This is a genomic window from Streptococcus infantis (assembly GCF_047463635.1).
Classification (GTDB): Bacteria; Bacillota; Bacilli; order Lactobacillales; family Streptococcaceae; genus Streptococcus; species Streptococcus infantis_W.
Genome location: NZ_JASHDL010000014.1, coordinates 1 through 53032, shown reverse-complemented (window position 1 = coordinate 53032; position 53032 = coordinate 1). Strand labels below are relative to the sequence as shown.

Below are 53032 nucleotides of genomic sequence, written 5' to 3'. Positions count from 1 at the left end.
TACTTTATCTAAACCACCGAGACCGCAAAAAAAGCGCTCAAATTGAGCGAGAAAGCAAACAGACGATAGAAATACCTAGCGAGGATTTAAACCCTGAATATGGGCGATATATCCAGCTTGCAGGGGTAGACGTATGGGGAGGAATTGAATGAGTCTAACAATGAATGACAAGCGAGTATTAAGACTAATTAAGGTAGGGGCTGAGAACTCCATAACAGGGGCAGAAATCAGCTTACTCACTAAGCTAGCAGAAAGAACCGTACAGGACATTATCAGTCGCCTGATCACGCGCTACGGTGTTCCTATCATCGGGGTACGTCACGGAGCTTTCAGAGGCTACTTTATCCCAGCTAACAAAGAGGAGTTACTGGACGGAGCAAAGGCATTCTATAACCAGGTACAAGAGGAACAGAAGCGCCTAACCGTCCTTTTAAATGCCGATTTAGAGAGTTACAAGCAACTGCTGAAGGGAGCTGATGAACAATGTTCAGTTTAAGCAAAGAAAGTGAAAACAGTCTAAAACGTGGCATCTTAAAACTGGTAGAAAACTTTCTAAAAGACTATTTAAAGCCTAAACAACGTATAACAGGACTAATGACACCTAAACAACTCAAGGAAGAGTTAGAGATAGATTACAACACCTTAAAACGTTGGGAACGCGCAGGGCTAAAAAGGTTCACTCCTCCTATCGAGGATACACGCAAAGTCTTTTATAGAATCGATGATATTCTAATATTTCTAGGAGCTGAAAGATGACAATTTACGAGGCTAGAGGCTTTCAGGGTAATCTTGTCTATCCATTTGATAAGATTGAGCCATTCCAGTATATTGAACGCTTTAAGCCTTTGGTAGTCCCTGAAGGGGCAAACATTGAAGAATTTAAGCGTACACAAGCGCCTTACTATATCAGTGGGAAAGTGACACCAGAAAAGAATGGCAGTTACAAGCGAAACAACTCCAGTCTAATCTATCGGGATTTGATTTTTCTTGATTATGACGATATACAGGGAACGTCTGAGGACTTCATAGAAGCCGTTTCTAGCGCCTTGTTTGGCTACTCCTACATCTTGTACCCGACTATCAAACATAGCCCAGAAAAGCCCCGTTTTCGCCTTGTGGTGAAGCCTGACAACGTGATGAATGAGGTAACCTATAAGCAGGTAGTAAAGGAGATTGCTGACAAGATAGGACTACCCTTTGACATGGCCAGTCTAACCTGGTCACAACTCCAGGGGCTACCAATCACAACAGGAGACCCAGCAAGTTATCAAAAAATTGTCGAGCATGGCCTAGATTATCCAGCCCCCAAAGTTGAACCAAGAGCGAAGCTAGAAACTACTGAAAAATTCACACCCAGAACGAGTGGCCAGAGATCAATGACCATGAGAATTATTGACACTCTATTTCATGGTTTTGGAGACGAGGGAGGGCGTAACGTAGCACTGACACGCTTTGTAGGTTTACTCTTTAATAAATGGGTTGATTGTGACCTAGAGACTGCATACGAGCTTACAAAGATAGCCAATAGCGTGACTGCTGAACCTTTACCAATCGAGGAACTAGATCGTACATTCAGTAGCATAGCACGGACAGAATATAGAAAGAGAGGGTAAAGCCATAGAACTAGAAGAATTAGAAAACCTAAAAAGTGAAATCTTGGAGGTGAGAGAGCAAGAACAACCTCCTAGAACGATGAAGGAGCTTGAAAATCGTATCTTTAAAGCTGGTGAAGAATGGCGGGCAGAACATACCGAAACAAAGGTAAATGAGTCCACAGGGGACGTTACCGAAAAGGTTGCGATGCCCCAAACATTCACAGTAGCTAAAATACTGAGCGAGATTGTCACATTTACTTTTATCAGCAAGAGCAATGTTCCTGATTATAGCCTACTCTATATCTATGATTTAGACGAGGGTATCTATACCGCTAGTAATGATCTTTTCAATCTTTTGTGTAAGACTTTTGACGTGAGAATTAAACCCAGAGAGTGGCCACAGATTAAGTTAATGGTTAGGACATTGACCAAGATACAAAAACCTTTAGAAAGTGCTGACCTTATCCCTGTAAAAAATGGAATTATTAACCTAAAAACAAAGGAACTACTCCCTTTTAGTCCTAAGTATGTAATTACAAGCAAGATCAGCACGGCTTACCACGCGCCTAAACGAGTCCCAACAGATCGAGAGGGCAAAACTTTTGACGCTTGGCTAAACTCAATCGCATGTAATGACAGCGAACTGGTAACACTGTTTTGGCAGATTATCCTTGAAGCTATAAACCCTAACCACACCCGAAATAAGTTTGCTATCTTCTACGGGGACGGTAACAACGGTAAAGGGACATTTCAGCGCTTCCTTATCAATCTGATAGGAGAAAGCAGTATATCAGCATTAAAGCCAGCACAGTTTGCTGAAAAACATAACTTAGAAACCTTGGTAGGAAAAGTTTGTAATATTGGGGATGAAGCACCTAATGAATACTTAAAAAATCCGTCTGATTTAATGAGTATCACTAGCGGGGACACTGTTCTAGTCAATCCAAAAGGTCGGCCAGCTTTTGAAGCTACTTTTAAGCTATTCAATATCTTTTCAGGAAATTATATCCCCAGTGGTGGGAACAAGACAAAAGGCTGGTATCGTAGAATTATGATCGTACCTTTCAATGCTGACTTTAACGGGGAAAAGGAAAAACCTTGGATAAAAAATGAGTTTTTAGCAAATAAGGAAGTCCTAGAATATGCCCTATACAAAGCTATCAATCAAGAGCCATTTACTCACTTTATCGAACCCAAAGCAGTTAAAGGCCTTCTAGAAGAATATCAGGAAGATAACGACTACTTGCTTTCATGGGTTAAACACGAATACATGGAAAAAGGTTGGCATGAGCTGGACGTAGTACCTGTTTTTATCGTTACAAGATCACTGAAGCATTATGCTGAGGACATGGGAATACCCAAGCCCAATGTTTACGGAGCAGGTAAAGAAACTATCAGGCACTTACAACAGTTGACGCCCTATCGGTATTCTCTAAGAAAGAAAAGAGTTCCTTCAGAAGATTTTGAGAAACTAGAGGCATGGGACGCTGACAAGATAAAAATGCGGACACCTCAACACTCTATCACTAAGCAAGAATAAGTGTGACGTTCTTTTTTCGCTGAAATCCTTGATAATACTGATTTTCTTGAAAAAAGTGTGACGTTGTGTGACGTTCTCAAAAAAGAAGGTCACACCCCTTGAAGCCTTGATATATCTAGCTTTAGGGGAATAGGTGTGACGTTGTGACATTCTTTCCAACTCTTATATATAGAAAAAATACAGTATTTATATATATAGGAACGATAAAACAAAAGAACGTCACAGGGTCACAGGAGTGGCCTAACCCATAGAGCCCCAAGGGTTTGAGCGTGTGACGTTCTTTGTCACAGAAGGTCACAGAATGTCACATAACACGAAAAATATTACATAATTTACCTTAAACTAAGAAACGGAGAAAAACAACATGACATTAAAATCAATTTCAGACAAAGCAAAAACATTCACTTTCACTTACTATTTTTGTGATCAGGCGACTGCTCAAGTAGCAGGTCACGCGCTACTGGGATACATGACTGGGACATATTGCCAGCCTGTAATCTCATTGACCTACAAGGATAAAGGCACGCTTGTCGCTGAGTATGTGGAAGATTACAAGCTAAACAAGACTTTCAAGCGTATTTGTGACAGCTTTAAAGACTACCACAAACAACCAGGAGAGGCTGCAGCGTTTGAAGAATGTTACAAACGGGAGCGCGTGCTTCAACTCAAAGAGTCAGAGGATTTTGAGAGTTTGCTCAATAAGGTTACAGACTACGAGCTAGAACTATTAGACTATGCTGATCGCTTGCTTTCTGATAAGCCTATCCCTATGGACTCTATGACCGCTTTTGGTACGTTGGAAATGCTGGGCGATGAAAGTATTAGCCTACTCCAAAAGTTGGACGTAGAAGGCGAATATAAAGGCCTTGCTGGTTATTCAGGTCAATAAAACATAGGAGGTGGAGCAATCCCCTTTTGACATTTAGGCAATAGATTTGGGTTTTTCCATATAGGAGTATTTTTGAACGAATGGAAGTTATAAAATCAATAACCATAGAGACATTTATAAAGCCAATGAAAAACCAGAATATCAGTCACGGTATAGCTGAGTTGAACGGTAGAAAACTGGAAATAGACCTAGATAGTCTGTACATCACCTTTGGAAGTAATCATTTTGATTTAGCAAGTATACCAGGAACTAAGGGAGGTAATCGCTACTTCTTTCTCTGTCCTATTTGTGGTAATCGATGCAGAAAACTCTATAAGAGACTGTTTCAATATGGTTGTGGATCATGCCAGAAAATACACAAGTCAACACTGAACCGAAATAAGACAGATTGCCAATACTATTGGGAGCTTGCGCTTAGGGAAGCTAGAAAGGTAGAACCAGGGTGGAGTCCCAAACGTGGCGGATATATGTTCGATGGTTTTCCTGAAAGACCAAAGTATATGAAACGTGCCAAATATTATAAGCATTATCAAAAGTTTGTTAACTACACCAGAAAAGGGGATAGCTTTTGGCTGAATGGTTTGGGATCCCTGAGATAATTTGTAGTAGGGTGCAATTTACAAAACAAATAAATACTACATATTAGACGGTTAAAACTTTGAAATAAGTCAGCTATATCAAGACTTTTGACGGATTCGAGCGTTCCAAAAAAGGGTGCGGTAAACGTTCCAAAAAGGGTGAGGTTTTGGTTAGGTAGTGGCCAAAAAAACGCCTTAAAAATAAGGGATAATATGGTGTTGAACTCCGAGCGAACGCCGAGAAAATAGCTCTTGAACAGAGAACGAACAGAGAAGATTACATAGCTTGAAGCTAGAGAGAACATAGAGAAATAGCAAAAAAAGCCAAGGCGCTCCGCCTCAGCTATAATTAACACAATAAAATTATACCATACAGGAGGCCAAGGCATGACACCAGAGCAGGTAAAAGAAAAACTAGAGGGCGTCAAGTGGATAAACAAGGAGATCAAAGGCTTATATTTGGAATTGGAAGTCCTGGAAGGTGGTATTATCCAAAAGCAAGAACTGAGCACTACAAGAGTACAAACAAGCAGGGTAAATACAGCAGAAAATAACCTTATAAGTGTTCTGAAGCTAAAAGAGGATACGCTCCAGAGAATTGAGCGTCTCACTGAGGAAAGAATGGCAATATCTGGGCTAATCGATAAGCTGGCCAATCCGTTTGAGCGTTCTGTTCTAAGGCTTTTTTACTTGAATGATCTCGACGCTTGGGAGGTTGCTGAGGAAATAGGGAAGTCTAAATCTTCGATATATCGAGTAATGCAGGAAGCTATAGAACATTTGGCAGGTATGATAAATGTGGATTGATTTAACCTTACCACAGAATTAGGAGCGTATGGGGAGCTCTAAGCCCCATATTTGCCCCTATTTCACTTTGTTTTGGACTGGACGACTAAAACACCATGGATAAACTACAAGCCCTTAGAAACGAATCTGGGGGCTTTTGCTATTTGAGAGATAACAAGTATTATCCCTTTACAATACGTGTAGTACGTGTTATAATAATACTGTCAGGAGGTAAAAGCGCTATGCCTATGACACAAAAAGAGATGGTCAAACTCCTTACGGCTCATGGTTGGATAAAAACCAAAGGCGGTAAAGGCTCCCATGTTAAAATGGAGAAGGAAGGGGAAAGACCTATCACAGTCCCTCATGGTGAACTGAATAAGTACACTGAAAGAGGGATAAGAAAGCAAGCAGGACTGTAATAAAGGCAGTCCCCCTGCTTGTCTTTGATTTTGGAGGTAAACTATGCTTGTCACTTATCCAGCTTTATTTTATTATGACGATACAGACGGAGCTAACGCCCCTTACTTTGTAACTTTCCCAGATTTTGAACATTCAGCAACTCAAGGGGAGGATATGGCAGACGCTATGGCAATGGCCAGCGATTGGCTCGGTATTAACCTAGCTGATTATATCGAGAATGGGCGAGAAATTCCTACCCCTACTCCTATTAACGCTTTATCTTTGGCTTCTAACAACCCTTTCCAGGATGATGAGGACATAGATCTAGTCTATGATCCTAGTAAATCTTTTATCTCTATGGTTATGGTTGACGTTGCAGAATATCTAGGCAGTCAAGAACCTGTTAAAAAAACCCTAACCATTCCACGTTGGGCGGATACATTAGGGCGTGACCTAGGGTTAAACTTCTCACAGACCCTAACAGACGCTATTGCTGATAAAAAAATCCATGCTTAATAATTAACTATGATATAATTGACTTATAAACAGGGCTTTTCCATCTCCCCTTGAAACAGTTCATTCTGCAGTAGGAGGTGGGACGGTTCTGTTTTTACCATAAAGGAGTATTTAACATGGCAAAAGTTAAAGAAAAATGGAATCCAACAATAACCCATATTGTCCCTAAAGGTACTAAACTAGCAGACGGTACAATATTAGACAAAGAAACCACCTTAACACAAGAAGAATTTGCTAAAAATCCCCCTGTTATTCCAGCAGGACACCCTGTTTATAATATTTTAGCTGGCATTATCAGAGAGAAGATAGAAAAAGGAGAGTTATAACATAAAGACACAGTATATTTCCACTTGATATTCGCGTAAAACAGTATTGTAAAAGGCAACAAAATTAGCAACCACGCGATTTTAGGTATCTTATCTTTTCGATAGATAAATAACCAATGCGCGTGATAAACATGTTATAATATTTTCACAGCTTGAGGCTTGCATAGTCTACCCAAAAAGGGAGAGTTAGACCGAGAGGTCACACACTCCCTTTTTGGGTATAATAAACCTATCAGATAAGCAAAAACAACTAAAAAAGCGTAGCTGGTGACTACGCTAGTTCTTGCCTGCTGAACTCGTAAATTATTGACCTATTTTAGGTCTTTTTTTACTCCCCTTTTTGTGGACTTTGGGAGAATATTAAAGGTCATTTGTGACTATGTTTTTTCAAAAAGTCCACAAAAATAAAGCCTATAAACTCCTATTTGAAGCCATTCCTAGACGCTTTTCAGAATTTCTTCAAATGTCATGTTTTTCTCCTTTGTTATCTATAAATCTTAATTTAATTATAACAAAAAACCGTTTTCCAACGGCTTTTTGACTGTGATTTCTTAAAATGCATTTTTTCCTAAGGCAAATCATTCCCTGCTGCTAGGTAAATCTCATACCATTCTTTTCGAGTTAGAGTCAGGTTACTTGCTTGACTGGCTTCTAGCAAATGTTTAGGGTTAGTTGTCCCTACCACCGCTTGCATCTTAGCTGGATAGCGTAACACCCAAGCGATAGCAATAGCTGATGGGCTTACACCATATTTTTGCGCAAGACGGTTTAAAACTTGATTCAAAGCTTGAAACTGCTCATTACCAACAAAATTGCCCTTAAAATAGCCAAACTGCAAGACTGACCAAGCCTGAATGACTATATCGTTTAGTTTGCAGTATTCAAAGATGCTTCCATCACGTACAACAGCCTTGTCACCTTCCATATTGACATGGAAGCCTGCTTCAAAACCTGGCGTGAAAGCTGCACTTAGTTGTAACTGATTGATCATTAGAGGCTGTTTGACCTCTTTCTTCAGTAATTCCATCATCATAGGATTTTGGTTGGATACACCAAAATCTTGAACCTTACCTGATTTGTGAAGGATATCAAAGGCCTCTGCTACTTGATCAGCTTCCATCAAAGCATCTGGACGATGGAGAAGCAAGCTATCTAAATAATCAACCTGCAATCGTTGTAGAATCCCATCAACTGACTCTAAAATATAATCTTTTGAAAAATCAAAATAGGTAAATTCTTCTATGCGAATGCCACACTTGGACTGAATCCACATCTTTTCTCGCAGGTCAGGACGATTGTTTAACACTTGACCCAGTAATTCTTCGCACCGACCACGACCATAGATATCTGCCAAGTCAAAGGCGTTGATTCCCACAGATAGGGCTGTTTCTACCAGCTCCTCAACTTCTTTGACCGATTTATCACTGATTCGCATCATACCGAGGACAATTTCTGATAGTTCTCTTTTCTCTTGACCAAATGTAATGTATCTCATGGCAACTTCCTCCGTTTTTTTTCATTATAATGCAGAATGCCTCTTTTATCAACTATCGTCATACAAAAGAAAAGAACCAGCTCAAGCTGGTCCTTTTAATCTTAGCCAATCACACTTCCATTTGGTACAGCTGGATCAACTGTGAGAAGGGTTAATTTCCCATCATGTTCAGCTGAGAGAATCATCCCTTGGCTGACATATTTTTTCATCATCTTGCGTGGTTTAAGATTGGCAACGATTTGGACTTTCTTGCCGACCAATTCTTGTTCGTTTGGATAGTACTTAGCAATTCCTGAGAGGATTTGACGATCTTCACCATCTCCAGCATCCAAGCGGAATTGAAGCAACTTATCAGAACCTTCTACTTTAGAAACTTCTTTTACTTCAGCAACACGGATTTCAACCTTATCGAAGTCTTCAAATTTGATTTCATCCTTGTTGAGTTTGAGTTCGACTTCATCTGGATTCCATTCCTTTTCGACTGCCGGCTTGTTACCTTCCATTTGTTCCTTGATATAGGCGATTTCTTCTTCCATATCCAGACGTGGGAAGATTGGTGTTCCTTTGGCCACTACAGTCACACCTGCAGGTAAATCAGCCAAGCTCAGGTTTTCAAGGCTAGCAACTTTTGCTAGACCAAGTTGAGTCAAAACTGCACGACTGGTTTCCATCATAAACGGCTCAATCAAGTGAGCAACGACACGAAGGCTAGCTGCCAAATGGCTCATAACACTTGCTAATTGATCACGGAGAACTTCATCCTTAGCCAAGACCCATGGTGCTGTTTCATCAATGTATTTGTTAGTACGTGAGATCAGGGTCCAGACGGCTTCAAGTGCACGGGGGTAGTCAACTGCTTCCATATGTGTATGGTAGTCAGCGATTGATTGTGCTGCAACATCAGCTAGAGCATGGTCAAATTCAGTCACTCCTTCTACATAGGCAGGGATTTGACCATCAAAGTACTTGTTAATCATTGAAACAGTACGGTTGAGGAGGTTTCCGAGGTCATTTGCCAATTCATAGTTGATACGACCTACATAGTCTTCTGGAGTGAAGGTGCCATCTGAACCAACAGGAAGGCTACGCATGAGGTAGTAGCGAAGCGGATCTAGACCATAGCGTTCTACCAACATTTCAGGGTAAACGACATTCCCTTTAGACTTGGACATCTTGCCGTCTTTCATGACAAACCAACCATGGGCAATCAAGCGGTCAGGTAATTTAACATCCAACATCATGAGAAGGATTGGCCAGTAGATGGAGTGGAAACGAAGGATATCTTTTCCGACCATGTGGAAGACAGTTCCATTCCAGAACTTGTCAAAGTTGCCATGCTCATCTTGACCATATCCAAGGGCTGTCGCATAGTTGAGAAGGGCATCGATCCAAACATAGACTACGTGTTTTGGATTTGATGGGACTGGGACACCCCATGTAAAGGTTGTACGAGAAACTGCCAAATCTTCCAAACCTGGCTCGATGAAGTTACGCAACATTTCATTGAGACGACCATCAGGAGTGATGAATTCAGGATGTGATTTGAAAAATTCGACCAAACGGTCTTGGTATTTGCTGAGGCGAAGGAAGTAAGACTCTTCTGAGACCCACTCCACTTCGTGACCTGATGGAGCAATACCACCAGTTACATTTCCAGCTTCGTCACGGAAAACTTCCGCAAGCTGGCTTTCTGTAAAGAATTCCTCATCTGAGACTGAATACCAACCTGAGTATTCACCTAAGTAGATGTCATCTTGAGCAAGCAAGCGTTCAAAGACTTGAGCCACTACTTTTTCATGGTAGTCATCTGTGGTACGGATAAATTTATCATATGAGATATCCAGTAATTGCCAGAGTTCTTTAACTCCAACTGCCATACCATCAACATAAGCTTGAGGTGTGATGCCTGCTTCTTCTGCTTTTTGTTGAATCTTTTGACCATGCTCATCAAGACCAGTCAGATAAAAGACATCGTAGCCCATCAGGCGTTTGTAGCGAGCTAGAACATCACAAGCAATGGTTGTGTAGGCAGAACCGATATGAAGTTTACCAGATGGATAGTAAATCGGTGTTGTAATATAAAAATTCTTTTCAGACATAATTTTTCCTTTCCAGGCAAATGAAACCTGTTTTTCTAACACTTCATTATATCATATTTTGATGATTTTCGATAAGGAAATCCATACAAAAACAAGACAGACTGATGTCCATCTTGTTTTTCATCTTGATTATCTTATTCATAGCGAAGAGCTTCAATCGGATCTAGCTTAGAAGCTTTATTGGCTGGTAGAACTCCGAAAATCATACCGATGCCAGCTGAGACCGCTAAACTAAAGAGAGCGATTGGGATGGATACTCCAACTTCTATTCCTGCAATCAAGTTTTGAAGAAGAACACCTGCAAGCATGGTCACTCCTGCAGCAAGCAGAAGACCGATGACCCCACCTAATAAGGTCAAAATCATGGATTCAATCAAGAACTGAACCAGAATATTAGCTCGTGTTGCTCCTAGTGCTTTACGTAGACCAATCTCACGGGTACGCTCTGTCACCGAAACAAGCATAATGTTCATAACACCAGTACCACCGACAAAGAGGGAAATCCCCGCAATGGCACTAATAATCGTTGTTATGAAGCCAAACATTTGTTGCACTTCGTTGAAGGCTTCCGTTGCATCTGCTATCTGATACTCCCCTTGTTGGAGACCAGCAATCTCCGTCATTCTTCTTGCTAACTCTGGTCCTAAAGTCTGTGTCAAGCTAGTATCATTGACACGGAAGACAATATTTGAAATCTCGTCTGTGTTAAAATTGGCTGCAAGAGAAATATTGGTCGTGATTGGTAGTCCTCCGACTCCAAAGGCTTTTGCAGCCTTAGCTTCTTTACTTGCATAAACACCAATAACACGGTAACTGATTTCATTTACTTCAACAAGCTGATTGAGAGCTTCTTGCGCTGAACCAAAAAGGCTATTGGCTAGTTCTTCATCTAAAATGATCACGTTTGCAAAATCCTTATAGTCTTGTGCTCTAAGACTTCGACCTGCAATGATTTCATTTTCGACCGCATCCATATAAGTGACATTTCCACCAGTCATGTTAGCGTGTTCCACCTTTTTATCCTTATAGGTCAAGGTTACATTGGCTGAGTTGGTCACATAGTAACTATCCACTCCCTTGAGCTTAGCAGCTTCCTTAACCCAGGATTCTTGAGGTTTTGGTGGTTCAACAAAAACATCTTCCTCTTTACCAGACAGAGTTAGAGCAGACTGCTTCTGGGTAAAGGAACCGTCCTTACTCTTGGTAGGTGAGAAAAAGACATGGATGTCTTTCTGGGACTTGGTCATATTTTTATTGACCTGACGAGACATGGAATCTCCCAAAGCCATGATAACTACAACAGAGGAAACACCGATAATAATTCCAATCATGGTGAGGAAGGAACGCATCTTGTGGGCCATAATGGATGAAAAGGCAAATTTCAGATTCTGCATCTTAGTTTTCCTCCTTTTCTACTTGGGCACTATCAGACGAAATGATACCATCACGAATGACAATTTGTCTTTTGGCGTAGGCAGCAATTTCAGGTTCATGCGTAACCATAATGATGGTTTTTCCTTCTTTATTTAATTCAACTAAGAGTTGCATGATCTGATTTCCAGTTTTAGTATCCAAAGCTCCAGTAGGCTCATCTGCCAAGATGATTGAAGGATTGTTGACCAATGCACGCGCAATGGCAACCCTTTGCTTCTGACCACCTGACAACTCCGAAGGTAAGTGATGGCTACGCTCAGTCAACTCAACCTTTTCCAGATATTCTTCTGCTAATTTGCGACGCTTTGAAGCACCAACTCCTGCATAAATCAGAGGAAGTTCCACATTTTGGAGGGCATTCATTTTGGACAAGAGAAAGAATTGTTGAAAGACAAATCCGATTTCTTGATTTCGAACCTTAGCTAATTGTTTTTCACCTAGACCAGCTACTTCTTTTCCATCTAGGAAATACTGACCACTTGTAGGGGTATCTAACATACCAATGGTATTCATGAGGGTTGACTTACCTGAACCGGATGGTCCCATGATAGCTACAAATTCTCCCTCTTGAACTTCTAGGTTAATGTTTTTAAGGACTTGAAGTTCTTGGTCACCATTTCGATAGCTACGGCAGATATTTTTGAGGCTAATTAGTTGCTTCATCAGTCTTCACCTCTTTCCCTTCTTCTAAGGAAGCTGTCGGATTACTGATGACTTTTGCTCCATCTGTCAAACCAGATGTGATTTCTTGGTTTTCTGCGTCCGCATTGCCCAATCCAACTTCAACTTTTTTGGCCTTTTGATTTTCATCAAGAATCCAAACATAGTTTTTGTCTTCTTCCATCACTACACTCGAAATTGGAACGATCAAGGCCTTGCTCTTATTCTTGACTTCAACACTAACAGTAAATCCTTGCTTCAAATCGCCAATTTCACTAGTTACATCGACCGTATATGGGTACTTAGATCCTGAGTTTGAACCAGCTAAGCTACTACTTGCTTCGCTACTGTTCTTTGGATAATTTGAAATATAGCTAATCTTACCATTCCAAGTTTTATCTGGGTAAACCTTTGAAGTAAAGGTAACTTCTTGGCCGACAGAAAGATTGGCAAGATTGTACTCAGAAAGCTCTCCCTTGACCTGCAAATTGTCATTGCTTACGATATGAACCAAAACTTGGCTACTTCCCGTTGGTGATTTTGAAACATTGCGGTTTACTTCAACAACTGTACCTTCTACAGTACTCAAAACTGTAGCGGCATCCAACTGAGCCTGGGCTTTTTCAAGTTGTGCCGCTGCGTCCGCACGAACATCACGGGCATCACTGATTTGTGAATCAATAGAAGCTGTAGCTGATGTAGAAGATTGCGCTTGGGCTTGGTCCGTAGCGCCTTCAATCCCTGCTTGAGGGAGCACAGGTGTTGCTGCAGCAGTATTTCGAGCCTCATTCAATTCATTGATATGACGGTCAGCTTTAGCAACTGCACGACTGGCAGCATCATAGGCTGCTTGAGCATCTGCACTACTATACTTGACTAAGGCCAGGCCTTCGCTTACCTTGTCACCAACTGAAACTAGAACCTCATCCAAATCTCCCTTGCTGCCATCAAAATAAACATATTGTTCTTTTTGTGCAGTTACACTACCCGATAGAAGAACCGATGAAGCAACCGTTCCTTCTTTAGCTACAGCAATTTTAGCAGGTTCGTCAATTGCTGCACTTTGGTTTGGTTGTCTAAATAAGAGAATAGCTCCTGCACCAATTACGAGGGCTGATGCAACTCCGATAGCGGTATATAAAGGCCATTTCTTGGCGATTTTCTTTCTTTTCATAAGAACTCCTTCTTTACAAATATATATTAAGATTATAGCACAAGTCCCAAAAATGGACAATTGATTTCTTATTATCCAAAAACATTTGCTAAATCTTTTATTGTTGTATTAGTTATATAATACACTTTCTTTTTTATTTTTGCAAGCATTTTCTTAAAAATTTTTAAGCGTAGCAGATTTTTGCATTGACCTCCAAAAAAAGATAGAATATGACTAGAAAACAACAAAGGAGCTTTCTATGAGAGAATACGATATTATCGCCATTGGAGGAGGTAGCGGGGGTATTGCTACCATGAATCGTGCTGGTGAACATGGTGCTAAAGCGGCAGTTATTGAGGAAAAGAAATTAGGTGGAACCTGTGTCAATATTGGCTGCGTTCCTAAGAAAATTATGTGGTACGGAGCTCAAATCGCAGAGAGCATCCACAAATATGGACCAGACTATGGTTTTACAAGTACTGGTAATGAATTTGATTATGCAAGGCTTCGTAAAAATCGTGAAGCCTATATTGATCGTGCTCGCTCTTCTTATGGTGGAAGCTTTAAGCGTAACGGAGTTGATTTGATTGAAGGACGCGCCGAGTTCGTTGATGCTCATACTGTTAGTGTCAATGGAGAGTTGATCCGAGCTAAGCACATCGTGATTGCGACTGGTGCACATCCTCAAATCCCTGCCATTCCTGGTGCAGAACTAGGTGGTAGTTCTGATGATGTCTTTGCTTGGGAAGAGTTGCCTGAATCTGTAGCCATTCTTGGGGCAGGTTACATTGCTGTCGAATTAGCTGGCGTGCTCCATACTCTTGGTGTACAGACTGATTTATTTGTCCGTCGTGAACGTCCACTTCGTGGATTTGATAGCTATATTGTTGAGAGCTTGGTTCAAGAAATGGAAAATACTGGATTAAACCTCCACACCCATAAGGTTCCTGCTAAACTTGAAGAAACTGAACAAGGCATTACCATTCATTTCGAAGATGGTAGTACTCATACTGCCAGTCAAGTTATCTGGGCAACTGGTCGCCATCCAAACGTTGAAGGACTCCAGCTAGAAAAGGCAGGCGTTACTCTCAATGAACGTGGTTTCATCCAAGTTGACGAATACCAAAACACAGTCGTTGATGGTATCTACGCCCTTGGTGATGTCACCGGTGAAAAGGAACTGACTCCTGTTGCTATCAAGGCTGGACGTACACTCTCTGAAAGACTTTTCAATGGAAAAACCAATGCCAAAATGGACTACACTACTATTCCAACTGTTGTCTTTTCACACCCTGCTATTGGAACTGTTGGGCTAACTGAAGAAGAAGCCATTAAAGAGTATGGACAAGAAAACATCAAAGTCTATACTTCAAAATTTGCTTCTATGTATTCAGCAGTTACCAGCCACCGTCAAGAAGCTCGCTTCAAGCTCGTTACAGCTGGTGCAGACGAAAAGGTTGTTGGTCTTCATGGTATCGGCTACGGAGTTGACGAAATGATTCAAGGTTTTGCAGTTGCTATCAAAATGGGAGCTACAAAAGCTGACTTTGATGCTACCGTTGCTATCCATCCAACTGGTTCAGAAGAGTTTGTGACTATGCGTTAATCCCTCAAAGAGACCCCTTGGTCTCTTTTTGGTTTAAATCGGCCATTACAGATTTGTAACCTTTATTTTTAAAACAGGTTGACAATCATCCCCCTTCCAGTATAATAGTTACTATAAATTAAAAAAGAGGTTAACTATTATGAAAAAAGCACATATTTACGCTATTCCTGCTATTGGAGCTGCTCTGATTGCAGTATTAGCCCAAATCAGTGTCCCAATTGGACCTGTTCCGTTTACTCTACAAAACTTTGCTATCGGACTCATTGCTACTGTTTTTAGACCAAGGGAAGCCGTTCTTTCTGTTGGTCTCTATCTCTTGCTGGGTGCTATCGGTATTCCTGTCTTTGCCAGTGGGGGAGCTGGTTTTCATGTTTTGGTAGGTCCAAGCGCTGGCTATCTTTGGTTTGACCTTGTCTATGCTGGACTTACGTCCTACCTTATCCATAAGAAGAGTGGTTATATTCGTATCTTTCTTGCAAATCTCTTGGGAGATTCCCTTGTCTTTGTTGGTGGTATTCTCAGCCTCCACTTCCTTGCTGGTATGCCTTTTGATAAAGCACTAGCTGTCGGTGTCATTCCCTTTATCATTCCTGATCTTGCAAAAATTATTGCCATCAGTTTTATCGGTCGACCACTCCTTCAACGTCTCCGTACTCAATCCTATTTTTCAAGCAAATAAAAAGAGGCCGGGTTTTTCCCAGCTTCTTTTGGATTATTCTTACATGATTGCTTATTGATTCTTAAAGGCATCGACCATCACTTGAAACTCCTCGTTTGAGAGGGTGATTCCTTTCCCCATCTTAGTGTGGTCTGGACTCCAAGCACGAATGTCAAACTTTGCTGGTGCTCCGTTAAAGCTGACACGATTGATTTCTTTGGTCCAACCTTTTTCATTCTCTGAGAGCGTAAGTAAGTGTTCCTCGATTTCAAATGTAAATTCTGCCATTGTATTCTCCTTTTAATTGTCTTCACTTGATTATTCGTAAAATCTTGTAGATTTTTTTAAAATTGTATATAATAATGGTAAAAAGAAGGGAGGCTCCGATGAAAGATTTATTTAAACACGTTCAACAAAAAGTGCAAAATTTTCTCAATGGACGAGCTGAACCTGACCACTCCAAAACTGACTCCCTGACAGCTACCATTAAAGAGGCAGTCCTGAAAAAAACTGCTGTCCACATTATTTTTTCAGATACAAGTTTTACAGGGGATATCATCAAATATGATACAGATCGTCAGCAAATCATCGTTAAAAATTTTGCAAAAAATGTGACCCGCATTATTCGAATCCCAGATATTCAGAAAGTGAGTTTTGTTCCCTCGACTGTCCAAACAGCCCAAAAAAATCGATTTAAGAAAGAGTGAGATGAGTTTGCTTCATCTCACTCTTTTCTATTAACGAATTTGTTCAAAATGAAGGTGAACAGCAATATGTTCTCCGTAACCACTTCTCTCTAAATCACGTTGCAAACGGTAAGAGATATAGTGTTCAGCGATGGTAATATAGCCTGCGCCAAGCAAGCGATGCTCAACCATTGATTGAATCATGCTGATTGTCGCACGCTCCACTTTTGCCTCTTCTAGATCCAAGACAACTTTCTTAGTTACCTGAGCTAGATTTTGACGTAAATCATCTGTCAAAACATAAACCGTTTGAGCAGCTTTGAGAATGGCTTGATAGATTTTATCTGGATCAAAGTCGGCAACTTGTCCATCACGTTTAATGACTTGCATAGGCTTCTCCTTTTAATTTGTATTTTCTTTAATGTTCGCTAACATTTTTGCTTCTTCTGCTGTTAATTCGTAATGTTCCAACAAATCTGGTCTACGCTCATAAGTTTTTTTGAGACTTTCATAGAGACGCCATTGGCGAATCTTCTCATGATGCCCACTCATAAGCACTTCTGGAACCACCATACCACGATAATCGTAAGGACGTGTGTACTGAGGATATTCAAGAAGGCCTGATGAAAAGCTATCATCTTGATGACTGGTTTCCTTCCCAATCACTTCTGGTATCAAACGTACTGTCGCATCAATCATGGTCATTGCTGCAAGTTCTCCACCAGTCAGCACATAATCACCTAGGGAAATCTCATCTGTTACCAAGGTCTTAATGCGTTCATCATAGCCCTCGTAGTGACCACAGATAAAGATGAGTTCCTCTTCTTGTGCTAAATCTTCAGCATAAGCCTGGTCAAACTGCTTACCAGCAGGATCCAAAAGGATCACGCGCGGATTTTTCTTTTGAATAGCATCAAAGGTATCAAAGATTGGTTGCGCTCGCAGGAGCATGCCTTGACCACCACCGTAGGGTTCGTCATCGACATGACGAGCCTTTTCAGCATATTCACGAAAATTATGATACTGGATATCTAAAAGCCCCTTTTCACGGGCCTTTCCAACGATAGAATGTTCTAGTGGAGAGAACATCTCTGGAAAGAGGGTTAAAATATCAATCTTCATCGTCTAACCCTTCTAAGAGTTCTACATCCACGCGCTTATTAGGAATATCAACATTGAGCACGACCGGTGGGATGTATGGTAAAAGCAGGTCACGTTTCCCCTTGCGCTTAACTACCCAAACATCATTGGCCCCTGGTTGAAGAATTTCCTTAATGGTTCCAATCAAGTTATCACCCTCGTAAACCTCTAAGCCGATAATTTCGTGATAGTAAAATTCACCCTCATCTAGGTCATTAAGGTTTTCTTCTGCAACCTTCAAACTGTAGCACTTGTATTTTTCGATATCATTGATGTGATACATATCCTTAAATTTGATGATATCAAAGTTTTTATGCTTACGGTGACTTGCGATAATCACTGTTCTAACAAATTGATCCTTCTCATCAAACAAGGCCAGCTCTGCACCTTTTTTAAAGCGTTCTTCCGAAAAATCCGTCACAGATAAGACTCTCATCTCACCTTGCAAACCTTGCGTATTGACGATTTTTCCAACGTTAAAATAGTTCATTTGATCTCCTGTGTATGTTTCTCCCTTTATTTTATCACGTTCTAGGTATTTTCACAAGTTGGAGGAAAAAGCTAGTTCTGACCTTCGGCTTCTAAATATCCTTCCAAATCTCGTTCATGTTGATATTTGATAGCTGCCTTTTTGTCTTTTTCAAAAATGGTCTTGGTTAGATCAATGTCGTTGATGGCTGCAATTGCGACGGTGTAGTGAATGATATCAACCAGTTCTTTGGCAAGTTCCTCGTTAGAATCCTGAACCCCTTCTTTTCGACCAGAGCGTCCATTCAAAACCTCGGCTACTTCTCCGACTTCCTCCACTAGCTTGATAAAAAGACCTTCCTCAGTCCGAGACTGCTGGTAATGTTCGAGTAAGTAGTCTTGTAATTGTCTAAACGTTAAATCCTTCATATCCTGCTCCTTGCAAAAAAAGCGAGACATCCGTCCCGCTTTTCTTATTTTTCGTCAATAACGATTCTTACTTTTTTGTCTTCAGTTGGGACAGAGTAGACAATCGTTCTTATCGCAGAGATAGTGCGACCCTTACGACCAATCACACGACCTACATCACTCTGGTCAAGATTCAAATGGTATTCCATAAACTCTGGAGTGTCTTGAATTTTGATAGTTAAGGCATCTGGTTGTGAAATCAAAGGTTTCACAATTGCAATAATGAGATTTTCAATCGTATCCATCTGTCAACCTACTTTAAACTTATTTAGAGAATTTAGAATCGTGGAATTTCTTCAATACACCTTCTTTTGAAAGGATGTTACGTACTGTATCTGAAGGTTGAGCTCCATCAGCCAACCATGCCAAAATACGGTCTTCTTTCAAAGTTACTTGGTTTTCAGCAACAAGTGGGTTGTATGTTCCAACTGTTTCGATGAAACGTCCATCACGTGGTGAACGTGAATCTGCAACGTTAATACGGTAGAAAGGTTTTTTCTTAGAACCCATACGAGTCAAACGGATTTTAACTGCCATTTTTAATATCTCTTTTCTTTTATTTTTTAGTTCGGTGAAATAGCTGAGCTATTTAGCACATGTTCTATTATAGCAGATTTCTAAGAGGTGTCAAGAAAAAAACTTGACAGACTTTAAAATTTTTAATTTTTTTAGAAATTTGTTAGGCTAATAGAGATACATTAGAAAGAGAAACTTTATGAATACTAGTCCAGAGAAGATTTACAAAGACCATCAAGTCAAACCTTACATCTCTCCAAATTGTGATATAGAGGATTGGCTACTAGGCCCCAAACCTGTCCCAAAACGAAATATGGAATTATTAGAAGACAATCTCCTGGCAGGTGATATTATCCTCCTCTGGAGAATCCAGTTTGGCACTTTTACAACCGAAACATGATTTTAAAAACTCCCATTCAAATATGATTCAAAATTCGCTTAAAATCAATGTTTTCCCACTTTTTTAAAAAACATATTTTCATCTAATTTAAATAACTTTCAATTAAATGGTATGAATTTTGCTTAAAATCATCAAAAACACCCCATGGTGTGAACCACGAAGTGTTGTAAATGCTGTATTGTAGCTAGTTCTTAACGTTTAGAGAACTGCCTAGCTTTACGAGCTTTCTTAAGATCTGGTTTGGAAAGTACGGGTTTCAGTTGGACTAAAAACAGCGAAATGTCAAGGATTTTAAGAACGATATCTACTATTTAATTTATAAAATATGAATTAATAGATTCTAAATAGGGGAATAGTTTAGGTCTGTAATCATTAAAATAATACACCTAACTTTGGTCACCATTTTTTAGTTATTCACTCTTTTTTCAGATAGTGTTTTTAAAGTTATGATGTAAAATGCCGCAATTAAAACACTATACATCATAATCGGAGGATAGACAATTAAGGATAGAATCAATCCCACTCCTTTAATTATTAGGTCAGGTATCAATAACTTTCTATATTGTGCGGTAGCTTCAAGTAATTCTTTCTGATCTATATTGGGTTTATCAATTACTTTATGTAAAAACCAGTTTGCTACCGTTGAAACAATAACGATCAGTCCATAAAAGAGCTGTGCCGTATGATTCATGAAATGACTACTAACTATTCCAGTAGCATAGGGCATAAATGAAACAAAAAATAAAAGAAATAAATTCCACCAAACAATTTGTTGAGAAATTTTCTCAACCTTTTCCCACAATGTATTTAGTGTCATCCATAACGATCCCAACCAGAAAAAGGAAAGAAAATAAGCAAAGAAATTTTGCCGTAAATCCCAAAAAGCTTGAAGACTTGGTGTCGTTGGTTTTTCTAACTCTAAAATCAAAATGGTCATAATAATTGCTAGAACCGCATCTGTCAATGCAATTAATCTATCTTTCTTCATCAGATTACATCGCCTTTCATTTTGTAGCATTCTATCTCATCGTATAATATTTATTAATCTTAAATATTAGATATTCATTTCATACTTTGAATATAAACAAAATACACTAAAAAATATGCATCTACCATATCTTATTTAACTTTAGAAATATTCATCCATCTAATTAATAAATTATATCATATTTCACAATAAATGAATACTATCAAAGATACATTTTCTTTCAAATTCCTCCCTTTTCACTTGATCACTTATTGTTGCTTAGATTTATAAAAAACAACCAAATTTGTATCAATTTCAAGTATCACCTAGTTACAAAAATTTGGGGTAAACAGAAAAAGCATCCCGTATTTTTGATACGAAATGCTTTCAATAAATGTAAATAAGTTTTAACGTTTACTAAATTGTGATGCTTTACGAGCTTTCTTTAGACCTGGTTTCCAAAGTATTTTGAGTATACTTATGGCATTGATATCCCAAAACATTTAGATACGCTTGTTGAAAAAGGATATGCTATCATCGAAACCGCTTTTGATTCGCTTGACCATCTAAATACTACTATGAAAAAGAGCATCCTTAAAAAGAAGGGTGTTACTGGACTTTCTAAAATGAAGGTTGCCAACCCGAATCAAGCCCTTCATAACCATTTTCAGAAGAAGAATTAGCTGGTCACTTTTCGCTTCGCGGTTATAGACTAACTCCAAAAGGAGAACGGGCACTCAAAGACCATCAAGCAATCATTGACCGCCATCCAAAGAAGAATCTTTAATCAACCAAGTCAGGTTGATTTTTTTGAAAACAGTTTCTTAAAAAAATCTAATCAATTCACTTACGAGAAAAAATTTTTTATGGTAAACTGATGTCTAATCAAAAAGAAATGGAGATTATAATGCCTAGAAATTTTAAAGAAGCTCTTTTATTTACAACACTAATGTGTTCCATGATGGTATTCGGTATGTCTATTTGGAATCTTTTTATTGTTGGTCAACTTTCACTACATCATTTAGCCCTTGGTTACATTCCTGGTTTTGTTACAGCCTTTTTATTGGATGTCATCCTTGTTGGACCAATCGTTAAGTCAATTGCCTTTCGTATCCTCAAGGATCATCATAAACGCTGGCAGAAAATCATTACAATTTCTGGAGGAATGGCAGTTCTCATGGTCACTTTCATGTCCTTCTATGGACTTTTCTACAATGGCATTGCTATCACACCCAAGACCTATCTAAGTGCCTGGATCGTAAACTTTATTGCAGCTCTTCCTCTAAATTTCCTAATTGTTGGACCAATTGCCCGTTTTATACTAAGTTCTTTTCAGAAACCATTTGCTGGGAAGAAGAAGTTGAAGATTTTCAAGATGATGATGAAATCCCAACTATTATCTAAGCCAGTTCTGTAAACTACTAACATTTGAAATCCACTTTCAATTAGGGTACAATGGTAGAAATGATTTTTGAAAGGATTACCATGAAAAAAATAGCAACACTTCTATTAATCTCAACTTTTGCCCTTGCTGGATGTAGCAGTATCCAACGTAGTCTCCGAGGGGATGACTATGTAGATTCTAGCTTGGCTGCTGAAGAAAGTTCCAAAGCAGCTGCCCAATCTGCCAAGGATCTCAAAGACGCCTTGACAAATGAAAATGCTAACTTCCCACAACTCTCTAAGGAGGTTGCTGAAGACGAAGCTGAAGTCATTCTCCACACCAGTCAAGGAGATATCCGCATCAAACTCTTTCCAAAGCTAGCTCCACTTGCTGTTGAAAATTTCCTAACTCACGCAAAAGAAAGCTACTATAATGGCGTTACCTTCCACCGAGTGATTGATGGCTTCATGGTCCAGACTGGTGATCCAAAAGGAGATGGTACTGGAGGCGAATCCATTTGGCATGATAAGGACAAGACTAAAGACCATGGAACTGGTTTCAAGAGCGAAATCTCTCCATATCTCTATAACATCCGTGGTTCTCTCTCCATGGCTAATACTGGCCAACCAAATTCCAATGGTAGCCAGTTCTTCATCAACCAAAATACAACAGACATTTCTGCCAAACTTCCTACAAGTAGCTATCCAAAGAAAATTATCGAAGCCTACAAAGAAGGTGGGAACCCTAGTCTAGACGGAAAACACCCTGTCTTTGGTCAAGTCATCGACGGTATGGATGTTGTTGACAAGATTGCCAAGGCTGAAAAAGACGAAAAAGACAAACCAACTACTGCTATCACTATCGACAGCATTGAAATTGTTAAGGACTACGATTTTAAATCTTAAAAACCAAAAAATACAGTATCCAATCTTGGTACTGTATTTCTTTTACTCTCATTTTAAGTTAAGTTGTTAAAATCCCAGATTTGGTCCATCCAGCTTTCATAGAAGTCTGGTTCGTGGCAGACCATAAGGATAGAACCCTTATACTCTTTTAGAGCACGTTTGAGTTCGTCCTTGGCATCCACATCCAAGTGGTTGGTAGGCTCGTCTAGAACAAGGACATTGTTCTCACGGTTCATCAAGAGACAGAAACGAACCTTGGCTTGTTCTCCACCTGATAGAACTTGAATCTGGCTTTCGATGTGCTTCGTTGTCAAACCACAGCGAGCAAGGGCTGCACGAACTTCTGCTTGGTTGAGAGCTGGAAAGGCATTCCAAACAGCTTCTAAAGGTGTCTGACGATTGCCGCCTTCCACTTCTTGCTCAAAGTAGCCAAGTTCTAGATAATCACCGCGTTCAACTTCACCAGCAATTGGCGGAATAATCCCCAAAAGAGACTTCAAGAGGGTTGTTTTCCCGATACCGTTGGCACCAATGATGGCAACCTTTTGATTGCGCTCAAAGGTAAGATTTAATGGTTTTGTAAGTGGGCGGTCGTAACCAATCTGTAAGTCTTTGGCTTGGAAGATAAAGCGTCCAGGTGTACGAGCTGGTTTAAAATCAAAGGACGGCTTTGGTTTCTCACTTTGAAGTTCGATAATGTCCATCTTATCCAATTTCTTCTGACGAGACATAGCCATATTACGGGTAGCAACACGCGCCTTATTACGGGCTACGAAATCCTTGAGATCAGCAATTTCTTTCTGTTGACGCTCATAGGCTGCTTCCAGCTGCGATTTCTTCATGGCATAGACTTCTTGGAACTGGTAGTAATCGCCAGAGTAGCGTGTCAACTGTTGATTTTCAACGTGATATACGATATTGATAACATCATTGAGGAATGGAATATCGTGCGAAATAAGGACAAAGGCATTCTCATAGTTCTGCAGATAACGCTTGAGCCAGTCAATATGCTCCGCATCTAGATAGTTGGTTGGCTCATCCAAAAGCAAGATATCTGGCTTTTCAAGGAGGAGTTTGGCCAAGAGTACCTTGGTTCTTTGTCCACCAGATAAGGCTGTTACGTCCGTATCCATACCATAATCCATGACACCAAGAGCACGCGCAACTTCATCAATCTTAGCATCCAAGGTATAGAAGTCACGACTTTCCAAACGGTCCTGAAGTTCGCCGACTTCTTCCATTAGGGCATCAATATCAGCGCCCTCTTCTGCCATTTCCATATAAAGGTCATTGATCCGAGCTTCGGCTTTGAATAATTCGTCAAAGGCTGTACGCAAAACATCACGCACAGTTTGACCTTCTTTGAGAACTGCATGCTGGTCCAGGTATCCTGCTGTCACATATTTGGACCATTCCACCTTACCTTCATCAGGTACCAACTTACCAGTCACAATGCTCATGAAGGTTGATTTCCCTTCACCGTTAGCACCAACTAGTCCGATGTGTTCCCCTTTTAGGAGTCGGAAGGACACGTCTTCAAAAATCGCACGGTCACCAAAACCGTGACTTAAATTTTTTACTTCTAAGATACTCATTTTAATTCCTTATCTTGTTTTTATGTAGTAGTTTATAAAGGACCCAGGCTAGGTAGCCACCCAAAGTATTGGTCCATAAATCATCAATCTCAAAGACCCTATTGAAATCAAAGAAAAAGTCTAAAACTAGCTGTGTGCATTCGATTCCCAAGCTCAATAAAAAGCTAAACAAAATCACACGCTTCGTTTTTCTTAGTGCAGGTATAAGATAGAGAAGCTGGAAAATTAATGGGAAGAGCAAGAGGATATTTAAGGCATTTTGCAAAAAAATCCAAAAGAGCTGTAGAGGGCTAGTTACTTCTCCCAGATTCCAAAGGGAGTTAAAAGGCGTCAAAAGAAAAACCAGGCGTCCAAAAGTTTGAATACCTGGAGTTTCCACTCCTGTAGGAAGTTGAGGCTGGGGAGTAAAACAAAAACAGACGATACAAAGACTGTATAACACGATTCCCAGGCTTAGTAATTTTTTTCGATTCATCTTATGGATTTACTTCAGCTACTGCTTTTTGGCGATCACGTTTCATGGTATTTGAACGCAATTGTCCGCATGCGGCATCGATATCTGTACCGTGTTCTTGACGAACAACACAGTTGACGCCTTTTTTCTTGAGCGTATCATAGAAGGCCATGACACGCTCTTTCGGACTACGACTATATTGGTCATGCTCACTAACAGGGTTGTAAGGAATCAAGTTGACATATGACAATTTCTTAATGTTCTTGAGCAATTCTGCCAACTCAAGTGCTTGTTCGACTCCGTCATTGACTTCATTTAGCATGATATACTCAAAAGTTACACGGCGGTTGGTTGTTTCGATGTAATACTCAATCGCTGCAAAGAGTTTTTCAATTGGAAAGGCACGGTTAATCTTCATAATGCTTGAACGCAGTTCATTGTTTGGAGCATGAAGAGAAACAGCAAGGTTAACCTGTACTCCTTCATTGGCAAACTCACGAATCTTATGAGCCAAGCCAGAGGTTGATACTGTGATATGACGAGCACCGATTGCCATTCCCTTATCGTCATTGATGGTACGGATAAAGTTCAAAACGTTATTGTAGTTATCAAATGGTTCTCCAATACCCATAACAACGATGTGGCTAACACGTTCATCTTGTCCACGTTCGTCAAAATATTTTTGAACAAGCATAATTTGAGCTACAATTTCTCCGTTATTGAGGTCACGTTGCTTCTTGATCAAACCTGACGCACAGAAGGTACAACCAATATTGCATCCAACCTGAGTCGTTACACAGACTGATAAGCCGTAGTGTTGACGCATAAGTACAGTTTCAATCAGCATACCGTCTGGCAACTCAAAGAGATACTTTACAGTACCATCAGCCGATTCTTGAACGATGCGTTGTTTCAAAGGGTTGACTACAAATTGATCATTGAGTTTGGCAATCAAATCCTTAGATAAGTTTGTCATTTCTTCAAATGATTGTACACGTTTACGGTAAAGCCACTCCCAGATTTGGTCGGCACGGAATTTCTTTTCTCCCTGCTCCAAGACCCATTCTTGCATGCCTTGACGTGTTAAACTATAAATAGACGGTTTCATGTTTTCTCCTTATTCTCTAATCTTTCTGACGGATGACGAAATGACGTTGCCCCTTTTCTTCATTCTGTGGTTTCTGCTCTTTACGACGACGTCTATTTCTCTTGTCTGTATGATTTCTTTTCTTATTTTGAGAAGACTTTTTCCCTTTACGGTTGTCTTTCTCTTCTTCTTTCTTGCGCATTTTTTGGTCAAATGGTGCTCGTTTAGGAGTCTCATTTTCTAAGACAAAGTAGGCACAACCATAGCTACAATACTCGAGTAGGTAATCTTGTAAACGACTGATTTTCTCGAGAGATTCTTCAGCTCGCTCATTCTTGTAGAATCCTCGCAAGCGCAACTGCTCATTGCTCCAGTCTCCTACAATATAATCATACTTGTTTAAAACTTCCGAAAAGCGTTGAGTAAAAGCTGTTGCATCAAAGGCTTCCTTACTATTTTCAACCAAGTTGAAGGTGAAACCTTCAGCCTCGACTTTATCTCCAGATAGATGAAATTCTGGACCAGGGAATTTATTGTAATTGTATAATTCAGGTGCAATTTCTTTACGCATAATATTCCTTTTTAACGTTTACTTAATACTCTATTTTACCATATTTTTGCCATATTTACATCTTTTGATTTAAAATGAAAAAAGTCTGACGATTTCACCCTTTAATTCTATAAGACACAACTGTACAAAAAAGAAAAAACTGGGAAAACCCAGTTTTTAAATATTATAGGTAAAGTAATTTGAAGAGCGCTACTGCTGCAATAGCTGCTGCAATCGGTGCAACTACTGGTACCCAAGCATACCACCATTTTGAATCACCCTTGTGTTGACCAAGGATTGATTTTGGAAGGAAGGCATGAAGGAGACGTGGTCCAAAGTCACGAGCTGGGTTCAAACCTGGTCCTGAAGGTCCACCAAGAGATGTTACCAAGGCCATTACCAAGAAACCAAGCGCCAAGTGTGCGATACCAAGACCCGGTGACAAGAATGGAGCTACTTGAGTTTTTGCTTGTTCAAGAGCTGCTGTTACTTGTTCTTGAGGAATTGTTTGACCTTGAGCAGTCGCTTGTGCCACTTGGTCATTAATCAATCCTTGGGCTTTAGAAAGCAATTCAGCACCAAAGAAGTTCTTTGTCATACCGAGTGCTGCGAAGAAAAGAACAAATGACCCAACAAACTCATTGATAAATCCGTTCACAGTTGCTGCGAAGCGTGATTCTTTTGTTCCGTGGTCGATACTTGAAATTGTTGAGAAAGTTCCCAAGATGTTATTTGGATTTTCTGTTTTCAAGTAGTAGGGACGGTGAGTTGCAACAACCAAGGCTTGTCCGAAGATTGCTCCCAAAACTTGTGCGATGATGTATTGGGCTACTTGTGACCAAGGGAAGAGACCGCTAACTGCAAGTCCAAGAGTGAAGGCTGGGTTGATGTGGTTACCAGAAACATTACCAAACATCAAGGCAGGGATCATAACCCCCATACCGTAACCAACAGCGATAACGAGCCAGCCACTTTGGTGACCTTTCGTACCTTTAAGTTCAACGTTGGCAACTGCACCATTACCCAAGATAATCAAGATGGCTGTTCCCAAAAATTCAGTGGCATATTTGACTGCCCATGTGAAATCCATTGATAGATTCTCCTTAATATTTTTTTGACAATCCCTATTCTATCAATTTTTAAGGCTTTTAGCAACAGATTTTCTAAAAGAATCCTATGGAAACGCTTTTATTTAGGGCTTTTAAAAAGAGAGTGGGACAGAAATCGGTAATTCGTTAGAATTCGATTTCGTCGTCCCACCTCCGCACAGTTGAGTAGGGCTGTAAAAGCTGATGAAATCAGCGAAGTAGAGCCCACTCAACCACTGCGCCTTGCTCGACAATCCAAAGAAAATTGAGAGGCTAGGACTTTTGTCCCAGCCTCTTCATATCCTATTCTTGACGCTGACCAAAATATTTTCCAATTTTTTAATTAGCGAAAAAAGTTCGAAATTCTTTTAAAATTATAATTTAATATTCTTTAATATGTTCTTTTAAGAAAAGTTAACTCTTTTCCACTATTTAAATTCATCTGATTCATATAAATCTGATGGTAAAAAATTATTCATTACAAATTTCTCATTATTATTAATACGAATAAATTCTCCATCTATTAAGTCATACTTGTAATTAGTCATACTATTTATTTCAATAAATTGACTCTCAACATTATTAAATAAAAACAAAGTAACTTCTAGGTTACTATTAGTGATAGGTTCTGTAGTTTGAATATTGTAAAACTTTTCCTTCCGATTATAATAACATGAACTAAACTTTCTATATTCATCACTTCCTATTTTAATAAGCTGTATAGTTTTATTATCAATTACTAAATTTACTCTATCATCGTTACATTTCTCGATTTTCCCAAGTATTTCCTCTTTATCATTATAGATAACATTATCTTCATCAAAAGTGAAAAAACTACCCAAAAATTTAATTCTATTGCCATCAATATTTAATAAGAATTTTCTCACAATAATATCTTGGTTCGTAAACTTATTTATTGTAATCATATTCCAATTTCCATATAAATATTTTTGACTAGATGGTAATCCAAGCTTGATTTGAATTTTTTGTCTTAGTTTCTTAAAATAAATTAAAAATAAAAAAAGAGGATATGTTATTTCTAATACAATAAATCTATAAAGTCCAGTTAGCAACATCGTATAAATCGAAGTATTATTAACATCAGGACGGGGATAAATTAAAGAGGAAGCATAAATTATTGGGACAAGAAATAATACTGATATTTTTATAACCGAAAGTTGTTTTTGTCGTTGCTTTGTCACTTTTACATTAAATACATCCTCTAGAGTGTCAGTTGTCAATAATAAAGTAGCTACTGCTGTGATTGCCGAAACTAGAGCGGATTCAGATGGATTAATAAAAAATAATACAATTGACAAAGAAATGACAAAAAATATTAAAAATGTTCCCGTTATTATCGTCCTTGAATTTGATTTTTCTTTTATAAAACTCTCTATAGATATCGTGAATATAGAAAAAAGTAATATCCATTGTTGAGGATCATTAAACATGGAAAATAAAGTAAGAAACTCTATCAGACCAAATAAAATTGTTATAAAATAATTAAAGCTCTTTTCCAGTTTATTTTTTCTTTTTGAAACAAAGTAAGTCACTGGCATTTTTGTTAGAAGAAATACCACAAATAAAACTGATAAAACCTGATCTGTCATGCCAAAAATGGAAATGAAGTGAGATCCAAGCAATAACGTTATTATAAATATAATAGTGTCAATAATAGACAAGAGAAAAATAGGCTTTATTTCTTCTTTTTTCATTTTAAATTTATACTCCTTAAAAATAAATTAATAGTTGATTTACAAAATATATTTAAAATAATAGAAAAATTTTCTATAAAACATCTTTGATAATAACGTTTATACAACATTATATCATATTAATTAAATTGGTTCAAATTCACTAACAATTAGTCTTCTATTCTATTAAAAAGGACAAAAGAAGTCAAACTCCTTTTATCCTTTTCATTATTCTTGACGCTGACCAAAATCCTTAATCATCTGCTCCATTTCCTCACGACTTGGTGTCGTAAGCATATAGAGATAGTCTCCTTGCAATTCAGCAAAGGCTGCCGGCATGATTTTCTTTACTTTGAACTGCTGACCATATTTAGCGAGCAAGTCTTCTTCTGAATAAACATAGTTAGCATTGGCGCGACGAGATGTTGCCAAGCAATACTGGGTTTCAAACGGAGACTCTGGGAATGCTTCACCTGCAACGATAGCTGCATAGCCCTTGTACAAATCCAAGGAATGCGCATAGTTATAGACATCAATAGTGAAGCCACCTGCTGGACGGTTATTGTACTCAATGGCAATATAATCATCACCCTCACGGAAGAACTCGATATGGAAGAAACGTTCTTTCATACCAAATTCCTTGACGATAGCCTCACCATACTTGCGAAGTTTCGGATCCATATCTTTAAGAACATAATAAGAATTGTCCATCTTGTAAATCATGAGATCAAGGGGTGTATGTGCATAGTCAAAGGTAGTTGAAAAGACAATATTCCCATCTCTATCCACCAAACCATCGAAGGTACAGATTTCACTAGAGGTAACAAATTTTTCAAAGAAATAAACTGTTGAATGGTCCCATTCAGCCTTAAAGTGGTTTACATCATCTTCTGTTTCAAGTTTGAAGGTTGCTGCTGCACCTACTCCATTGTCAGGTTTTGCAATCATGGGAAGACCGATTTCTTTCACAGCTTTGTCAACATCTGCATCTGTTTCAATGACAGCACCTGGCACAACTGGAACTCCAGCTTTTTTGAAGAGTTTTTTCATCTCAGATTTGAACTTGGTCTTCTTGAGGTCTTCTGGTTTAGCACCAAAAACATTGAACTGTTCACGAAGGGCAGCATCCAACTCAAGCCAGTATTCATTATGAGATTCGATGCGGTCAATTGGACCATGCTTATAGAAAAGAAAGGCAACTGCTCGTTTAACCTCATCCATATTTTCAAGATTATCTACTCGAAAGTACTCCGTCAAGCTATTGCGCAATGGTTCATCTAGTTGTTCGTAGGGTTCTTGCCCAATCCCTAGAACTGTGATTCCTTTATTAGCTAGTTCAATACTAAACTGTTGGAAATTTTGTGGGTAATAGGGTGAAATTACAAGATAATTCATAAGCAACTCCTTTTATAGACTCATATGACCGAGGAAATATGGCATTTGTTTACGCCACCATTCCCAGTCATGGGCAACATCGTGCCCCCATTCTGCAAACCAAGCAGGAATTTGTTTTTGGTCAAAGGCTTCTTTTAACTTGTAGTAAGAAGGCAGGCCATCCTGTTCCCAAGCACCTAGACCTGTACAAACAATAATCTCAGCCTGACGGTAACGATCGATAAACCAACCATCATTTTGATTCCAGATATAATCTACTGGTGAATTTTGATAGATAGCATCATCGTTGTAGTAATCTCCAACAAAGAAACGAGCATCGTAGACACCACTGAGGGCAATTACCTTGGTAAAGACATCTGGATGCTGAAGGAAAAAGTTAAGTGCATGGTAAGCTCCCATAGAGCATCCTGTTGTCATCATACCGTCAAACCAGCCTGTTTTGTGCTTGATAAAAGGAATGGCTTCTTCAATCACGTATCGCTCATAAGCACGGTGCATTTCAGCTTGGTCATGACCATTTTTCCATGTTGCTAGCCAACTCTCACTATCGACACTTGAAAGGGTAAAGAATTGCACTCGACCTTCCTCGATAAAGGATGCACATGCATCAATCATGCCAAAATCATAGTATTCATTGTGGCTACCACCTGAGGAAGCAAAGACAACCACTGGGATACCTGCGTGTCCGTAACGATTAACATACATTTCACGGTTAAGATGACCACTCCAGTGACTAAGATGTTCAATATGCATATCCTGTCTCCTTTATACTAACTACCAATTTTCTGCAAAAAAGCGTAGGCAAGCTGGAAGATTTTCTGACCATGGCACTTCATGGTGAATGGCTCCAGCCTGAACCTTGAGAGAGAGATTTTCCAACTGCACTCCTCCCGCTATCAAATCATGATAATAGCGAAGGGAAGAGTCGATATAGGCCTGCTTAATATTACCAGCCATGAGGGTCTTGTCTGTGTCGTCTGCTTCTTCCGTACCAACATAGATAAAGACACGCTGGTCAGGCAATAGTTTTTTTCGCTCGATATAGCGATCAAAGGCCTCTTGGTGAAGCCAGTTAGCTGATGAGAAAACTCCCAAACATCCAATTTGATCCTGATATTCTAAGCCAATAAACTGGGTAATATTGCCACCTAGAGAAGATCCAACCATAGCAGTGTGCTTGCGATCAGACTTTGTCCGATAGTTTTCGTCGATAAAGGGTTTGACCACTTCCATGACAAACTCAGCGTACTCGACTCCCTTACCACCAAATTGTTGGCCAGGAATGTTGGACTCTTGGAATTTCCATGCCGCATACTCGTTCATTCGCCCAAGACCATCATTGTCAATAGCCACAACAATCATACGGCTGATATCTGGATTTCGCTTGATGGCTGGGATAATCTTCCAGGAATGTCCAACGTAAGATTCCTTACTATAAAAGACATTTTGTCCATCGTGAAAATACACAACTGGGTAGCTTCTATCCGTATCTTTATCATAGTTTTTGGGGAGGAGAACACGTACCCGGCGCTCCTTACCTGTGTAGGGAACCACTAATTTATGCTCTCGCATTTTCAGGTAAAAATAAGATTGATTCATTGTCAGAAAACTCTCTATATTCAAAATTTTATCTTATTATAGCACAAAAATAGAAAAAAAGTCAGTTTCCGTCTAAATTTAGGACAATAAACTAACTTTTTTTACTTATTTTCTTTTTTCCTCTGGTTTTTCTGATTAAAGGAGGTCATCAATTAGCTCATCAACTGCATCCTTCTCAGCTTGAGGCGTAATTTCAGTAATCATGATTCCTGCTACTGCACGTTCAACCAGACCTTCGACATCCATACGTGTTTCATACTGCTCTGCATTCTTAATCTTTGGATTTGTCTTCGGACGATCGGGTGCAAAAATAGTACAACAATCTTCAAACGGCTGGATAGAAATTTCAAAGGTATCAATTTCTTGCGCAATGTCAATGATTTCTAGCTTATCCATAGTTACAACTGGACGGATAATTGGTGTATTGGTCACCGCATTGATAGCCTGCATACTCTCCAGGGTTTGGCTTGCCACCTGACCAAGACTTTCACCATTGATGATGACCAAACCATTTCTCACTTCACGGATACGGTCTGTAATGCGCATCATAAAGCGGCGAGTCAGAGTCATGAGATAAGCTTCTGGAGCCTTAGCCTTAATCTCTTCTTGAATCTCTGTGAATGGCACTTCGATAAACTGGATATTGCCACCGAACTTAGTCAGTTTACGGGTTAAATCTTGGGCTTTTTTGAGGGCACCTGGACTGGTATATGGTGGACTAGCAAAGTGAACAGCTTCGATATCCACTCCACGTTTTAGAGCTAGATAACCAGCTACTGGTGAGTCAATCCCACCTGACAACATGAGCATGCCTTTCCCAGAAGTTCCAACCGGTAAACCACCAGCTCCTCGAATGGTTTCATAAGAAAGATAAGCCGCCTCTTCACGAATCTCCACTTGCAGATTGATATCGGGATTTTTCATCTGGGCTTGTACATTGGGAATAGCTTCAAATACTGCACCACCAAGAGTTTGGTTCAACTCACGACTGTCTAACTCAAAGTTGTGGTCGCTTCGCTTGCTTGAGATTTTAAAGGTCATACCTTCCTTGTAGATGTCCTTCATAATCTCTTGGACAGCAGATTTAAGAACTTCTACAGATTTTTCAACTTTATATACCGGAGAAAAATTTTGAATCCCGAAAACTTGTTTCAGAGACTCTGCCACTGGTTCATAATCTGCCCCATTCAGATAAGCATGGGCACGATCGCGGTCTGCTGTCACTTTGACTTGAGGATAGATGGACAAGACATCTGAGATATTATTACGTAGTTTATTGATGAAGCGCATACGGTTTTTACCCTTGGTTGAAAGCTCTCCGTAGCGAATCATAATTTCTGAATACTGCATGAATACTCCTATCTTACTTTTTTAGTTTGATTGTAGATTAATTTTAGTTTAGTCAAAAATTGCTCAACTTGACTCATATCGTTTTCTAGGTCTAGACTGAGACGAACTGCTGACTGGGCTTTATCTTTTTCAATGCCCATGGCAATCAGGGTCCCAGCAGGTTTCCCAGCCTTGGACGAGCAAGCTGATGTTGTAGAAATGAAAATATCATAGTCTTCAAAAGCATGAACAATGATTTCCCCACGAACACCCTTAATCCCAAAGGTCAGAATATGGGGGGCAAAATCTTCCTCATCTGAGAAGACAAAAATATCTGGATAATCAAGAAGAGCCTGACGGATGACTTCCTTCATCTGACTCGTTTTGTTAGAAAACAATTCCAATCTTTCCATAGCTAGACGCAGTGCCTTGGCTGTTGCTGCAATTCCTGCTACATTCTCAGTTGTTGAACGATAGTCACGCTCTTGGCCACCACCAGTTAAAAGCGGTGTAATTTTCTTGCCAGACTTGATATAGACCAATCCAACACCACGAACTCCGTGGAATTTATGACTAGAGAAGGTCGCAAAGTCCACTCGGTCTGTCAAATACTTTTCTGTTGGTATTTTAGCCAAGGCTTGAACGGCATCAACGTGGAAGGAAATCGTTGGCTTATCAGCTAATAGTTCTGATATAGCTTCAATAGGCTGGATTGAGCCGATTTCATTGTTGACTGCCATAACAGAGACTAGCGTTGTATCAGGACGAAGTAGGTTTTCTAAAGCAGTTACATCTACAAATCCTTTTTCATTTACAGGTGCAAAATCCACTTCAAAACCTTGAGTCTTAAGCCAAAGAGCTGACTCCTTGACTGCTGGGTGCTCAATAGCTGACACAATAATGTGTTTGCCAAATTGTGCTTTTTCAAATGCAACACCTTTGATAACCCAGTTATCCCCTTCAGTACCACCAGATGTAAAGAAAATTTCCTCGCTTTTCTTGCCAATCAAATCTGCAATCTGTTGACGAGAAGCTTCTAAAATTCTGGTAGACTGGTCTCCCAAACGATGGAGACTTGAAGGATTTCCAATAATCTTTGAAGCCACCTGCATATAAGTCTCTAACGCTTCAGGATATGGCTTAGTCGTTGCCGAATTATCAAAGTAAATCATGGTTTCTCACGCTTTCTAAAATCACTCCTTCTATTGTATCACGAAACAGTTCAGGCGACAAGAAAGGCAATTCAGGTTCATTTAAGTTTTTTTTAAAGATTTTCGGTATAATGAATTTTAGTAAAGGAGAGATATTATGTCTAATTATCGTAGAACATCAAAACCTAAAACAGAACACATCAAAAAAGGATTTACTGTTTTTCAAAAAACGATTGCTACTATCGGTAGTATTCTGGGACTGATTACTGCAAGTATCACCATCATGAATGCTATGAATAACAGCAATAATAACTCTAAAAAAGAAACTACGACAACACAGACAACTGTCATAAAAGAGATTCAAAAGGAGTCCCCTCAAGAGAACACTACTCCCAACAAGGATAATACTTCTACAAAGGACAACACACAAGAAGAAACAACAAATCAATCTAGTAGCAGTGAAGAAAGCAAGAAAGAAGACACTAGCAGTAAACAAGAACAACCAACTGCTCCTTCATCTAGCACTCAAACAATAGATACAAAAACGTCTACTACTAATGGAGCTTCCTAAAAGAACGATCTAACAGCCAGTGATTGAATCGCTGGTTTTTTTATTGCTGTCTCCAGCATTTATCAGCAAAAGTTGATCTTTCAACAGAAAAATGATCAGCCTTTCAACCAATCATTTTTTGAATATATTTTAGCTAAAAACTAAAAATAGATAGTGTAGAATAGATACCAGTACCAGCACTCCGTTATTAAGCAAATGAACAGCTATAGAATCAAGAACGTTTCCTCTACGAGCATAGGCTAAGTAAAATATCACTCCCAGTAAAAAATAAGTTACAAACTCTATCGGATAAAACATATGCAGGTAGCCAAAAATAGCAGAACTTATTAACAATTTCAACCACTTTTGATCAGCTTTAAAAAAATAGTGGCTGAAGAATCCTCTAAATACTAATTCTTCCATGATTGGAGCAAATATACCAATTGCAAAATGAAAAGCGATGAAAAATAGAGGAAAAACTCGAGTGACCTGCTCACTTGTAGCCAGCAAGGCCGCATCGTTAGCGGATGTTGGATTTCCAGTAACCACTTGGATCAGAAGAGTACCTACAATCGCTACGACTCGAGTAGCCACATAAAATAAAAGGGCTATTCCAAAATCCTTCCAGGTAAATTTGAGAGTCTTCTGCTGGTCTGGAACTTTCTTTTTATACTGTCTCCAAACAGCAACTAGCAAGAAGGTAGCAAGTAGCAAATACCCAATACTAGTCGTCCACTTTAAGGATAGAGAACTAGAATCTTCGAGAGCCAGCATTCTCATGGGAAATGTATTTATATTTATAATCAGTAAGATCATTCCTATAAATTTTAAACTATTTTTCAACTTTTGCAAACCGCTACCTCTTCTTTCCTGAACTCCAGCATTTCCACTTACTAACGATGCTCATCTATGCTTTCTTTCCTCTTTATGGATTTCTACTCCCTTGATCAGGGATAATAACACAAGGATAACCCCAATATCCAAATTGATTAAACTACCTCCATTAGCAAATAAATACAAACCCAAGCAGGCTTGTGCTATGGGATAGGCATATTTATTAAATTTCATAGATACCCCCAAAAGCTTTCTACCAATAAATGAATAGAATAACTCCTTAATCTTACTCACAAGAAAACATCAAATTTCAGATTTACTTTTCTCTACTAGCTACCTCTAAAGCTCAGCTGACAATGACTCTTCTGATTAACTTGTAAGATCTGATCTATTCTTTTAGGGTTAAACCAGACCATCGAACTACTCAATCATGTTTAGGAACAATTATAGTTTAGCATTTATTTCTAGGAAAAGATTGCTCTTTCTTAAATTGTCATCAAAACATCCTAAATGGTAGAAAAATTGACTTGCGACTTAACACAATCGTAAGTTCTTCGTCCCAAGTTAAAAAATTCTGGTCAAAGAACTTCAGTGGCCATCAGCTTCCTCACTTTAAGAAAAAGCGAACAAGACCAGATTCTGTTTATCAGAAAACTAGTTTTGTCCGCTTTTTATAATCGAGATTAGTCTCTTGATCCAATCTCTATGACTTATACTCTTCGAAAATCAAATTCAAACCGCGTCAACGTCGCCTTGCCGTAGGTATATGTTACTGACTTCGTCAGTTCTATTCACAACCTCAAAACAGTGTTTTTAGCTGACTTCGTCAGTCTTATCTACAACCTCAAAGCAGTGCTTTGAGCAACCTTCGGCTAGTTTCCTAGTTTGCTCTTTGATTTTCATTGAGTATTAGATGCTTTTACATCATCTTATTCGTCGTCTTTTTTCTTTCCCATAGCAAACATACCAAGAAGTGCACCTACAACACCAACGGCTGCAAGGCCGGCATTTTCTTTAGTACCTGTCTCTGGGAGCTTGTATGGATGACTTGCAGGTGCTTGGTAAGTCTTATCTTGTGACATAGCAAGAGCTACAAGAGACTGCTCATCTGTGTATTCTGGAATCTCACGGACAGCTCCTTCTGCCCCATTGACACCACCTGTGTATTCTGGGATTACTTCTTGAACAGCTGCTGCTTCACCATTCACACCACCAGTAAATTCTGGGAATTCTACTACTGGTGCTGCTTCATCGCCTGCTGTGCCAATAGCTTCAGTGTACTCTGGTACTTCATGAACAGCTGCTTCAACACCGTTTACTCCACCTGTGAATTCTGGAACTTCTACTACTGGAGATGGTTCGTCGCCTGCTGTTTCAATTGCTCCTGTGTACTCTGGAACTTCTACTACTGGAGATGACTCGTCACCTGCTGTTCCAATTGCTCCTGTGTACTCTGGGACTTCTACTACTGGTGCTGGCTCATCACCTGCTGTGCCAATAGCTTCAGTGTATTCTGGAACTTCTTGAACAGCTGCTTCGACTGCGTTAACGCCGCCTGTGTATTCTGGGACTTCTACTACTGGTGCTGCTTCATCACCTGCTGTGCCAATAGCTTCAGTGTATTCTGGGACTTCTTGAACAGCTGCTTCGACTGCGTTAACGCCGCCTGTGAATTCTGGGACTTCTACTACTGGTGCTGCCTCATCACCTGCTGTGCCAATAGCTTCAGTGTATTCTGGAACTTCTTGAACAGCTGCTTCAACACCATTTACGCCACCAGTAAATTCTGGGACTTCTACTACCGGTGCTGGCTCATCACCTGCTGTGCCAATAGCTTCAGTGTATTCTGGAACTTCTTGAACAGCTGCTTCAACACCATTTACGCCACCAGTAAATTCTGGGACTTCTACTACTGGTGCTGGCTCATCACCCTTACTTGTGGTTGGAGCTGGTTTCTCTGGTTCTTCTGGCAGTTCTTGGTGGAAGGTCGTCATTTCGTAGAACTCTGGTTTGCCACCTTCCCAAACAAGTTTGACATCCAATAATGGAGACTTATCTCTGACAGCAAATGTTTGGAAGCTTGAGGTAATCTCACCTAGTTCTGACCAAGCATCTGCTTTATCTTCTTTCAGAATACGAGCAAGCACACGAGCTTTCACTCCTTGTGGAAGACTTGAAACAAGTCGGATATGATTTGCGTCTGTTGGTTCTGACAAGTGGTAGACAAGCTCACCTTGTTCTTTCTCAGCCTTGTAGCTTGTCAATACTTTGCCATCCACAAGGTTTGTGTATAGGTTTCCTTGGCTTTCACCGCTGTTTCCTTCAACAGTTGGGTCATTGATTGGTTTCACAAATTCACCATCATTGATAACCAACTCAGTGAAGCCTACAAAACGAGCATCATAGTCTGCTGTAAATAGAACACGGAGATAGTTGGCTTTAACTGGGCTTGAAAGTTCACCCTCGATATAGCGATTTCCTGGCATCTTAGAATCATGTGTCCAGCCATCTGTCAAGGAGTCATCACGTGTTTCATTAGCAAGGCCATCACCAACTGTTACAACATCTGTCCAAGTCTTACCATCTTGACTGACTTGAATCTTACCATCACGGAGATAGTTTTGAGTGCCGTCTTGGATGTAAGCTCTAATCTTCTTAATGTCACGTTCGCTACCAAGTTTCAAGGTAATATGACCGTCTTTACGAGCATAGTCTGAGAACTCTACAAAGTTATTGTAGACACCGTCAAACAACTGATCCAAGTTCTTGATCTTACGAACGTCATTTCTACCGTATGTTGGGTGAATTCCCATTGATGTCGAATCAAGTGTGGTTGGTTGAACTTCTTTTGTCTGAACAAGTAGAGAAGTTGCTGTCACTGCTTGTTCTTGATCAGTCTTATTAACTAGACGAACATAACGTACCAAGGACTTATCAGTCACTTGATTAGCTGGATACCATTCTTGGGCATTTGGAGAGTATTCCAAGTTAAGGGATGGATTTTCAATACCAAGTGCTTGAATGCTTTCAGCTTGGTGAAGACGATCAAGTTTCATACCCAAGTAGCTATTAGCTGGAAGCTTAGTTCCGCTTGGAATTTGCAGGTCATAACGGCCTAGGCTATCATCAACTGGAGTTGACTTCAAGCTTTCAACGTTTGTATCAGTCAATTCGCTATTGCCTGCACGTGTTTCAACTGAGAAGTCAGCGATACGCCACCATAGGTTGATGTTCTTAGTATTGCGAACACGAACGTAGCGAGCTGAAATTGGAGTTTCGATTTCTTTTGTTTGTTCGCCAGTCAAGCGATCCAACTCTTGCCATGAGCTACCATCTGCAGAATATTCAAGAACACCTTCTGCCAATTTATCTCCTGAACCTTGAACCAAACGAACCTTGGTCACAGGTTTAACTTCACCCAAGTCAAGTTGTACCCAACCATTGACTGGAGTTGTGTCTGTTCTATCAGCATTTGCAAGCATGGCTTCAGTATTATCACGTCCGTCTGTAATCTGACCAACTGTTGTATTGTACTTGTACATAAGATTTGGACTGATAGTCACAGTAGCTGACTGTTTAGCACGAGTAACTTCTACAGGGCGGTTAACAGCAATTTCTCTTACAGCAAACCAAGTATTTCCACGATCTGAAGTCGCAATCATACGAACAGCTTTGGCGTTGATGTTGAGGTTTTCAAACTTAAGCAGAGGTTCATTACCAGTGTAGCTTGGTTCTGAAAGGGTTACCCACTCATCATTTTCATTGAGGTATTCAACCTTAGCGTTGTTGAAGGTATCACGAGGATTTGCTTGAGTTCCCATTGCAAAGGTCAAGTTTTGAACTGGAACAGCCTTGTTAAATTTCAAGCCAATGTAGTCACCAGTTTGAATGCTGTTTGGTGATTTGATCAAAGCATGTGTTCCTAAATCACCGTCAGTCACTTCAGCAAGTCCACCTTCGACACCAGTACGGTTTGTGATAAAGGTACTAATGACTTGGTCAGGATGCAAGGCTTTTTGGACTTCTGTTGCAAGGATTTCACGAAGGCCTAGCAAGAATGGACGGATATGTTGAACACCCAACTCAGCTCTTTCATCATGGTCTACATAGTGGAAGGTATAGGTTTGAGACTGTTCATAGAGTTTCAAGCCCTTATAGTAACTATCCCAAAGTTTTGCAGAATCATTCTTTTCGATAGCTTCTGTACCATCAAGAAGAGCACTCAAGGCGTCCATTTGGTCAATAGTATTATCCAACCAATAGTGGATTTGAGCACGCATCTTTTCATCACCAGATGCTTTATATAGTTGAGCTGCAGCTTTAAGTTTAGCAAATTCTGCACGCAATTCTTGACGCTCTGCACTAACATCTTGACCAGCTTTCAACTTAGACATGAAGGTCGCCAATTTCGGTGCAAGTTCAACAGACTCTTCCAATTTCACAACACGACCATCCATGTTTTGGTTGATCATATGTTTACCAAGCTCACGGAAGGCAACTGATGCTTCGCTATCTGTAAACTTACCGTTTTCAACAAAGTTGAAGGCGATGTCATTTACTTTCTTAGCTTCTTCTTCTGACTTCCATTGTTTCCATGCATATTGGGCTGCTGAGAAGAGGGCAATCTTAGAAGGCTCAGATTGTTGCATTGGGTTCAACATGATACCTGATAGGAGACTAGGGTCTACATTCGGATGAAGGAATTTCTCACCACCACCCAAGATCAAGTGTTGTTTAGAGTTATCTGTAACAGGCCAGTTTACCCATAGAGAAACTGGTCGGTAGGTCTTACCACCTGCAGTCAGGTTGTTCTTAAGGTTAGAGAGGAAGTTTTCTGATACTTCACCCCAAATCTTACCACCAGTAAGGGTCATAGAAGTTGAAGTTGGAAGATTTTCATTGAGTGCTTTCAACTCATCTTCACGTCCATTACCCCAATACTGACCTGGAACGAAGATCATTTCCTTACGAAGACCAACATAAGTTGCTTGTTTTTCAGTCAACCAATCTGTCATGTCCTTCATCAAGCGGTTGTAGCTATTGTAGCCACCAACTGGACTTGGAGCATCATCGGCTAGAATACCGAACTCACGGACACCGACATCCATCAATTGAGTGAACTTAGCCTTAATGGTTTCAAGGTCTTTTTGGTAGTCAGCATCGTTGCCAAAACGGATACGGTTGTTCATGAATGGGTGGATAGTCCACACATAACGAGTCTTGTTTTGGTTTCCGACACGTGCCAATTCACGGATTTCAGCTAATTTTTCTTCTGGATAAAGTTCACGCCATTTCTTGTTGTGGTATGGATCGTCTTTTGGTGCAAAGAAGTATTGAGTCAACTTCAAGTCACCACCATAGCGCATCAATTCAGCACGATCAGCATTGCTCCATGGATTTCCATAGTAACCTTCGATAAAGCCACGGTTCTTAATTTCAGCGAAATCTTCAACTGTTACATTACGCAAGACTGGAGCTTCACTTTCATTAAGCATGTGTTTGAGAGTTGTCAAACCGTAGAAGACAGCATCTGTATCCTTACCGACGATAGAGATTGTGTTGCCTTTGATTGACAATGCATAGGCATCAATCTTATCAAAGAGTCCTTGAGATAGACTTGGCATTTCTTTTTCAGCTTGTGAATTTTGACCATGAACGCCAAGGTAGATGTTGGTAGCACCTGCTACAGGTGTTTGACTGCTTGTGTATGAAATTTGATGATCTTGTAGAACACTCTTCAAGCGGTTACGAGTATAGATATCTAACTGATCGCCCATAACAAGATTTACTTGTTTATGGAGTTTCGTAACGCCTTCACCATAAGTTACTTTTTGTGGTGTTGGGAAGACCTTATACTCTTTCTTAAGATAATCTTGACTTTGTGCTGCTGCAGCAACTACGTCGTCACTAGCTGGTTTTGTAGCTACAAAGCTATCAGCAAGTTCAGTTGTACCATCGCTTACTTCTTCAACTTTAGGTTTTTCTGGAGTGACAGGTTTCTCAGGAGTGACAGGTTTTTCTGGAGTAACTGGCTCTTCTGGTTTGCTATCAGAAAGTGGCTTAAGAAGTTGAATCTCTGCTGCACTACCAAATCCACGCACACCTTCTAGAACTTTAAACTCTATCTTATCTGTTTCAATAGCCTCAAAGTTTACTGTTTTTTCTTTGGCATTATTTTCCCAAGTTCCTGAGGCAACTTTAACCATCTGACCATCTTTTTGAGCATAAATTTCATAAGATGTCACGACACCATTGCCTCCACCTGGGCGTGGAAGGTAGGTCAGACCATTTACTTTTTCTGCTGCTTTCAAGTTCATTGCAACAGTGAATGGAGCCTGATGACCAGACCATTTTGAATGCCAGAAAGTATTTGGATCATTGTCAAAGGCTTTTTCGACTGGACCTTCTGCATTGGTACCTGGTAATTCTTGACTAGTTGCAGAAACTGTAAAATGATCATTTGGAATCAAACGTGGATTTACGAATGGTTCATTTGACAACTCAGCACTATGCAAGATTCCTTTGAAGCCACCGATTGTTTCAAGAGGTAGAACCAAGCTATTATGAGCAAAGAGAGGATTAGCTGGATTTGCAATCCGTTCAACCTTTTCACCGTCCACATAAACTTCTGTCACTTGAGGTTTGGTTACAACAGAAATTTGATAGCGTTTGTTCTTTTCAAGTTTCTTGTTGAATTGAATATGGAATTGCTCAAAAGTATAGGCAAGGTAGCCATCCTTATCTGCAAGATAAAGTCGGTTGTTGCCACTTGTTGAGAAGGTTTGCTCGCCATCACCAGTCACAGTCACATCCAATTTCAAGACATGACTTGGACCGACATCACCAACTAGGCCTTCGATAGTGCTATCTTTTTCGAAGTTCAAACCTGCTTCAGTCTTCTGTACTTTCTTAGCAAGATAATCTTTGACAGTCTCAGGATTAATCTTGAACAAGTCTTCTTCAGCTACGGTCTTATCTGGGTTAGACTGTGGTGCATAAACACTTGCTGGTTGAACACGTTCTGCATAGGTCTTGGCTGCACGGTCTGAACCCCAAGTGCGTTCTGCAGTTGATTGCATACTCTTGAAGAAGCGTTTAAAGATATCGTAAGAAGTGAGTCCAGTTTCATGGAGGTCAATATTATCATTCCATACAGCGTGACCACCACCAAGGATATTTGGATTAGATGCTTCTAGACGTGGTCCTCCACCTGTTGAGAAGTCATTTGGTGTCCAACGATTGTATTGAGTTTCATAGTTGGCATAATCGCCATAACTACCTTGACTGTTACTTCCGCTTGGGACACTATAGGTTGGAATATCTGTGATATTGATAATCTTAGCGCCTTGAGCAATAGCATCAGCTGGACGTTGCCATCCGATACTCCAGATATCAACTTCTACATCTTTCCAATCAACTGGCGTTGTACCAGGTTTTGCACTAAGTGAACCCCAAATACGTGGTGTATAGCCTTTGCCTTTGATGTACTGAATCATATCATTGACATAGCGACGATAGCTTTCGCGACTACCGTAGTACTCATCGGTTCCGATATGAACTGTTGAGACACCATGAAGTGGTGCATCCTCTCCATCCAACAATTTATCATAGACTGATTTAACAAAAGCAAGCGTTTCTTCGTACTTGTTGTCCAAGTCCAACATAGCCACACGTTCTACATTGTGTTTACCCCTATAATCGCTAAGACTGCCTTTGTACATAAGGTCAGGTCTAACCTTAACAAATGAAAGAGCGTGACCTGGTGTATCAATTTCAGGAACAAGGTTGATATGCAAAGCTTTTGCTAACTTGATAATTTCTTGCATTTCTTCCTTAGTGTAATGCTCGTCAGATGTTAATTTTTCACCATTTTCACCGACAACATCAGTCTCTACACGGAATCCTGTCTTGGCATTTTTAAGAACATAATCCAGTTCTTCATCTTGAGAAAGATTCTTACCAGCCAAGTGGTCTTTTAGGAAGATATAGTTGTCATTCAAGTGCAACTGAAGATCGTTCATCTTGTAGTAGGCCATGTTGAGCATGATGTCTACAAGCGTATCATAAGGAATAAACTTACGACCTGTATCTAGCATAAAGCCACGGTGACTGAAGCTTGGGAAGTCACGGATTTCTCCGTTTTGCAAATCCTTTTCTCCCATCTGAAGGAGAGTACGAGTTGCGTAAAAGGCTCCTGCGTTGGTCGCTGCTTCTACTGTGATAACTCCATCTTTAATGGTGATACCATAGCCTTCTTTACCATAGCCTTTATCAACAACTTTCTTAAATTCGATCCGTTTTTGAGCTGTTTGATCACCTGTAGCGATTTCTAGCCCACGACTTTCAAGGTCAGTCTGATAGAATTTAGCTTCTTGACCAAATCCAGAATCGCCAACTGAAATCACGGTATCAGCTGTAATAGAAGTTTTGCCTTCAGTTCCATACCATTGTTGAACTGCTGGAGCAACTGCTGGTTTAGTACCAACGCCTTCATCTGCATGTAATCCTTTAATAAGGACTTCAAATTCTTTTGTGAAGGTATGAGTATCCTTGACTTGTTGGACCATTACCTTGACAGTTTGATCTGTTAAGGGTTTGTAGATCTTGTTATTAAGATCTACAACTCCCTGTTTGTTGCTACCAATCAAGCTGACTTGACCTGGTAATTTAGGCAAGATAAGAGATTTTCCATCTTCAGCAACAGCTAATTCTGTCACTTGGCGAATATCTGTTGGTTTGCTAGCGTCTGGAATGTTTGAGTAGGCACGAATTTCTTGAATCCCAACATTTTTCCAGTTCATTGTACCAGCTTGGTAATCTGTGATTTCAAGTTTAAGGTATTTGGCTTGGATAGCTTCTTTCAAGTCAATTTTTTCATCAAGAAGAGGATTCCCTGTTCTTTGATAAGCCAACTTCCATTCTTTAACTCCTGAACCATTCACATCATCCTGACCAGCGTAATAGAGGTTCCATGACTTGATATTTGGATCATTTTGTTCACCACGAAGACGGCGGTCCCAATCAATCTCAACATGCTTAATCACTGTTGTCTTCTCAAGTGTAAATTCGATTGTTGGTTTCTCAACGTTTTGGTCAGTTGCCCAACGAGTATCAGGTTTTCCGTCGATTGCCTTTTCTGCTGTAAATGGTGTGTTGGCTTCATGGTTTGAAGCTGTTGCAGTCGCCTTTTCTAGATGATTGACATCTGGTGTATCTACTACATCTTTAATCGCAGGACTTGCAACTGGTTTCGCCTCAGAAACTGCTTCCTCTTTAGGATTTGTAGCTGGTTTTGAAGCCACTTCTTCCTTAGGAGCAGGAGTTTCAGTTGGTTTTGGAGTAGTTGTTTCAGCTGCAGTTGCTCCAGTTTCTGACGCTGCAGGTTGATCATCTACAGTTCCAGCACTCGCTTCTGCTTTTTCAATAGCTGCTGCTATATCTGCTGGCAGTTTATCCAGAGGCTGAGCCTGTGTTACCGTACCTTCTGTCTCTGAAGGTCCTTCTGTTTCAGCAGCCTGAACCACACTAGCTCCAAAGATACTAGCACCAATCATAACAGAAGCTGCGCCGATTGTAAATTTACGTATACTGTAATGACACCGTTTCTCAAAAAAATGTTTTCCCATTTTTTCCTGTTTCCTTTCATACGCTCACAAGTGGTAAGCGTTCTCATTCCCCTTTAGAAAAAGAGAGGACCTAGAGGGTCCTCTCTGGGTTTTCTTTTTCTCCACGACAATGATTGTGGAGTCTAAGCTCTCTTTTATTGAAAACTTTTTTGTATTTTAATCTTCTTTTCTTTTGACAGCTAAGAGTGCTGCTGAAACTGCCATGCTGACACTAGCGATGAAGAGAGCTGTTTCAGAATTATCTTCACCCGTATTTGGAAGAGCATTTGAATTCACCTCTTTAGATGTATCTTTATTCTCTACTGAAAGTTTTGAATCTTCTCGATACTCTGGTTTTTCCACTACAGGCGCAGGTTGGTTACCTACTGTACCAATTTGGCCTTTGTATTCTGGAATTTCATGGATTGCGCCATCACTTCCATTCACACCTCCGGTAAACTCTGGTACTTCATGAATTGCGGATTCGGCACCATTTACACCACCTGTGAATTCTGGTGCTTGGCTCACAGCTGCTTCTGCTGCGTTAACTCCACCCTTGAATTCTGGAACTTCGTTTACAGCTACTTCTTCTCCTGCCGTTCCAACTACTCCTGTATACTCTGGAAGTTCTACAACTGGCGCTGCTTCATCGCCTGCTGTGCCAAGAACGCCAGTGTATTCTGGAACCTCTACAACTGGGGCTGATTCATCGCCCGCTGTGCCAAGAACGCCAGTGTATTCCGGAACCTCTACAACTGGGGCTGATTCATCGCCTGCTGTGCCAAGAACGCCAGTGTATTCTGGAACCTCTACAACTGGGGCTGATTCATCGCCTGCTGTGCCAAGAACGCCAGTGTATTCTGGAAGCTCTACAACTGGGGCTGATTCATCACCTGCTGTACCAAGAACACCAGTGTATTCCGGAACCTCTACAACTGGGGCTGATTCATCACCTGCTGTACCGATTGGTTCTGTGTACTCTGGAACTTCATGGATTGCGGCTTCAACACCATTTACACCACCTGTGAATTCTGGAAGGTCAACAACTGGGGCTGATTCATCTCCCTTGCTTGAAGTTGGAGTTTCAGGTTTAGGTTCTGGATCTGGAGTTGGGGTAGGTGTTTGGTCTTTCAATTGGTCGAGATAATCTGCAAAGAATTCAAGGATTCTATTTGTCAAAAGATGATTATCTGTTGCAAATTTCATGCTGGCAACAACACTTGCCACTTCCTCTTGATTGCTCTTATTAGTCAATTTTTGAGCTTTAGCCAAGGCCGCTTCATAGGCTGCTGTATCAAGACCTGTTTCAGCAACTTGCGGACGAGCAAAGATAAGCTCTGCAGCTGATTGATATTGGTTACCACCATCGCCATAAGTTCTTGTTCCTGTTAGGACAATCTTCTTAGCTTTGATAGTTTTACCGAAGTCGATATCTTTTGGTTTATTGTTGTCAGCCCAATTAGTTGCATTGAAGGTATGCTCCTTACCTGTTTCATCAGTAACCACAAGAGTCACATCTCTCAAGTTACCATTTGAACCTGAACCACGTGGAACATAACGGAAGCCTGTAATTTCAGTTGGTTCTTTCAAGACCATGGTTGCTGGTTTACCAACATCTCCTCCGCCCCATGATGTATGCCATAGGCTAGACAAGTTGCCATCAAAGGCATTTTCAAGACCTTCACCAGCCTGAGCAGGAGCAGTTAAGCTTGCAAAGTCATCTGCCACAAGAGCTACTTTCTTCATGACCAAAGCGTCTTTCAAAGCATTGACTTTAGCGATTTCTGCTTTAGCTTCTTCTACACTGATGTCATCATCTGCTTGACTGAGGTTGAAGACTGCTTCTTTCAAAGCATCCATAGATTCTTGGGTGTAATTAGTCATGGCTACAGTTGGAAGATAGTTCTTGACTGCATTTTCTGTCATCATCTTACCTGTCAAGACAATCTCTTCGATTTGAAGTCTATCCATCATGAAGTCATTGTAACCACGGAAGTTAGCATTACCACCAGAATCTCCACGAGTATTACTTGCGTTACCTGTAGAGTAGATACCGATCCAAGTATCGCCAGTTTCAGCACCTGTCACAAGGAAGGTTGCTCGTTTCGCTTTCTTAGAATCTGTCCAAGTATTTGGCAATTCATGCACTTCCAAATTACCTGCTTGTCCAGATTGGAATTCTCCCTTACCGACTACAAAGGCATAAGTATTGTCAGATCCAGCTTCATAGTCAAATGTAATACGATAGGTCTTGCCTGCTTCAAAGCGGAAGTTTTGTGGAATTGTTTGGTAAACCAAGTTACGACGACTTACGAGACCATTTGTCTTGAGTGACCAATTTCCTTCGATAACGTCATCAACTTTCTTGCCATTCCAATCACGTTGTGTGTATGGTCCATGTTTTTCAGACAAGTGAGTACGGTTGTCTTCAACACCTTCGATACCACCGATGACAAATGGGAAGATACCTTGACCAACATTTTCAAAGTCTTGTTTGAAGACGCCTGTTGCAGTATCGTGACCATCCCCGTACATATTTGATTCATTTTCAAAAGTACGGATTTCATCAAAGTAAGTTGCTTCATCGCCTGCTTCACGACTCAAGGTCAAGGTTACATTTGATACATCTGAACCTGTTGTGAAGAAAGCATACATATTTTGGAAGTAACTTGTGTTATCAACTGTTGCATTACTTCGACGAGTATTGTGAGCATAGGCTTTTACATAGTTAAGAGCTAGTGACTTGTTGGTGTAGTTGGTTACTTCTTTTTCACCAGTATTAACGGTAATACTTGCTTTAGCATTACTACGGTTGTCTACACCGACATAGACTGCGTATTTAGTATTTGGCTTCAAGCCAGTCAATTTTTGAGTGAGACTAACTTTTTCTTTATTGCCTTGGATGCGGAGCATTTGGTTTGCACCTTGAGACTTCACGATTTCAGCCTTAGAAGCATCTCCCGAAATCTTCCAATGATCCAAAGATTCACTGTTAAATCCTTGGTCATAGATGTGCATTCCTTCACTCCATGACATTTCTGGATTTGTTTGTTTAGAACGATAGAGAACATATGGCTGATTTGCAGTGAGGTCAAGGGTAATCTTACCGTCTTTCACGGCAACTTCTTTTTCCTCAGTCTTACCTTGGTCAGTTAGTTTATAAAGGTAAACCTTACCATTTGCCCAGTCGCTAGGAAGTGTCCAAGTTGTTGCACCTGCTTCAGTATTGAAGTAGTACATTTTTTCCTTGTCACTTTCAAGCTTATTACCATTTGCATCCCAGTTCCAAGGTGTCAAGTAGGCTGAACCATCTTGAATCACACGATCGTTAAGCGTAACAATTCGTTCACGATATTGTGGACTGTTGACATCATTGGATTTACGAGTTACCACAACCTTGTTATTTGCAGCATCGACCAACTCAACTTTCATTTCTGGAGTCCATTTATAGGTACTACCATTGTCAGTCATGGTTACTGGTTTACCATCTTCCCATTTGCTGACTGTGAAGTGTTGGAAGAACTTAGTCATAACGTCATGAGCAAACAAGTTGGTTACATAACCGTTATAATCACTACGTCCTTGCCATCCTTCGAAGTCCTTCATGCTATAACCGCCTAGAAGTGGGTAGTCAGCTGCACCACCATAACTTCTGTAGTCCCCAACCCAAGAATCTTTTTGGTGGTTACGGATAAAGCGAGTGATGGCACTGTTAATACCTTTATTTGTATAGCCACCATAGGTTAAGTCAGCTGCCCAGTGTTGGAAGGTAGAATCATATTCACCACCATGGCCCCACTCAATAGCAAATCGCCAACCTTGTTTGTTAATTTCTTTAGCAATAACATGAGTTGCCCAGGCACCGTTGTCACCTGATTGACCGTTACCCCAAACGTCGACGTAGATGAAGTCTAGACCTTCACCCAACTCTTTCTTCAACTCTTCCCAACGAGCTAGACGCCCATGAGCGAGGTCATAACCAGCATCAATGTTGATACCTTGGTCAAGCCAGTTCCAACCGTAGCTGTAGCTACCATCTGCATTTTTACGAAGAATATCTTCATTAAAGTATTTAGACTCTGGATAAGTTTCTGAAGCGTTGACGTGGATACCGAGGTGGGCACCGTATTTCTTAGCTTTCTCAATAAGAGTCTTAAAGTCTTCAACACCACCGATACGTTTACCGATGTCCGCGTAGTTCAAGTGACCAGAGTCATGTCCTTCACTTCCGTATCCTTTAAGGAGTACACCTTGACCAAGACCATCTGTATGGAGGTTGATCTTCTTGATACCATCCAAGGTCATGAGGAATGGGTTCTGCGCTTGTGAACCAAAGTTCATAGCGATACGGTAAGCTGTAATATCTTTGACTTTTTCCCAACCTTGAGGGTTGTTCATGATGCTACGGTAAGCAATCGCACCATCTTGCCAGTCAACTTTATGGTCAGCATTGGCATCTTCTGTGATGACAACTTTTGCACTTGGAAGTTCTTGAGTGTATGCTGGGAAGACAACTCCATTGTGGGCTTTTTCCCATTGCCATTCAGAGCTATGAATTTCCACGTAGTTAGCATTGCCAATCGTATTCTTATAAGCTGTCAAACGTGTCCAGTCGTAAGAACCACCACCATAGCTATTTTGTGAGTTGCTCCATACACCAGCAGCAAGTTTATCTGTTGAAACAAATCCGTACATATAGCCTTTGGCTAATTCTTTCATTGGATTTGTTACTTCTATATGGTCATCACCACTGACGTGAGTATTGTTTGACATGGTTGCCCCATCAAACTTAGCTCCCGCTTGATCGCTTGATACAGATACCAAGGCATTTCCTAGGAAGCTGATTGAAGAAAGTAGTTTGCGTTCATCATCAATCTTCTGTCCTGGTGTAACTTGGTTATGGTTGACAATCTTAGTCACATCAAAGTGAAGTTGGTTGTCCACCACTTGCAAACGAACGGTCATATCTGCATTGATGAGGTTTTCCTCATCACGGAGTTTCATTTCATACTCGGCAGTCGTTGCATTAATCTTCTTATAAGTAACTTCAGGAGTCACAGCGTGCTTGTTAATCACAACTTGATTAATCGGTTGCACTTGACCTGGAAGCTTGTTGCCATTTAGGACGTACTCTTTAATACGTGGGAAGGCTTGGTCGATGACTGCTTTCAATACTGTAGATTCGATAGTGTCGTACTTGACATTGCTATCGTCTACTGTATCACCTTTTTCTTTTTCAGCAGCCTCTTGGTCGTTTTTCACGCCTTCTTGGTCATCTGTTTTAACATTTACAATGGTTCTCTCACTGCTATAGCTTCCAGCCTTAAGAACGATTTTCTTCTCATCTTTGAGCTTGTCATTTACAGCAGATGGTAAGGTAAGTGTGTCAAAAAGTTTGACATCATTGTTTGTTGCGTTAAGTTGTCCATCTGATTTGAGGCTGATCGTCAAGTGGTTGACAGAACCATTTACTGGTGCTGCAACACGACCACCTTGGTACCAAAGTCCACTACCGTTTGTCTTGTATTCCCAGAACCATCCACCTTGGTCGTAACCTACAAAAACGTTGTTATCAGTGTCTTTGAATTTCATGAAGACACCGAAGCGAGATTTACCTGTTTCAGATTCTTCTTTAAAGGTCAAATCAACTGTGGCATTTCCATTAGCATCAACTGTCAAACCATCTTTTTCAAACAAGGCTGGTTTCTTACCATTGTCATTTTGAGCAGTTGAAGCTAGTTGGTTGTAACGAACTCCATTTTCTTCACGGATTGTTACTGTTCCCTGTTGGTCTTTATTTTCAACTGTTTTCCATTCTGGAGTAACTTCTTTTGATTCAGTCGGTTTATTCTCAGCTGGCTTGTTCTCAGCAGGTTTATTTTCTGCTGGTGTTTCTTCTTTTGGCTTATCTTCCTTAGGTTTATCCTCTTTTGGTTTTTCTTCCTTGTCCTCAACTTGTTTATCGAGAGCATCTAGACCAGCTGGTTTCGTTGTTTCAATACCCTTGATGTAGTTTTGAATCCACTCTAGCTGAGCAGGTGAGAAGAGAATACCTCCACTACGTTTACCAGATACACCATTTTGGTGAATACCAATCAATTTCCCATTTTCATCGAAAATTCCACCACCGCTGGCACCAGGTTCACTTCCTTGATAGCTAATGCCACGAACACCTTCTCCGTGATTGTTAATAGCTTCAACAGTGGTATTAAGGATTGGATCGAGCTCGCCTTTTGGATAACCAAAAACATGCACCTTATCTCCCACCTTAATTGTAGATGGTTTATCCAAAACTTCAACTGGAGCATTTGCAAGTGGACTGCGAAGTTTGACAATGGCTAAGTCATTTTTATAACCTTTTAGGAAACCTTCACGATCCCAGTGTTTCACATCATTCTTACTGAATTTGACATCCGGTGCCCCTTTGTAAGAAACTGTATAAACATCGTCATCACTTTCAACATTATCAGCTACTTTACGATTATTGCCATCTGGAACATCTTTGATAAAGTTATGAGAAACAGACAAAACGAGATTTTCCCCGATAACGATACCACTACCAAGCCCTGCAGCACTTTTAATTTCGACAGTCGCACCGTAGTTTAATATCCCATTTTTTGTTTTAGCAACATCTTCTGGGACTAGGCTTTTATCTTCTTTTTCTAGTTCTTCTTTTGAGGCAGTGCGGCCATTTTCTTCAGCCTTATCAAGTTTTCCACGTAGTTCTTCAGGAAGAGTATCTGAAGCTGCTGAGCTTGTTGCAGTTTCTTTTTCTTTTGCTAGCAATTCTTCTTCAGTCTTTGGTCCTTCAGTTACTTCAGGAGAACCCTGATCTTCACCAGGTTTTGGCGCTTCAAAGTCATGCCCATCATCCTCTTTAGCATTGGCAAGAGCTGCCGCCAAATCAGCTGGCATATTCGCTGTTGAACCTGTTTGTCCAGAATCTGCGAGAACAGTGCTAGTTCCAAAGAAAGCTGCACCAATCATAACAGAAGCAACCCCTAATGAAAATTTCCGAATACTATATTTGCAACGTTTTTCAAATAATCCTTTATCCATCGGTTTTTTTGTTCCTTTCAGTTTACCAAGTAAGCGTTTGCATTTTGTTTTAAAAAAATATCCTCCTCAATTTTTAAACACTTCTGAATAAACATATAATTTTTTCTATACCAATTTAATATATCAAAAACAGTTTAAAAAATCAATAGTTTAATAGGTAAAACTAGTAAAAGTAAAATCCAATTATTGGGCAAGTCTGAAACGATTTTCAGATGGCCTTATTTCTAAAGAAATCGCTATAAAAAAGGGCTCTATAATATTTGTAGTGGGTAAATCCCCTATAGATATTATGGAGCCTATTTTGTTGTAGAAAAAAAGTCCCATATGACCTATAATGAAAAGCGACAAAACAACTCATTAGAAAGATTCAT

General features: G+C 40.1%; 44 protein-coding genes and 1 pseudogene. 17 read left to right on the top strand and 28 right to left on the bottom strand.

Going from position 1 to position 53032, the window contains the following annotated elements; genetic code table 11:
* Positions 1-148 precede the first annotated feature (148 nt).
* The 10 genes from QM867_RS08235 (at position 149) to QM867_RS08190 (ending at position 6632) form a co-directional block, all read left to right on the top strand.
* Positions 149-496: a DNA-binding protein gene (locus QM867_RS08235; RefSeq protein WP_315638892.1), complete on the top strand. Its 348-nt coding sequence runs from the start codon at positions 149-151 to the stop codon at positions 494-496.
* The gene (locus tag QM867_RS08230; RefSeq protein ID WP_315638891.1) at positions 484-756 is read left to right on the top strand and encodes a MerR family transcriptional regulator; all 273 of its coding nucleotides are present in this window, start codon (positions 484-486) and stop codon (positions 754-756) included. The genes QM867_RS08235 and QM867_RS08230 overlap by 13 nt, the downstream gene beginning before the upstream one ends.
* Positions 753-1613, top strand: coding sequence for a primase alpha helix C-terminal domain-containing protein (locus QM867_RS08225; protein ID WP_414315540.1), 861 nt, complete (start codon positions 753-755; stop codon positions 1611-1613). The genes QM867_RS08230 and QM867_RS08225 overlap by 4 nt, the downstream gene beginning before the upstream one ends.
* Positions 1614-1692: 79 nt before the next feature.
* Entirely contained in the window at positions 1693-3135 is a 1443-nt protein-coding gene (locus QM867_RS08220; protein ID WP_315638889.1) for a phage/plasmid primase, P4 family, read from the top strand.
* A gap of 364 nt (positions 3136-3499) precedes the next feature.
* Positions 3500-4024 carry a hypothetical protein gene (locus tag QM867_RS08215; protein ID WP_315638887.1) on the top strand — a complete coding sequence of 175 codons (525 nt, stop codon included), beginning with the start codon at positions 3500-3502 and terminating at the stop codon, positions 4022-4024.
* A gap of 89 nt (positions 4025-4113) precedes the next feature.
* Complete coding sequence (locus QM867_RS08210; RefSeq protein ID WP_315640912.1) at positions 4114-4623, top strand: hypothetical protein; 510 nt, start codon at positions 4114-4116, stop codon at positions 4621-4623.
* Positions 4624-4989: 366 nt separating this feature from the next.
* On the top strand, positions 4990-5409 hold the full coding sequence (locus tag QM867_RS08205) for a DUF1492 domain-containing protein (RefSeq protein WP_315638886.1): 420 nt from the start codon (positions 4990-4992) through the stop codon (positions 5407-5409).
* Between the two features lie 221 nt (positions 5410-5630).
* Positions 5631-5810 carry a type II toxin-antitoxin system HicA family toxin gene (locus QM867_RS08200; RefSeq protein WP_001132280.1) on the top strand — a complete coding sequence of 60 codons (180 nt, stop codon included), beginning with the start codon at positions 5631-5633 and terminating at the stop codon, positions 5808-5810.
* 43 nt (positions 5811-5853) lie between these two features.
* Positions 5854-6306 (top strand): type II toxin-antitoxin system HicB family antitoxin, encoded by a 453-nt coding sequence (locus tag QM867_RS08195; protein WP_261050117.1) that lies wholly within the window; start codon positions 5854-5856, stop codon positions 6304-6306.
* A 116-nt stretch (positions 6307-6422) separates the two neighbouring features.
* A complete protein-coding gene (locus QM867_RS08190; protein ID WP_315638885.1) occupies positions 6423-6632 on the top strand; it encodes a BOW99_gp33 family protein in 210 nt (69 codons plus the stop codon).
* Between the two features lie 568 nt (positions 6633-7200).
* Here QM867_RS08190 and QM867_RS08185 read toward each other — a convergent pair.
* From QM867_RS08185 to QM867_RS08165, 5 genes are all read right to left on the bottom strand, one after another.
* Positions 7201-8127, bottom strand: a complete 927-nt coding sequence (locus QM867_RS08185; RefSeq protein ID WP_414315539.1) for an aldo/keto reductase — start codon at positions 8125-8127, stop codon at positions 7201-7203.
* A gap of 101 nt (positions 8128-8228) precedes the next feature.
* Positions 8229-10226, bottom strand: a complete 1998-nt coding sequence (metG, locus tag QM867_RS08180) for a methionine--tRNA ligase (RefSeq protein WP_414315538.1) — start codon at positions 10224-10226, stop codon at positions 8229-8231.
* A gap of 134 nt (positions 10227-10360) precedes the next feature.
* Complete coding sequence (locus tag QM867_RS08175) at positions 10361-11620, bottom strand: ABC transporter permease (RefSeq protein WP_414294254.1); 1260 nt, start codon at positions 11618-11620, stop codon at positions 10361-10363.
* 1 nt (position 11621) lies between these two features.
* A complete protein-coding gene (locus QM867_RS08170; RefSeq protein ID WP_414315537.1) occupies positions 11622-12323 on the bottom strand; it encodes an ABC transporter ATP-binding protein in 702 nt (233 codons plus the stop codon).
* Positions 12307-13494, bottom strand: coding sequence for an efflux RND transporter periplasmic adaptor subunit (locus QM867_RS08165; protein WP_371607975.1), 1188 nt, complete (start codon positions 13492-13494; stop codon positions 12307-12309). Before QM867_RS08165 ends, QM867_RS08170 begins: the two co-directional genes overlap by 17 nt.
* 238 nt (positions 13495-13732) lie before the next feature.
* Here QM867_RS08165 and gor point away from each other — a divergent pair, with 238 nt between their 5' ends.
* Both gor and QM867_RS08155 read left to right on the top strand, forming a co-directional pair.
* Positions 13733-15079 carry a glutathione-disulfide reductase gene (gene gor / locus QM867_RS08160; RefSeq protein ID WP_371607974.1) on the top strand — a complete coding sequence of 449 codons (1347 nt, stop codon included), beginning with the start codon at positions 13733-13735 and terminating at the stop codon, positions 15077-15079.
* A 139-nt stretch (positions 15080-15218) separates the two neighbouring features.
* Positions 15219-15758 (top strand): biotin transporter BioY, encoded by a 540-nt coding sequence (locus QM867_RS08155; RefSeq protein ID WP_414315536.1) that lies wholly within the window; start codon positions 15219-15221, stop codon positions 15756-15758.
* A gap of 51 nt (positions 15759-15809) precedes the next feature.
* Here the strand turns inward: QM867_RS08155 and QM867_RS08150 are convergent, their stop codons facing one another.
* Positions 15810-16025 carry a YdbC family protein gene (locus QM867_RS08150; RefSeq protein ID WP_000807425.1) on the bottom strand — a complete coding sequence of 72 codons (216 nt, stop codon included), beginning with the start codon at positions 16023-16025 and terminating at the stop codon, positions 15810-15812.
* 98 nt (positions 16026-16123) lie between these two features.
* Here QM867_RS08150 and QM867_RS08145 point away from each other — a divergent pair, with 98 nt between their 5' ends.
* A complete protein-coding gene (locus QM867_RS08145) occupies positions 16124-16444 on the top strand; it encodes a hypothetical protein (RefSeq protein ID WP_414315535.1) in 321 nt (106 codons plus the stop codon).
* A 30-nt stretch (positions 16445-16474) separates the two neighbouring features.
* Here QM867_RS08145 and QM867_RS08140 read toward each other — a convergent pair whose 3' ends face one another.
* The 6 genes from QM867_RS08140 to rpsP form a co-directional block, all read right to left on the bottom strand.
* Entirely contained in the window at positions 16475-16813 is a 339-nt protein-coding gene (locus QM867_RS08140; RefSeq protein ID WP_001196044.1) for an ATP cone domain-containing protein, read from the bottom strand.
* 12 nt (positions 16814-16825) lie between these two features.
* A complete protein-coding gene (gene trmD, locus QM867_RS08135) occupies positions 16826-17545 on the bottom strand; it encodes a tRNA (guanosine(37)-N1)-methyltransferase TrmD (RefSeq protein ID WP_414315534.1) in 720 nt (239 codons plus the stop codon).
* The gene (rimM, locus tag QM867_RS08130) at positions 17535-18053 is read right to left on the bottom strand and encodes a ribosome maturation factor RimM (protein ID WP_414315533.1); all 519 of its coding nucleotides are present in this window, start codon (positions 18051-18053) and stop codon (positions 17535-17537) included. Before rimM ends, trmD begins: the two co-directional genes overlap by 11 nt.
* 71 nt (positions 18054-18124) lie before the next feature.
* Positions 18125-18460 (bottom strand): MazG nucleotide pyrophosphohydrolase domain-containing protein, encoded by a 336-nt coding sequence (locus QM867_RS08125; protein WP_248035414.1) that lies wholly within the window; start codon positions 18458-18460, stop codon positions 18125-18127.
* Positions 18461-18504: 44 nt separating this feature from the next.
* Complete coding sequence (gene kphA / locus QM867_RS08120) at positions 18505-18744, bottom strand: RNA-binding protein KphA (protein WP_075567830.1); 240 nt, start codon at positions 18742-18744, stop codon at positions 18505-18507.
* 19 nt (positions 18745-18763) lie between these two features.
* Positions 18764-19036 (bottom strand): 30S ribosomal protein S16, encoded by a 273-nt coding sequence (gene rpsP / locus QM867_RS08115; RefSeq protein WP_049520696.1) that lies wholly within the window; start codon positions 19034-19036, stop codon positions 18764-18766.
* Positions 19037-19214: 178 nt separating this feature from the next.
* On the opposite strand from rpsP, the gene QM867_RS08110 reads away from it, so the two are divergent.
* A complete protein-coding gene (locus tag QM867_RS08110; protein WP_075227226.1) occupies positions 19215-19415 on the top strand; it encodes a hypothetical protein in 201 nt (66 codons plus the stop codon).
* 406 nt (positions 19416-19821) lie between these two features.
* On the opposite strand, the gene QM867_RS08105 is transcribed toward QM867_RS08110, so the two are convergent.
* Positions 19822-20403: a TMEM175 family protein gene (locus QM867_RS08105; RefSeq protein WP_414315541.1), complete on the bottom strand. Its 582-nt coding sequence runs from the start codon at positions 20401-20403 to the stop codon at positions 19822-19824.
* A 1168-nt stretch (positions 20404-21571) separates the two neighbouring features.
* Between QM867_RS08105 and QM867_RS08100 the strand changes: the two are divergent.
* Both QM867_RS08100 and QM867_RS08095 read left to right on the top strand, forming a co-directional pair.
* Positions 21572-21786: pseudogene (locus tag QM867_RS08100) on the top strand (hypothetical protein).
* Between the two features lie 81 nt (positions 21787-21867).
* Entirely contained in the window at positions 21868-22671 is an 804-nt protein-coding gene (locus QM867_RS08095; protein ID WP_414315532.1) for a peptidylprolyl isomerase, read from the top strand.
* A gap of 53 nt (positions 22672-22724) precedes the next feature.
* Here the strand turns inward: QM867_RS08095 and QM867_RS08090 are convergent, their stop codons facing one another.
* From QM867_RS08090 to QM867_RS08040, 11 genes are all read right to left on the bottom strand, one after another.
* On the bottom strand, positions 22725-24266 hold the full coding sequence (locus tag QM867_RS08090; protein ID WP_414315531.1) for an ABC-F family ATP-binding cassette domain-containing protein: 1542 nt from the start codon (positions 24264-24266) through the stop codon (positions 22725-22727).
* Position 24267: 1 nt separating this feature from the next.
* Entirely contained in the window at positions 24268-24741 is a 474-nt protein-coding gene (locus tag QM867_RS08085) for a VanZ family protein (protein WP_414315530.1), read from the bottom strand.
* A 1-nt stretch (position 24742) separates the two neighbouring features.
* Positions 24743-25828 carry a 23S rRNA (adenine(2503)-C(2))-methyltransferase RlmN gene (gene rlmN, locus QM867_RS08080; RefSeq protein WP_045763788.1) on the bottom strand — a complete coding sequence of 362 codons (1086 nt, stop codon included), beginning with the start codon at positions 25826-25828 and terminating at the stop codon, positions 24743-24745.
* Positions 25829-25844: 16 nt separating this feature from the next.
* The gene (locus tag QM867_RS08075; protein ID WP_414314389.1) at positions 25845-26378 is read right to left on the bottom strand and encodes a YutD family protein; all 534 of its coding nucleotides are present in this window, start codon (positions 26376-26378) and stop codon (positions 25845-25847) included.
* Positions 26379-26541: 163 nt separating this feature from the next.
* Entirely contained in the window at positions 26542-27447 is a 906-nt protein-coding gene (gene gla, locus QM867_RS08070; protein WP_414315529.1) for an aquaglyceroporin Gla, read from the bottom strand.
* Between the two features lie 426 nt (positions 27448-27873).
* Positions 27874-29160 carry a hypothetical protein gene (locus QM867_RS08065; protein WP_414315528.1) on the bottom strand — a complete coding sequence of 429 codons (1287 nt, stop codon included), beginning with the start codon at positions 29158-29160 and terminating at the stop codon, positions 27874-27876.
* A gap of 207 nt (positions 29161-29367) precedes the next feature.
* Entirely contained in the window at positions 29368-30534 is a 1167-nt protein-coding gene (locus QM867_RS08060; protein WP_414315527.1) for an ATP-grasp domain-containing protein, read from the bottom strand.
* 12 nt (positions 30535-30546) lie between these two features.
* Complete coding sequence (locus tag QM867_RS08055) at positions 30547-31287, bottom strand: esterase family protein (protein WP_414294727.1); 741 nt, start codon at positions 31285-31287, stop codon at positions 30547-30549.
* 21 nt (positions 31288-31308) lie between these two features.
* The gene (locus QM867_RS08050; RefSeq protein ID WP_049509803.1) at positions 31309-32133 is read right to left on the bottom strand and encodes an alpha/beta hydrolase; all 825 of its coding nucleotides are present in this window, start codon (positions 32131-32133) and stop codon (positions 31309-31311) included.
* Positions 32134-32268: 135 nt separating this feature from the next.
* Positions 32269-33483, bottom strand: coding sequence for a tRNA uracil 4-sulfurtransferase ThiI (gene thiI, locus QM867_RS08045; RefSeq protein ID WP_006150037.1), 1215 nt, complete (start codon positions 33481-33483; stop codon positions 32269-32271).
* A gap of 8 nt (positions 33484-33491) precedes the next feature.
* A complete protein-coding gene (locus tag QM867_RS08040) occupies positions 33492-34634 on the bottom strand; it encodes a cysteine desulfurase family protein (RefSeq protein WP_414315526.1) in 1143 nt (380 codons plus the stop codon).
* Positions 34635-34770: 136 nt separating this feature from the next.
* Here QM867_RS08040 and QM867_RS08035 point away from each other — a divergent pair, with 136 nt between their 5' ends.
* On the top strand, positions 34771-35184 hold the full coding sequence (locus QM867_RS08035; RefSeq protein WP_414315525.1) for a DUF6556 family protein: 414 nt from the start codon (positions 34771-34773) through the stop codon (positions 35182-35184).
* Between the two features lie 129 nt (positions 35185-35313).
* Here the strand turns inward: QM867_RS08035 and QM867_RS08030 are convergent, their stop codons facing one another.
* The 4 genes from QM867_RS08030 to QM867_RS08015 all read right to left on the bottom strand — a co-directional run bounded on the left by QM867_RS08030 (position 35314) and on the right by QM867_RS08015 (position 52661).
* Positions 35314-36015, bottom strand: a complete 702-nt coding sequence (locus tag QM867_RS08030; RefSeq protein ID WP_414315524.1) for a lysostaphin resistance A-like protein — start codon at positions 36013-36015, stop codon at positions 35314-35316.
* Positions 36016-36066: 51 nt separating this feature from the next.
* The gene (locus QM867_RS08025) at positions 36067-36231 is read right to left on the bottom strand and encodes a hypothetical protein (RefSeq protein WP_414315523.1); all 165 of its coding nucleotides are present in this window, start codon (positions 36229-36231) and stop codon (positions 36067-36069) included.
* 695 nt (positions 36232-36926) lie between these two features.
* On the bottom strand, positions 36927-45623 hold the full coding sequence (locus tag QM867_RS08020; protein ID WP_414315522.1) for an SIALI-17 repeat-containing surface protein: 8697 nt from the start codon (positions 45621-45623) through the stop codon (positions 36927-36929).
* Positions 45624-45779: 156 nt separating this feature from the next.
* A complete protein-coding gene (locus tag QM867_RS08015; protein WP_414315521.1) occupies positions 45780-52661 on the bottom strand; it encodes a SpGH101 family endo-alpha-N-acetylgalactosaminidase in 6882 nt (2293 codons plus the stop codon).
* Positions 52662-53032: the final 371 nt, after the last annotated feature.

What these genes read in the sequence shown, in the direction of transcription:
- QM867_RS08015 (WP_414315521.1), bottom strand. Translation starts at nt 52,661, where the DNA reads ATGGATAAAGGATTATTTGAAAAACGTTGCAAATATAGTATTCGGAAA.
- QM867_RS08060 (WP_414315527.1), bottom strand. Translation starts at nt 30,534, where the DNA reads ATGAATTATCTTGTAATTTCACCCTATTACCCACAAAATTTCCAACAG.
- kphA (WP_075567830.1), bottom strand. Translation starts at nt 18,744, where the DNA reads ATGGATACGATTGAAAATCTCATTATTGCAATTGTGAAACCTTTGATT.
- QM867_RS08235 (WP_315638892.1), top strand. Translation starts at nt 149, where the DNA reads ATGAGTCTAACAATGAATGACAAGCGAGTATTAAGACTAATTAAGGTA.
- QM867_RS08055 (WP_414294727.1), bottom strand. Translation starts at nt 31,287, where the DNA reads ATGCATATTGAACATCTTAGTCACTGGAGTGGTCATCTTAACCGTGAA.
- QM867_RS08205 (WP_315638886.1), top strand. Translation starts at nt 4,990, where the DNA reads ATGACACCAGAGCAGGTAAAAGAAAAACTAGAGGGCGTCAAGTGGATA.
- QM867_RS08050 (WP_049509803.1), bottom strand. Translation starts at nt 32,133, where the DNA reads ATGAATCAATCTTATTTTTACCTGAAAATGCGAGAGCATAAATTAGTG.
- metG (WP_414315538.1), bottom strand. Translation starts at nt 10,226, where the DNA reads ATGTCTGAAAAGAATTTTTATATTACAACACCGATTTACTATCCATCT.
- QM867_RS08085 (WP_414315530.1), bottom strand. Translation starts at nt 24,741, where the DNA reads ATGAATCGAAAAAAATTACTAAGCCTGGGAATCGTGTTATACAGTCTT.
- QM867_RS08200 (WP_001132280.1), top strand. Translation starts at nt 5,631, where the DNA reads ATGCCTATGACACAAAAAGAGATGGTCAAACTCCTTACGGCTCATGGT.
- QM867_RS08170 (WP_414315537.1), bottom strand. Translation starts at nt 12,323, where the DNA reads ATGAAGCAACTAATTAGCCTCAAAAATATCTGCCGTAGCTATCGAAAT.
- QM867_RS08035 (WP_414315525.1), top strand. Translation starts at nt 34,771, where the DNA reads ATGTCTAATTATCGTAGAACATCAAAACCTAAAACAGAACACATCAAA.
- QM867_RS08105 (WP_414315541.1), bottom strand. Translation starts at nt 20,403, where the DNA reads ATGAAGAAAGATAGATTAATTGCATTGACAGATGCGGTTCTAGCAATT.
- QM867_RS08140 (WP_001196044.1), bottom strand. Translation starts at nt 16,813, where the DNA reads ATGCAAGTCATTAAACGTGATGGACAAGTTGCCGACTTTGATCCAGAT.
- QM867_RS08175 (WP_414294254.1), bottom strand. Translation starts at nt 11,620, where the DNA reads ATGCAGAATCTGAAATTTGCCTTTTCATCCATTATGGCCCACAAGATG.
- rlmN (WP_045763788.1), bottom strand. Translation starts at nt 25,828, where the DNA reads ATGAAACCGTCTATTTATAGTTTAACACGTCAAGGCATGCAAGAATGG.
- QM867_RS08150 (WP_000807425.1), bottom strand. Translation starts at nt 16,025, where the DNA reads ATGGCAGAATTTACATTTGAAATCGAGGAACACTTACTTACGCTCTCA.
- QM867_RS08195 (WP_261050117.1), top strand. Translation starts at nt 5,854, where the DNA reads ATGCTTGTCACTTATCCAGCTTTATTTTATTATGACGATACAGACGGA.
- QM867_RS08095 (WP_414315532.1), top strand. Translation starts at nt 21,868, where the DNA reads ATGAAAAAAATAGCAACACTTCTATTAATCTCAACTTTTGCCCTTGCT.
- QM867_RS08025 (WP_414315523.1), bottom strand. Translation starts at nt 36,231, where the DNA reads ATGAAATTTAATAAATATGCCTATCCCATAGCACAAGCCTGCTTGGGT.
- QM867_RS08165 (WP_371607975.1), bottom strand. Translation starts at nt 13,494, where the DNA reads ATGAAAAGAAAGAAAATCGCCAAGAAATGGCCTTTATATACCGCTATC.
- QM867_RS08215 (WP_315638887.1), top strand. Translation starts at nt 3,500, where the DNA reads ATGACATTAAAATCAATTTCAGACAAAGCAAAAACATTCACTTTCACT.
- QM867_RS08065 (WP_414315528.1), bottom strand. Translation starts at nt 29,160, where the DNA reads ATGAAAAAAGAAGAAATAAAGCCTATTTTTCTCTTGTCTATTATTGAC.
- gor (WP_371607974.1), top strand. Translation starts at nt 13,733, where the DNA reads ATGAGAGAATACGATATTATCGCCATTGGAGGAGGTAGCGGGGGTATT.
- thiI (WP_006150037.1), bottom strand. Translation starts at nt 33,483, where the DNA reads ATGCAGTATTCAGAAATTATGATTCGCTACGGAGAGCTTTCAACCAAG.
- QM867_RS08185 (WP_414315539.1), bottom strand. Translation starts at nt 8,127, where the DNA reads ATGAGATACATTACATTTGGTCAAGAGAAAAGAGAACTATCAGAAATT.
- QM867_RS08125 (WP_248035414.1), bottom strand. Translation starts at nt 18,460, where the DNA reads ATGAAGGATTTAACGTTTAGACAATTACAAGACTACTTACTCGAACAT.
- QM867_RS08220 (WP_315638889.1), top strand. Translation starts at nt 1,693, where the DNA reads ATGAAGGAGCTTGAAAATCGTATCTTTAAAGCTGGTGAAGAATGGCGG.
- rimM (WP_414315533.1), bottom strand. Translation starts at nt 18,053, where the DNA reads ATGAACTATTTTAACGTTGGAAAAATCGTCAATACGCAAGGTTTGCAA.
- QM867_RS08040 (WP_414315526.1), bottom strand. Translation starts at nt 34,634, where the DNA reads ATGATTTACTTTGATAATTCGGCAACGACTAAGCCATATCCTGAAGCG.
- trmD (WP_414315534.1), bottom strand. Translation starts at nt 17,545, where the DNA reads ATGAAGATTGATATTTTAACCCTCTTTCCAGAGATGTTCTCTCCACTA.
- QM867_RS08225 (WP_414315540.1), top strand. Translation starts at nt 753, where the DNA reads ATGACAATTTACGAGGCTAGAGGCTTTCAGGGTAATCTTGTCTATCCA.
- QM867_RS08190 (WP_315638885.1), top strand. Translation starts at nt 6,423, where the DNA reads ATGGCAAAAGTTAAAGAAAAATGGAATCCAACAATAACCCATATTGTC.
- gla (WP_414315529.1), bottom strand. Translation starts at nt 27,447, where the DNA reads ATGGATTTCACATGGGCAGTCAAATATGCCACTGAATTTTTGGGAACA.
- QM867_RS08145 (WP_414315535.1), top strand. Translation starts at nt 16,124, where the DNA reads ATGAAAGATTTATTTAAACACGTTCAACAAAAAGTGCAAAATTTTCTC.
- QM867_RS08020 (WP_414315522.1), bottom strand. Translation starts at nt 45,623, where the DNA reads ATGGGAAAACATTTTTTTGAGAAACGGTGTCATTACAGTATACGTAAA.
- QM867_RS08110 (WP_075227226.1), top strand. Translation starts at nt 19,215, where the DNA reads ATGAATACTAGTCCAGAGAAGATTTACAAAGACCATCAAGTCAAACCT.
- rpsP (WP_049520696.1), bottom strand. Translation starts at nt 19,036, where the DNA reads ATGGCAGTTAAAATCCGTTTGACTCGTATGGGTTCTAAGAAAAAACCT.
- QM867_RS08090 (WP_414315531.1), bottom strand. Translation starts at nt 24,266, where the DNA reads ATGAGTATCTTAGAAGTAAAAAATTTAAGTCACGGTTTTGGTGACCGT.
- QM867_RS08155 (WP_414315536.1), top strand. Translation starts at nt 15,219, where the DNA reads ATGAAAAAAGCACATATTTACGCTATTCCTGCTATTGGAGCTGCTCTG.
- QM867_RS08230 (WP_315638891.1), top strand. Translation starts at nt 484, where the DNA reads ATGTTCAGTTTAAGCAAAGAAAGTGAAAACAGTCTAAAACGTGGCATC.
- QM867_RS08075 (WP_414314389.1), bottom strand. Translation starts at nt 26,378, where the DNA reads ATGCGTAAAGAAATTGCACCTGAATTATACAATTACAATAAATTCCCT.